Annotated in this window: 54 protein-coding genes (2 of these 54 only partly in view); 28 read left to right on the forward strand and 26 right to left on the reverse strand. The window is 66.0% G+C overall.

Features of this window, described 5'->3' with window-relative positions; translation table 11 throughout:
- The 3 genes from GUI70_RS10520 to GUI70_RS10530 form a co-directional block, all read right to left on the reverse strand.
- On the reverse strand, positions 1-1,222 hold the 5' portion of the coding sequence (locus GUI70_RS10520) for a potassium/proton antiporter (protein ID WP_237724836.1). Its footprint begins 269 nt before the window's first position; the window shows 1,222 of its 1,491 coding nt (coding positions 1-1,222); the start codon lies at positions 1,220-1,222; the stop codon falls past the left edge of the window.
- Positions 1,223-1,351: 129 nt separating this feature from the next.
- Complete coding sequence (locus tag GUI70_RS10525) at positions 1,352-1,798, reverse strand: response regulator (RefSeq protein WP_161882266.1); 447 nt, start codon at positions 1,796-1,798, stop codon at positions 1,352-1,354.
- A gap of 147 nt (positions 1,799-1,945) precedes the next feature.
- Entirely contained in the window at positions 1,946-2,611 is a 666-nt protein-coding gene (locus GUI70_RS10530) for a response regulator transcription factor (protein ID WP_161882267.1), read from the reverse strand.
- Between the two features lie 315 nt (positions 2,612-2,926).
- On the opposite strand from GUI70_RS10530, the gene GUI70_RS10535 reads away from it, so the two are divergent.
- Together GUI70_RS10535 and GUI70_RS10540 are read left to right on the forward strand one after the other, a co-directional pair.
- On the forward strand, positions 2,927-4,582 hold the full coding sequence (locus GUI70_RS10535) for a ribonuclease J (RefSeq protein ID WP_161882268.1): 1,656 nt from the start codon (positions 2,927-2,929) through the stop codon (positions 4,580-4,582).
- A 120-nt stretch (positions 4,583-4,702) separates the two neighbouring features.
- A complete protein-coding gene (locus GUI70_RS10540; RefSeq protein ID WP_161882269.1) occupies positions 4,703-6,049 on the forward strand; it encodes a VanW family protein in 1,347 nt (448 codons plus the stop codon).
- A 61-nt stretch (positions 6,050-6,110) separates the two neighbouring features.
- Here GUI70_RS10540 and GUI70_RS10545 read toward each other — a convergent pair whose 3' ends face one another.
- From GUI70_RS10545 to GUI70_RS10570, 6 genes are all read right to left on the reverse strand, one after another.
- The gene (locus tag GUI70_RS10545) at positions 6,111-6,956 is read right to left on the reverse strand and encodes a ParB/RepB/Spo0J family partition protein (protein ID WP_161882270.1); all 846 of its coding nucleotides are present in this window, start codon (positions 6,954-6,956) and stop codon (positions 6,111-6,113) included.
- Positions 6,940-7,689: a ParA family protein gene (locus GUI70_RS10550; protein ID WP_161882271.1), complete on the reverse strand. Its 750-nt coding sequence runs from the start codon at positions 7,687-7,689 to the stop codon at positions 6,940-6,942. Before GUI70_RS10550 ends, GUI70_RS10545 begins: the two co-directional genes overlap by 17 nt.
- 44 nt (positions 7,690-7,733) lie before the next feature.
- On the reverse strand, positions 7,734-8,468 hold the full coding sequence (rsmG, locus tag GUI70_RS10555; protein WP_161882272.1) for a 16S rRNA (guanine(527)-N(7))-methyltransferase RsmG: 735 nt from the start codon (positions 8,466-8,468) through the stop codon (positions 7,734-7,736).
- A 129-nt stretch (positions 8,469-8,597) separates the two neighbouring features.
- On the reverse strand, positions 8,598-10,466 hold the full coding sequence (gene mnmG, locus GUI70_RS10560) for a tRNA uridine-5-carboxymethylaminomethyl(34) synthesis enzyme MnmG (protein ID WP_161882273.1): 1,869 nt from the start codon (positions 10,464-10,466) through the stop codon (positions 8,598-8,600).
- Between the two features lie 81 nt (positions 10,467-10,547).
- Positions 10,548-11,309 carry a metallophosphoesterase gene (locus GUI70_RS10565; RefSeq protein ID WP_161882327.1) on the reverse strand — a complete coding sequence of 254 codons (762 nt, stop codon included), beginning with the start codon at positions 11,307-11,309 and terminating at the stop codon, positions 10,548-10,550.
- An 18-nt stretch (positions 11,310-11,327) separates the two neighbouring features.
- Complete coding sequence (locus GUI70_RS10570; RefSeq protein WP_161882274.1) at positions 11,328-11,942, reverse strand: single-stranded DNA-binding protein; 615 nt, start codon at positions 11,940-11,942, stop codon at positions 11,328-11,330.
- 162 nt (positions 11,943-12,104) lie between these two features.
- On the opposite strand from GUI70_RS10570, the gene GUI70_RS10575 reads away from it, so the two are divergent.
- From GUI70_RS10575 to GUI70_RS10605, 7 genes are read left to right on the forward strand one after another with little or no spacing between them, the layout of a single operon-like run.
- Positions 12,105-13,019 (forward strand): ABC transporter ATP-binding protein, encoded by a 915-nt coding sequence (locus GUI70_RS10575; protein WP_161882275.1) that lies wholly within the window; start codon positions 12,105-12,107, stop codon positions 13,017-13,019.
- Positions 13,016-13,573: a CcdC protein domain-containing protein gene (locus GUI70_RS10580; RefSeq protein WP_237724837.1), complete on the forward strand. Its 558-nt coding sequence runs from the start codon at positions 13,016-13,018 to the stop codon at positions 13,571-13,573. Before GUI70_RS10575 ends, GUI70_RS10580 begins: the two co-directional genes overlap by 4 nt.
- Positions 13,570-14,361 (forward strand): ABC transporter permease, encoded by a 792-nt coding sequence (locus GUI70_RS10585; protein WP_161882276.1) that lies wholly within the window; start codon positions 13,570-13,572, stop codon positions 14,359-14,361. Before GUI70_RS10580 ends, GUI70_RS10585 begins: the two co-directional genes overlap by 4 nt.
- A 29-nt stretch (positions 14,362-14,390) precedes the next feature.
- Positions 14,391-15,560, forward strand: a complete 1,170-nt coding sequence (locus tag GUI70_RS10590; RefSeq protein ID WP_161882277.1) for a sensor histidine kinase — start codon at positions 14,391-14,393, stop codon at positions 15,558-15,560.
- The gene (locus GUI70_RS10595; RefSeq protein ID WP_161882278.1) at positions 15,557-16,159 is read left to right on the forward strand and encodes a response regulator transcription factor; all 603 of its coding nucleotides are present in this window, start codon (positions 15,557-15,559) and stop codon (positions 16,157-16,159) included. Before GUI70_RS10590 ends, GUI70_RS10595 begins: the two co-directional genes overlap by 4 nt.
- A complete protein-coding gene (locus GUI70_RS10600) occupies positions 16,156-16,824 on the forward strand; it encodes a VOC family protein (protein WP_161882279.1) in 669 nt (222 codons plus the stop codon). Before GUI70_RS10595 ends, GUI70_RS10600 begins: the two co-directional genes overlap by 4 nt.
- The gene (locus tag GUI70_RS10605; RefSeq protein WP_161882280.1) at positions 16,821-17,687 is read left to right on the forward strand and encodes an ornithine cyclodeaminase family protein; all 867 of its coding nucleotides are present in this window, start codon (positions 16,821-16,823) and stop codon (positions 17,685-17,687) included. Before GUI70_RS10600 ends, GUI70_RS10605 begins: the two co-directional genes overlap by 4 nt.
- On the opposite strand, the gene GUI70_RS10610 is transcribed toward GUI70_RS10605, so the two are convergent.
- The 3 genes from GUI70_RS10610 to GUI70_RS10620 all read right to left on the reverse strand — a co-directional run bounded on the left by GUI70_RS10610 (position 17,678) and on the right by GUI70_RS10620 (position 20,032).
- Positions 17,678-18,553, reverse strand: a complete 876-nt coding sequence (locus GUI70_RS10610; RefSeq protein WP_161882281.1) for a MerR family transcriptional regulator — start codon at positions 18,551-18,553, stop codon at positions 17,678-17,680. The genes GUI70_RS10605 and GUI70_RS10610 overlap by 10 nt on opposite strands.
- A 67-nt stretch (positions 18,554-18,620) precedes the next feature.
- Positions 18,621-19,415 (reverse strand): hypothetical protein, encoded by a 795-nt coding sequence (locus GUI70_RS10615; RefSeq protein ID WP_161882282.1) that lies wholly within the window; start codon positions 19,413-19,415, stop codon positions 18,621-18,623.
- Positions 19,416-19,495: 80 nt separating this feature from the next.
- On the reverse strand, positions 19,496-20,032 hold the full coding sequence (locus GUI70_RS10620; RefSeq protein ID WP_161882283.1) for a GyrI-like domain-containing protein: 537 nt from the start codon (positions 20,030-20,032) through the stop codon (positions 19,496-19,498).
- A gap of 155 nt (positions 20,033-20,187) precedes the next feature.
- Between GUI70_RS10620 and GUI70_RS10625 the strand changes: the two genes are divergently transcribed.
- The 4 genes from GUI70_RS10625 (at position 20,188) to GUI70_RS10640 (ending at position 25,025) form a co-directional block, all read left to right on the forward strand.
- Positions 20,188-21,141 (forward strand): nucleoside hydrolase, encoded by a 954-nt coding sequence (locus GUI70_RS10625; RefSeq protein WP_161882284.1) that lies wholly within the window; start codon positions 20,188-20,190, stop codon positions 21,139-21,141.
- 130 nt (positions 21,142-21,271) lie between these two features.
- Positions 21,272-23,188: a circularly permuted type 2 ATP-grasp protein gene (locus GUI70_RS10630; protein WP_237724838.1), complete on the forward strand. Its 1,917-nt coding sequence runs from the start codon at positions 21,272-21,274 to the stop codon at positions 23,186-23,188.
- Positions 23,188-24,123, forward strand: coding sequence for an alpha-E domain-containing protein (locus tag GUI70_RS10635; RefSeq protein ID WP_161882285.1), 936 nt, complete (start codon positions 23,188-23,190; stop codon positions 24,121-24,123). The genes GUI70_RS10630 and GUI70_RS10635 overlap by 1 nt, the downstream gene beginning before the upstream one ends.
- Before the next feature lie 68 nt (positions 24,124-24,191).
- Entirely contained in the window at positions 24,192-25,025 is an 834-nt protein-coding gene (locus GUI70_RS10640; protein ID WP_161882286.1) for a transglutaminase family protein, read from the forward strand.
- A 63-nt stretch (positions 25,026-25,088) separates the two neighbouring features.
- Here GUI70_RS10640 and GUI70_RS10645 read toward each other — a convergent pair whose 3' ends face one another.
- The gene (locus GUI70_RS10645; RefSeq protein ID WP_161882287.1) at positions 25,089-25,688 is read right to left on the reverse strand and encodes a YIP1 family protein; all 600 of its coding nucleotides are present in this window, start codon (positions 25,686-25,688) and stop codon (positions 25,089-25,091) included.
- A 134-nt stretch (positions 25,689-25,822) separates the two neighbouring features.
- Between GUI70_RS10645 and uvrB the strand changes: the two genes are divergently transcribed.
- The gene (gene uvrB, locus GUI70_RS10650) at positions 25,823-27,838 is read left to right on the forward strand and encodes an excinuclease ABC subunit UvrB (protein WP_161882288.1); all 2,016 of its coding nucleotides are present in this window, start codon (positions 25,823-25,825) and stop codon (positions 27,836-27,838) included.
- A 94-nt stretch (positions 27,839-27,932) separates the two neighbouring features.
- Here uvrB and GUI70_RS10655 read toward each other — a convergent pair whose 3' ends face one another.
- On the reverse strand, positions 27,933-28,253 hold the full coding sequence (locus GUI70_RS10655; protein WP_161882289.1) for a hypothetical protein: 321 nt from the start codon (positions 28,251-28,253) through the stop codon (positions 27,933-27,935).
- Positions 28,254-28,393: 140 nt separating this feature from the next.
- Positions 28,394-32,422: a DNA polymerase III subunit alpha gene (dnaE, locus tag GUI70_RS10660; protein ID WP_161882290.1), complete on the reverse strand. Its 4,029-nt coding sequence runs from the start codon at positions 32,420-32,422 to the stop codon at positions 28,394-28,396.
- Between the two features lie 104 nt (positions 32,423-32,526).
- Here dnaE and GUI70_RS10665 point away from each other — a divergent pair, with 104 nt between their 5' ends.
- Positions 32,527-33,396, forward strand: a complete 870-nt coding sequence (locus GUI70_RS10665) for a hypothetical protein (RefSeq protein ID WP_161882291.1) — start codon at positions 32,527-32,529, stop codon at positions 33,394-33,396.
- Between the two features lie 22 nt (positions 33,397-33,418).
- On the opposite strand, the gene GUI70_RS10670 is transcribed toward GUI70_RS10665, so the two are convergent.
- Positions 33,419-33,691, reverse strand: coding sequence for a hypothetical protein (locus tag GUI70_RS10670; protein ID WP_161882292.1), 273 nt, complete (start codon positions 33,689-33,691; stop codon positions 33,419-33,421).
- A 268-nt stretch (positions 33,692-33,959) separates the two neighbouring features.
- On the opposite strand from GUI70_RS10670, the gene GUI70_RS10675 reads away from it, so the two are divergent.
- Positions 33,960-34,943, forward strand: a complete 984-nt coding sequence (locus GUI70_RS10675; RefSeq protein ID WP_161882293.1) for an aldo/keto reductase — start codon at positions 33,960-33,962, stop codon at positions 34,941-34,943.
- 38 nt (positions 34,944-34,981) lie between these two features.
- Here the strand turns inward: GUI70_RS10675 and GUI70_RS10680 are convergent, their stop codons facing one another.
- Positions 34,982-35,872: a P1 family peptidase gene (locus tag GUI70_RS10680; protein WP_438503481.1), complete on the reverse strand. Its 891-nt coding sequence runs from the start codon at positions 35,870-35,872 to the stop codon at positions 34,982-34,984.
- A 171-nt stretch (positions 35,873-36,043) separates the two neighbouring features.
- On the opposite strand from GUI70_RS10680, the gene GUI70_RS10685 reads away from it, so the two are divergent.
- Positions 36,044-36,988, forward strand: a complete 945-nt coding sequence (locus tag GUI70_RS10685; protein WP_161882294.1) for a dienelactone hydrolase family protein — start codon at positions 36,044-36,046, stop codon at positions 36,986-36,988.
- A gap of 37 nt (positions 36,989-37,025) precedes the next feature.
- On the opposite strand, the gene GUI70_RS10690 is transcribed toward GUI70_RS10685, so the two are convergent.
- Positions 37,026-37,646 carry a DUF1684 domain-containing protein gene (locus GUI70_RS10690; protein WP_161882295.1) on the reverse strand — a complete coding sequence of 207 codons (621 nt, stop codon included), beginning with the start codon at positions 37,644-37,646 and terminating at the stop codon, positions 37,026-37,028.
- A gap of 31 nt (positions 37,647-37,677) precedes the next feature.
- On the opposite strand from GUI70_RS10690, the gene GUI70_RS10695 reads away from it, so the two are divergent.
- Entirely contained in the window at positions 37,678-38,388 is a 711-nt protein-coding gene (locus GUI70_RS10695) for a dienelactone hydrolase family protein (protein WP_161882296.1), read from the forward strand.
- A 55-nt stretch (positions 38,389-38,443) separates the two neighbouring features.
- Here the strand turns inward: GUI70_RS10695 and folE are convergent, their stop codons facing one another.
- The 3 genes from folE to GUI70_RS10710 all read right to left on the reverse strand — a co-directional run bounded on the left by folE (position 38,444) and on the right by GUI70_RS10710 (position 42,101).
- Positions 38,444-39,055: a GTP cyclohydrolase I FolE gene (folE, locus tag GUI70_RS10700; RefSeq protein ID WP_161882297.1), complete on the reverse strand. Its 612-nt coding sequence runs from the start codon at positions 39,053-39,055 to the stop codon at positions 38,444-38,446.
- A gap of 121 nt (positions 39,056-39,176) precedes the next feature.
- A complete protein-coding gene (locus tag GUI70_RS10705) occupies positions 39,177-40,391 on the reverse strand; it encodes an adenylosuccinate synthase (RefSeq protein ID WP_161882298.1) in 1,215 nt (404 codons plus the stop codon).
- A gap of 150 nt (positions 40,392-40,541) precedes the next feature.
- Entirely contained in the window at positions 40,542-42,101 is a 1,560-nt protein-coding gene (locus GUI70_RS10710) for an E3 binding domain-containing protein (protein ID WP_161882299.1), read from the reverse strand.
- A gap of 371 nt (positions 42,102-42,472) precedes the next feature.
- On the opposite strand from GUI70_RS10710, the gene GUI70_RS10715 reads away from it, so the two are divergent.
- From GUI70_RS10715 to GUI70_RS10745, 7 genes are all read left to right on the forward strand, one after another.
- A complete protein-coding gene (locus tag GUI70_RS10715; protein WP_161882300.1) occupies positions 42,473-43,519 on the forward strand; it encodes a Glu/Leu/Phe/Val dehydrogenase family protein in 1,047 nt (348 codons plus the stop codon).
- A gap of 15 nt (positions 43,520-43,534) precedes the next feature.
- Entirely contained in the window at positions 43,535-44,179 is a 645-nt protein-coding gene (udk, locus tag GUI70_RS10720; protein ID WP_161882301.1) for a uridine kinase, read from the forward strand.
- Positions 44,180-44,366: 187 nt separating this feature from the next.
- Positions 44,367-46,457 carry a DUF5693 family protein gene (locus tag GUI70_RS10725; RefSeq protein ID WP_202630452.1) on the forward strand — a complete coding sequence of 697 codons (2,091 nt, stop codon included), beginning with the start codon at positions 44,367-44,369 and terminating at the stop codon, positions 46,455-46,457.
- On the forward strand, positions 46,454-47,425 hold the full coding sequence (gene csaB / locus GUI70_RS10730) for a polysaccharide pyruvyl transferase CsaB (RefSeq protein ID WP_161882330.1): 972 nt from the start codon (positions 46,454-46,456) through the stop codon (positions 47,423-47,425). The genes GUI70_RS10725 and csaB overlap by 4 nt, the downstream gene beginning before the upstream one ends.
- Before the next feature lie 16 nt (positions 47,426-47,441).
- Positions 47,442-48,356 carry a helix-turn-helix transcriptional regulator gene (locus GUI70_RS10735; protein ID WP_161882302.1) on the forward strand — a complete coding sequence of 305 codons (915 nt, stop codon included), beginning with the start codon at positions 47,442-47,444 and terminating at the stop codon, positions 48,354-48,356.
- Between the two features lie 62 nt (positions 48,357-48,418).
- A complete protein-coding gene (locus tag GUI70_RS10740) occupies positions 48,419-48,787 on the forward strand; it encodes a VOC family protein (RefSeq protein ID WP_161882303.1) in 369 nt (122 codons plus the stop codon).
- Positions 48,784-49,200: a VOC family protein gene (locus tag GUI70_RS10745; RefSeq protein WP_161882304.1), complete on the forward strand. Its 417-nt coding sequence runs from the start codon at positions 48,784-48,786 to the stop codon at positions 49,198-49,200. The genes GUI70_RS10740 and GUI70_RS10745 overlap by 4 nt, the downstream gene beginning before the upstream one ends.
- Here GUI70_RS10745 and xseA read toward each other — a convergent pair.
- Positions 49,197-50,381 carry an exodeoxyribonuclease VII large subunit gene (gene xseA / locus GUI70_RS10750; RefSeq protein WP_161882305.1) on the reverse strand — a complete coding sequence of 395 codons (1,185 nt, stop codon included), beginning with the start codon at positions 50,379-50,381 and terminating at the stop codon, positions 49,197-49,199. The two genes, GUI70_RS10745 and xseA, sit on opposite strands and share 4 nt — an antisense overlap.
- A 59-nt stretch (positions 50,382-50,440) precedes the next feature.
- On the reverse strand, positions 50,441-50,842 hold the full coding sequence (crcB, locus tag GUI70_RS10755) for a fluoride efflux transporter CrcB (protein ID WP_237724839.1): 402 nt from the start codon (positions 50,840-50,842) through the stop codon (positions 50,441-50,443).
- Positions 50,843-50,886: 44 nt separating this feature from the next.
- On the opposite strand from crcB, the gene GUI70_RS10760 reads away from it, so the two are divergent.
- Entirely contained in the window at positions 50,887-51,876 is a 990-nt protein-coding gene (locus GUI70_RS10760) for a magnesium transporter CorA family protein (RefSeq protein WP_161882306.1), read from the forward strand.
- 191 nt (positions 51,877-52,067) lie between these two features.
- Here GUI70_RS10760 and GUI70_RS10765 read toward each other — a convergent pair whose 3' ends face one another.
- Both GUI70_RS10765 and GUI70_RS10770 read right to left on the reverse strand, forming a co-directional pair.
- Positions 52,068-52,205, reverse strand: a complete 138-nt coding sequence (locus tag GUI70_RS10765; protein ID WP_161882307.1) for a hypothetical protein — start codon at positions 52,203-52,205, stop codon at positions 52,068-52,070.
- A gap of 54 nt (positions 52,206-52,259) precedes the next feature.
- Positions 52,260-53,192, reverse strand: coding sequence for a magnesium transporter CorA family protein (locus GUI70_RS10770; RefSeq protein ID WP_161882308.1), 933 nt, complete (start codon positions 53,190-53,192; stop codon positions 52,260-52,262).
- A gap of 459 nt (positions 53,193-53,651) precedes the next feature.
- Between GUI70_RS10770 and rpoZ the strand changes: the two genes are divergently transcribed.
- Positions 53,652-53,951 (forward strand): DNA-directed RNA polymerase subunit omega, encoded by a 300-nt coding sequence (gene rpoZ, locus GUI70_RS10775; RefSeq protein WP_161882309.1) that lies wholly within the window; start codon positions 53,652-53,654, stop codon positions 53,949-53,951.
- 102 nt (positions 53,952-54,053) lie between these two features.
- Positions 54,054-55,268, forward strand: coding sequence for a bifunctional phosphopantothenoylcysteine decarboxylase/phosphopantothenate--cysteine ligase CoaBC (coaBC, locus tag GUI70_RS10780; protein ID WP_272952868.1), 1,215 nt, complete (start codon positions 54,054-54,056; stop codon positions 55,266-55,268).
- A gap of 67 nt (positions 55,269-55,335) precedes the next feature.
- On the opposite strand, the gene GUI70_RS10785 is transcribed toward coaBC, so the two are convergent.
- Positions 55,336-56,124, reverse strand: the 3' portion of a protein-coding gene (locus GUI70_RS10785) for a BMP family ABC transporter substrate-binding protein (RefSeq protein ID WP_161882310.1). Its footprint extends 372 nt past the window's final position; the window shows 789 of its 1,161 coding nt (coding positions 373-1,161); its start codon lies off the right edge, out of view; it ends in the stop codon at positions 55,336-55,338.

Consider the following 56,124-nt stretch of genomic DNA (forward strand, 5'->3'; position numbering starts at 1 on the left):
CGGTGGGCCGGTAGGCGATGGGATACAAGGGCCGTTCGGGCACTTCCTCGCGCACCCTCAGCCAGCGCGCCACCAGCGTCAGGGTGGTGCCTTGCAGCAGCACGCTGGTCAGCACAATGAAAAACACCGCGTTGAACAGCAGATTGGCATTCGGCACGCCCGCCAGCAGCGGAAAGGTCGCCAGCACGATCGGCACTGCGCCGCGCAGGCCCACCCAGGCCACCATGCTCTTGTCGCGCTTGGGCATCTTCGAGGCGGCCAGACTGATGTAGACGCTGACAGGCCGGGCCACGAACACCAGCACCAGCGCGCAGGCCAGCGCCAGCCCGGCGGTGGGCAGCAGCTCAAGAGGATTGACCAGCAGGCCCAGCATCAGAAACATCCCGATCTGCATCAGCCAGGCCAGGCCATCGAGGAAATCGAGCACGCTGCGTTTGTGGATGAAGTCGGCGTTGCCCAGCACCAGCCCGGCGATGTACACCGCCAGGAAGCCGCTGCCATGCAAGCTGGCCGCCGCGCCGTAGGTCATCAATGCCAGCGCGATCAGCATGACCGAGTAAAGGCCCTCGAACTGCAAATTCAGCTTGTTGATGGCCCACAAGCTGGCCCGCCCCAGGCCGTAGCCGAGCAGCACCCCCAGCAGCATCTCCCGGAAGAATTGCGGCGCGAGACCCAGCACGCTCTGGGACGGGTCCTGAATCAAGGTAATCAGGCCCAGCGTCAGAAAGACGGCCATCGGATCGTTGCCGCCGGATTCGAGTTCGAGCAGCGGGGTAATCTCGCCCCTCAGACCCAGCCGACGCTCCTTGAGGACCGTGAACACGGCGCTGGCGTCAGTGGAACTGACCACCGCGCCCAGCAGCAGGGCGTTCAGCCAGGGCAGATGGAAGACGAAGTGGGCGAAGGCACCCATCACCCCGGTGCTGATCAGCACCCCCAGCGTCGCCAGCGACAAGCTCTTTTTCAGCACCGGGCGCACCAGCGACCACTCGGTGCTCAGGCCGCCCTGAAACAGGATGAAGCACAGCGCCACCGTTCCGGCCCACTGCGCGAACAGGTAGTTGCTGAACGCGATACCGCCGGGGCCATCGCTGCCCGCCAGCATCCCCACGCCGAGGAAGAGCAGCAGGCCCGGCACCCCCAGCCGCCCCGACGCCTTGCTGCCCAGAACGCTGGCCAGCAGCAGCGCGCCTGCGATCAGGATATAAAGGCCGCTGTTCACGGCCGTTCCCACGCCTGGAGGGGTGAATCTAAATATGGCGGCTGCCGGACCATACCCGCAGTATGACGCCAGCAGCGCGCGGAAGGACTCAGCGCGCGAGCACTGATCATCGCGCCACCTGCCACCTGATTACAATCGGTTGGGCAGCCGGGCGACCTGGCCCCAGAACTGCACCAGCGCGCCCACCATCTGCCGCAGACCGTCGGGATCGCTGGGCTTGATCAGGTAAGCGCTGGCATGGGCGTGGTAGGCCCCGCGAATCTGCTCCTCGGTGTCGCTGCCGCTGAGCATCACCACGGGCAATCTTCGCAGGCTCACATCTTCGTGGGCTTTGAGGGACGCGAGCCAATGCAGCCCGTCCTCGTCCGGCAGGCCGCCGTCGAGCAACACCAGCGCAATGCGCGGATCGCTGGCCAGCGCCGCGCGGGCCTGGGCACCGTCACGCGCCACGTGCAACTCGACCGGCGAATGCGAACGCTGCATCTCGCCGAAAGCCGTTCGGATCAGATCTATGTCGGCCTCGCTGTCCTCGATCAGCAGAACATGCAGCGGCCCGGCGCGTCTGGACGTTTCCATTCAGCTGCCAGCACGCGCCAAGGCGGCACTCAGATTCAGGACAGACCAGATCAACATTGCCTCAAGATAAACGCCGGATGGTGAGGAGATTGTCAGCTTGTTCTGTGTTTTCTAAAGGAGAAGTATCGTGGCGGCGAGATGAGGCCCTCAGCTGCGCAGCGCGTAACCCACGCCACGCACGGTCCGGAGCAAGCCGTAGCCGTCGAGGTCACGCAGCTTGGCGCGCAGGTTGGCCATATGTACGTCCACGACATTGCTGCCGTCGGGCAACCTTCCCTGCCAGATATCCTGGCCGATTTCCTGGCGCGAGTAGACCCGGCCCGGCTGGCGGATCAACAGCGCCAGGATGTCGAACTCCTTGGGCGAGAGGCGTAACTCCTCTCCCTTGTAGCGCACCAGCCGCTTTTGCGGGTCGAGTTCGAGGTCGCCCAGCGTCAGGCTCTCGGAACCGCGCTGGCGCAGCTGGACCTTGATGCGGGCCAGCAGTTCGTCGGGGTGAAACGGTTTGATGACGTAGTCGTCGGCTCCCAGGCCGAGCAGACGCACCCGTTCCTCTACGGTATCGCGGGCAGTCAGCACGATGACCGGCACGGTGCTGTTCTTGCGCAGGCGCTGTACCACGTCACCGCCGTCGAAATCCGGCAACCCCAGGTCGAGGAGAATGAGTTCGGGCTGCTCTTCGCGCGCTTTGATCAGGCCGGTCATGGCCGTGTCGGCGTGGTCGATCTCAAAGCCCGCGTCAGTCAAGTCGAGGCGCAGCACGTTGGCGATGTCGAGGTCGTCCTCGATCACAAGGATGCGTTGGCGGGTCACATGAACATTGTACCCGAGTCGCCGCAGATTCTCACCGATTGGTTCGGGAGGCCGGGTGAGTTGACACGTGGGGAAGCAAAAGCGGAGCAGGTCGCCGCGTCGCCTACATGTTCGTGTTAGTCTGACACCACTGCATCTGCGGATGCCTCTTCATTGTTTTCCCCGGTTTCCAGTTCGGGGCGCACCCTTTGAAACAGCACACGTTGAACAGTTCTTTTGAGGCCTCTCCCCCTGACCCGGCCCCTGTGGCCCTGACCGCAACCCAGATCTCACCCGCCCGCCCCGGCGCACCGCTGACCGGGCACAAGGAGCACGATGACCAACCCCACCCCCAATCCCGACGCCCTGGAGATCATTCCGCTGGGCGGCATGGGCGAAATCGGCAAGAACATGTTTGCCTACCGCTACGGCGACGAGATTCTGGTCGTCGACGGCGGTCTCGCCTTTCCCGAGGCCCACCAGCTCGGCATCGACCTGATCATTCCCAAGATCGACTACCTTCAGGAACACGCCGGGCTGATCAAGGGCTGGATTCTGACGCACGGCCACGAGGACCACATCGGCTCACTGCCCTACATCATGCCCCGGCTGCCGCGCGTGCCGATGTACAGCGCCGCGCTGACCCTGGGGCTCTTGCGCGAGAAGCTCGGCGAGTTCGGCATCAAGGAAGCCGACACCGATCTGCGCGAGGTCGAACTCGACGCCCAGGTCCGTATCGGGCGCCACTTCGTGGTCGATTTTTTCCGTATCACCCACTCGATTCCCGACAACATGGGGTACATCCTGACCACACCCGTGGGCAAGGTCGTGCATACCGGCGACTTCAAGATCGACCGCACCCCCACCGACGGCAAGCTCAGCCAGCTCGACCGCATCGAGAAGGCGGGAGACGAGGGCGTGCTGCTGCTCATTTCCGACAGCACCAACGCCGAGCGCCCCGGCTGGTCGACCAGCGAGGCCGAGGTGGCCGAGAACCTGGAAGCGCTGATCAAGGCGGCCCGGGGCCGGGTGTTCATCACGACCTTCGCCTCGCAGACGCACCGGGTGCAGAACATCGTTCGCAGCGCCGAGAAGCTGGGCCGCCGGGTCATCATGGAAGGCCGCAGCATGCTCAAGTACGCCCAGGTCTCGCAGCAGCTCGGCTACATGGAGTTCAAGGACCCGCTGGTCACCAGTGACGAGGTGGGGGATTTGCAGGACTCGCAGGTGCTCTACATCTGCACCGGGTCGCAGGGCCAGCCGATGAGCGTACTCTCGCGCCTGGCCTTCGGCAACCACGCCAAGATCGCCCTCAAGCGCGGCGACACCGTGATCCTGTCGAGCAGTCCGATTCCCGGCAACGAGGAAGCGGTCAACACAGTCATCAACCGGCTCTACGAGATCGGCGTGGACGTGCTGTACCCGCCCAACCAGAAGGTTCACGCTTCGGGGCACGGCAGCCGTGAGGAGCAACTCCACATCCTGAATCTGGCCCGGCCCAAGTACTTCCTGCCCTGGCACGGCGAGCCACGTCACCAGATCAACCATGCCCGGCTGGCCCAGACGGCGACCCGTCCGCCGCAGCGCACTCTGGTGGCCAAGAACGGCGATATCGTCAAGCTGACCCAGGACGACTTCAAGGTGGTGGGCACCGTTCCAGCCGGGGCCGTCTACGTCGACGGCCTGGGCGTCGGCGACATCAGCGACGACATCATCATGGACCGCATGAGCATGAGTCAGGAAGGTGTGCTGATCATCACGGCGGTTCTGCATCCCACCCCGCACATCGAACTGGTGTCGCGCGGCTTCGTGCGCAGCAACCGCGAACTTGAGACCCAGATTCGCAAGGTGGCGCTGGAAGCCGTCGAGCAGGGAACGCGAGAGAAGAAGCGCCTGGAAGACATCCGCGACGATATGTACGGTGCGGTGCGGCGGTTTGTCCGCAAGGTGACGGGCCGCAACCCGGTGCTGATTCCGCTGCTGGTGGACTGAACTCAGGCATATGTGGGCGGGTCGGCATGGGCTGGCCCGCCTTCACCTTTGCTTGCGGCCCCGTCCAGATGACCCGGCTACCATCACGTTTCGGGAGCTGGGCCGTGAAATACTCGGTTCATGCCGCGCCTTTCCGCTTCTGCCTCCCTGCTGCTCACGCTGGCGCTCCTCGTCTCGCCGCTGACAGTCGCCCAGGAGATTCCCGCCACGCCTCTCCCCTCTCCTGCCGCCCCGGAGTTGCCGCCCACACCTGCAGCGCAGCCGCTACCCACGCCAGCGCCGCCCACGCCCCCGGCAGTCACACCACTCACACCCCAGCCTGCGCCCGCTCAGGCCACCCCCGTCAAGGCCCCGCCTACCGCAACCGCACCCAAACCAAAGGCCACCGACAGCCTGACACTGCGTTTCGAGGCCAGTTTTCCCGCTGTGGTGAACGGCAAGAAAACCACTCTGCCCTACCGCGAGACCCTGATTATCCCGCCGGAGCGCCTGGCGCAACTGCGTGCCCAGGGCAAGGTAACGGCCAGTCTGGATGCCGACCTGGGGGCACTGCTCAACCGTGTCATGGCTCCGGCCCGCGACGCCCGCTTCGAGGTGCAGCCGGACGGACAGTGGGCTGTGGTGCAACACAACAGTTTCAAGGTGGACACAGGAGCGGCCCGCGCTGCCCTGGCCGCAGCCATCAAGGACGGACAGACCACCCTGGTCAGACTGACGCCCACTGGGAGCGTTGCCCCAAAGCGTACTCTGGATTACTTTGTTTCACGTGGAATTACGGCGTTCCTGGCAGGCGGACAGACCGGCTACGATGGCTCCAGCCCGGCCCGCATCACCAATATTCATGTGGGTACACGGGCCTTTCAGGACCAGCTGTTCGAGGGCAATACCTTTTCCTTCAACCGGATGCTGGGGCCGATCACGACCCGCGCTGGCTTCGTCACCGGCCTGGTGATCGCCGGCGAGCGCACGGCCTCGGGCATCGGCGGCGGCATCTGCCAGGTGAGCACCACCGTGTTCCGGGCGCTCTACGGTGCGGGTCTGCCGATTGTCGAGCGACGTAACCACAGCTATCAGGTCTATTACTACGACCCTCAGGGCCTGGACGCCACTATCTACCAGCCAAGTCAGGATCTGCGTTTCGCCAACGACACCGGCGGGGCGCTGTGGTTCCAGTCCGACTGGGACGACGCCCAGAAACTGCTGGTGGTGCGGGTGTTCGGCAAGGCCCGCGATTTCGATGTGCAGGTGCAGGAGCCGCGCATCCTCAGCACCACGCCCTCGCCGCCCGACAAGGTGGTGACCGACGCCACCTTGAAGAAAGGCGAGCGCAAGCAGGTGGACTGGGCCGCCGAGGGTGCAGTGATCGAAGTCGACCGGCTCTTTACGCGCAACGGTCAGGTGTTCAAGCAAGACACCCTGAAGAGCAGTTACCGCCCCTGGCCAAACATTTTCGCCGTGGGCCGCTAAACGAAGTCCAGCAGAAAGGGCCGTCCGGATCATGCCGGGCGGCCCTTTCTTGTGAAGGCGTCTACTCCTCCGCGAAGCCCAGGACCTCCAGAATCCGGTCCAGTTCCTCACGCGAACTGTAACTCAGCTCCAGACGGCCCTTCTCGTCACCGGTGATCTTAACCTTGGTGCCGGTGCGGCGGCTCAGCGCCAGCTCGATCTGCCGCCAGGGCCGGGGTGGGTTAACTTTGATCGGCGTGCTCTCCCCCACCGGGCGGCGCTCCTCGCGCTTGAGCGCTTCTGCGCCACGCACGTTGAGGTGACGGGTCAGGATTTCATTCAACGCCCAGGCCCGGTCCACTTCCGGCAGCGCCAGCACCGCGCGGGCATGTCCGGCGCTGATCTCACCATTTTCCAGCGCAGAGAGCGCCTCGGGCGGCAAGCTCAGCAGCCGCAGGGCGTTGGCAACGGTGCTGCGACCCTTGCCCACCGCCTTGGCCACACCTTCCTGATTGTGGCCCTGGTCGAGCAGGGTCTGGTAAGCCCGCGCTTCTTCCAGCGGTCCCAGGTCCTCTCGCTGCAGGTTCTCGACGATGGCGATTTCCAGGGCGTCCCGGTCGGCCAGATCGCGGATAATGACCGGCACCTCGCTGAGGCCCGCCAGTTGCGCGGCCCGCCAGCGCCGCTCGCCCGCCACGATCTCAAAACGTTCGCCGCGTGGGCGCACCAGCAGTGGTTGCAGCACACCCTTGTCGCGGATGCTCTGCGCCAGCTCAGCCAATGACTCGGGCACGAACACCTGACGGGGCTGGTAGGCCGCCTGCACAATCTGCTCGATCTTGAGGCTCTGAGCGCTGATGGGAGCGGCACTGGCCGGGCGACTGAGCAGCGCGTCGAGGCCACGTCCCAGACTAGATTTTTTCGACACGCTGCATCACCTCCTCGGCCAGGCGTTTGTAGGCCGCCGCTCCACTCGACAACGGCGCGAACTGGTTAATCGGCTTGGCAAAGCTGGGCGCTTCCGAGAGCCGGACATTGCGCGGAATGACGCTCCAGAACACCAGCTCACCGAAATGTTGCCGCACGCTCTGCTCGACTTCCTGAGCCAGATTGGTTCGCCCATCGAACATGGTGATGGCTACTCCCAACACCTTGAGTCGGGGATTGAGCGCGGCCCGTACCCGGTCCACCGTCTCGGTCAGGCCCGCCAATCCTTCCAGCGCGTAGTACTCGGCCTGAAGCGGAATCAGCAGGGCGTCGGCAGCGGCCAGCACGTTGATGGTCAGCGGCCCCAGGCTCGGCGGCGCGTCGATGATGGCCACGTCGAACGTGCTCAGCTGCTCCAGCACGGCGCGCAGGGCATACGGCTCGTCGCTGAGTTCCACACCCGCTCCGGCCAGATCCGGCGTCGCTGGAAGAACGCTCAGCCGCTCCTGCCCGGTATCCACGATCAGCTCGGTGGCTCGCCCAGGGGTGCCCAGCGCCTCGTACAGGCCCGCCTCCACGCCGCGCAGCCCCAGCCCGCTGCTGGCGTTGCCCTGCGGGTCCATGTCGATGAGCAGCACCCGCCGCCCCCCGGCAGCCAGGTACGCGGCCAGATTGATGGCCGTCGTGGTTTTGCCCACGCCGCCCTTTTGATTCACGATTCCCAGCGTCTTCATTTCGTCGTCACATCATCACCCTCAGCGCCAATGGCGCGCCGTTTTCAGAATAGCGGTTGTTTACCGGGCACACCCTCACGCCGGGGATAGCGTGCGGGGGTCGGCCTCAGCTTGCGCATCACCACCAGACTGCGTGGATCGCCTGTGATCGGCAGCTCGAAGTGTTTCACATGAAACAACTCGCCTCCCAGCTCGGCGGCGGCCCGGTGTCCGGCGTCCTGCTCTTCCGGCGTGAGCTGACCTTTCTGGGCGATCAGCAGCCCATCGGTCTCCAGTAGCGGGAGGCACAGTTCGGCCAGCACCGGCAGCGTCGCCACGGCCCGCGTCACGACGCGCTGATACTGCTCGCGGTGCGCCGGGTCGCGGCCCAGGCTCTCAGCGCGGCCAGCCAGCACCTGTACCTGACCGAGCTGAAGCCGGGCTGCCGTGCGGGCGATGTACTCGGTCTTCTTGCGGGTGGCATCCACAGCCAGAATCTGAAGCTGTGGATAGACGATCGCCAAGGGCAATGCCGGAAAGCCCGCCCCACTGCCCAGGTCGAGCAGCCGAACAGAAGGCTGAATCGTTTCACCGAGCCAGCCGCCGAGGTAGCAGGTCAACGAGTCGATGAAATGCTTAAGGATGATGTCGCTCTCAGCTGTCAAGGCCGTGAGGTTCATCTGGGCGTTGCCTTCCAGCAGTGCCACCTGGAGTTCGGCGAAGGCGGGCAGATGCGGCCTCAGATCAAGACCCAGCTCCAAACCGCCTTGCAGCAGCAGCGCAGCACCTTCAGGAGTCATGGACGCACCCTGGGCACTCAAACAGCTCGTTTTCGATCACCACTTCGCTCCACCTGTCACAGTTTCACGTGAAACAGAGGCGCTGTCAAACAGCGGTGTCGGACAAACTCGAGGAGCAGTGTCGTCATTTCAGGAGGATGTTTCACGGGAAACACCTTCGCGCTGATGGGGAGCATGTTGCTTGAGATACACCAGCAAGCTGGAAATGTCAGCGTGGCGTACCCCCGGCAGACGGGCGGCCTGGGCTACGGTCTGCGGCTGGGCACGCCGCAACTTCTCGCGAGCTTCGTTGGACAGCACCGGGACTGCCGCATAGTCAACACCGCTCAGACTCAGGTGGCGCGCCCGGCCCTCGGCGGCCAGCTGACGACCGGCGCGCTCGATGTACCCGGCATATTTCACCCGGATTTCCAGCGCCTCGCGCTCGTCGGCGCTCAGGGGAGGCAGCTGCAGGCCCAGCGCCTCGACATCGCCCAGACTGAACTCGGGACGGCGCAGCCACTGATCGGCGGGCTGGCCCTGGACACGCTGGCTCGGCAGGGCGCTGTGGGCCGACTCAATCCGCCGGTATTTGGCCCGCACCGCATCGCGCCGCTCCTGCGACACCAATCCCAGTTCGAAGCCCGGCTCGGTCAGCCGCTCATCGGCATTGTCCTGACGCAGCAGCAGGCGGTGTTCGACCCGGCTGGTCATCATCCGGTACGGCTCGTCGCTGCCCCGCAGGGTCAGGTCGTCGAGCATGACGCCGATGTAACTTGTTTCACGGGAAACAATCGGCTGCTCGTCCAGACCCTGCGGCAATCCCAGTGCCCGCCGGGCCGCCGCCGTACCTGCGACGAGACCCTGTGCTGCTGCTTCCTCGTAGCCGCTGGTGCCGTTGAGCTGACCCGCTGTGAACACACCCGGCAGCAAGCGCGATTCGAGGTTCAGGGTCAATTCAGTGGAATCGACCACATCGTACTCGACGGCGTAGGCGTAACGGTGAATGACGGCCCGTTCAAAGCCCAGCAAGGTTCGCACCAGCTGATCTTGCAACCTGGGCGGCAGGCTGCTGGAAAAACCCTGCAAATACACTTCGCTGGTGTCCAGACCCTCAGGTTCGACGAACAGCAGATGGCGGTCATGGTGGGCAAAGCGCACGACCTTGTCCTCAATGCTGGGACAGTAGCGTGGTCCCAGGCCCTCGATATCGCCCGCATACATCGGCGATTCATGCAGGTTCTCGTGAATCAGTCGGTGGGTTTCGGGAGTGGTGTGGGTCTGCCAGGTGGGGGAGCGGACCGCATAAGGGCCGGGGCTGCCGGTAAAACCGCGGGGCTGCGGGTCGGCAGGAACCTCTAGGAGCGCGGCAAAGTCCACCGCGTCGGCTCGCACACGCGGCGGCGTGCCGGTCTTGTAGCGCTTGAGCACATGCCCGGCACGAGCCAGCGGAGCCGAGAGAAAGCGTGACGGCGGCTCGCCCTGGCGTCCCTCGCCGCGCGACTGCCGGCCGTACCAGGTCAGGCCGCGCAGAAAGGTACCCGCCGCGACGACCACGCTGCGGGCCTGAAAGCGGCGGCCATCGGTGGTGACGACTTGCCAGCCCTGGCCGTCCGGCTCCAGATCTGCCGCCTCGCCGCGCACGATCTGGAGATTGGGCACATCGAGCAGCCGCTCCTGGGCGCGCTCGGCATAGAGGTCGCGGTCGTTTTGAACCCGGAGCGACTGCACGGCGGGGCCCTTGCTGGCGTTGAGGGTACGGGTATGAATGGCCGTGTCGTCGGCCAAGCTGGGCATCAGACCGCCGAGCGCCTGAATCTCGAACACCATCTGGCTCTTGCCGGGGCCGCCCACGGCCGGATTGCAGGGCATTCTGCCGATGGTCGCCGGGTTGCTGACCAGCAGGGCGACGGAGCCGAACTTGGCCGCGGCCCAAGCCGCCTCGATGCCCGCATGCCCGCCGCCGATCACGATAACGTTCCAGCGGCGCGGCGCGGCGGATGTATGGGGCGCAGTCATGGCGTCAGTTTAGCGGGCAGGGAAGAAGCCGGGCGTGCCGGGCGTGACACTGTAATTTTCCCGGTGCCAGGTTTGCAGGGTTCAGAACGGTACGGCCCGCACGCTCATGACCGGGTTGTGCTGGTCGGCGTCGAGCAAGAGTTCGAGGTACTCGCGGTCCGGCAGGGCGTCGATCATGGCGAAGCAGGCGGCCTCGTCGAGGTAAATGCCGCCGTGCATCTGGGTGTGACCGTAGACCCCGTAGGCCAGATCGGCCATCATGACGTACTCGGGAGTCTCTTGCCACCAGCGCTTGGGGGCGTGGTCGGTGTAGAACAGATCGTCGTAGTAGGCGAAGGCGGGCAGCGGCCCCACGTGGGCAAACTGCACCCGGCCCACCCGCAGCTCGCGCATGAAACTGCCGAACCACTGGCGCAGGTGGTCGGGCAAGACCACGCCGCCGCGCTCCGGATCGAACTCGTTGTGAGTCAGGCCGCCGGTGGTGCCGAGCTGGTAGCGGTGATGCACCACCCCGTCGTCGTGGTTGCCCAGAATGAAATGCACCGAGGTCGGTGCGGCTTCCTGAAAAGCCCGCAGCTTTTCGAGTTCGCGAACCTGCTGGCGAGCAGCGGCGAAGAGATGGTCCTCGTTGCGCGCGTCGAAGCTGACCAGACCGGTCAGCCGGGCATACTCGCCCAGGTTCTTGGGATGCACCAGATCGCCGATGAACACGACCTGATAAAAGCCCTGGCGCACCGGGGGCGTCGGCAGGCCCTGCGCGTCGGCGCAACTCGCTGCCCGCAACGCCGCCCACATGGTGTCGTAGTCGGCGTGAACGTCACCGATGGCAATAAATTTACGGATGGTCATCTGCCGACTCGCCTAACGCCGCTGAAGCGCCTGAAGCTCTTTGTAGATGGCCCGGCTCTCGGCCACCGTCTCGCCGTAGCCGCGCAGCAGCAGCCGGGTGGCCTCGCCGCCCTTGCCCGCCTCGCGCAGTTGCTCCATCAGGGTATCGATATGGGCGCGTGCACTGCTGAGCTGGGGATCGAGCGGCACCTGCGGCGGCAAAGGGCGCGCTGCCGCACCGCGCTGCTGCGCGGCGGGCGATTCGCCGAGGCTGCCGAGTTCGCTGACATTAGGGCCGTCGTCAGGATCGTACTCGACCCAGGGCGCTTCGAGCGTACTCGACACCCCGAAATACCGGAACGCGTCAGCCAGCGCCAGCTTCTTGGCGTCCTCCAGGGTATGCCCGCCGCTGAGACCCTCGCGCGCCGCACCGCCCAGGCTCAGGCGGGCGCGCACCAGTGGAGGAGAGACCGAGTCGCAGGCCCAGCTCAGGCCCCAGGTGGGGTCGGCAGCAGTCAGGCACCCGGCCAGGGTATCGAGGTCGGGCACCGGCAGCACACGGGCCTGGTCACCGCGCACCTCGGCTACCGCCCAGGCACTCAGGGCGGCGCGCAGCGCCTCGCGAACGGCGTCAGGAGCATCAGACATTCGAGCAGTCTACCGAGTTTCGCAGCCCGGCGGCGGCGGCTTAAGCCACGTTCAAGGCGCGGTGACTGGACGGTGGGAAGGGAGGTGAGGGTGACAGCTGTCACCTTCCAGGCCTGACGCTCCTCACTACGCTGCCGAATCATCCGCGTTCAGACTGAACCCATGAACGACGTGGTTTGTTTTGAAGGTGTTTCCCAGCGCTTCGGCCCGGTGGCGGCCCTGAGTGATCTCGATTTGGAGCTGAAAGCCGGGCAACTCAGCGCCCTGCTCGGTCCCAACGGCGCGGGCAAGACCACCGCCATTGACTTGATGCTGGGCCTGAGTCAGCCAACTTCCGGCACGGTGCGGGTGCTGGGCGCGGACCCCCGCAAGCCGAGCACCCGCAGCGGCATCGGCGCGATGCTTCAGGACATCAACGTGCCCGCAGGCCTGAGCGTACGCGAACTGGTGGGGCTTTACGCCGCGCTGTATCCGCAGCCGATGACGGTCGGGAAGGCGCTCTCGCTGGCGGGGCTGACTGAGCAGGCCCGCCAGCGCGTCAGCGGGTTGTCGGGCGGACAGAAGCGGCGGCTGAGCTTCGCGTTGGCGGTGGTGGGGCAGCCCAGATTGCTGCTGCTCGACGAGCCGACGGCAGCGATGGACGTGCAGGGCCGCGCCGCCTTCTGGCAGGGCATCGCCGAGCTGCGGGAGGCTGGCTGCACCGTGCTGCTGACCACCCACATGCTCGAAGAAGTGGACCGCGCCGCCGATAGGGTGATCGTGCTGAATAAAGGTAAAGTGGTGGCCGACGGCACGCCCAACAGCGTGCGTGAGCGGGTGGGCCTCAGCCGGGTACGCTTTGTCAGTACGCTCAGCGCCGCCCAGCTCCACGCTTTGCCGGGAGCCGAGACACTGGATATCGGTCAGGCGGGGCAGGCCAGCTTCAGCACCCGCACGCCCGAAACGCTGGTGCGGGCCGCGTTGAGCGCCGCGCCTGAGTTGAGCAATCTGGAAGTCACGCGGGCCAGCCTGGAAGACGCCTTCCTGAGTCTGACCAACGACCAGTTGCCTGCTCCTGCGGCAGCGGTGAGCGCGTGACCGTCCCACTGCGTCCGAGCATCTGGCCGGTGCTGGGCGGCGGCCTGCTGATCGTCTGGATGCTGATCCGGCGCTTGCGCCTCAGCGTAGGCGCACAATCGCTGGACGCCCGTGGTCGCCGCCGCCTGACGACCCGCTCGGTCATTCTGGGTGCGGTACTGCTGCTGACCCTGATTGCGCCGCACACGCTGACGAGTTACGGCGCGGGCGCGGTGGGCGCATTAATTGGCGCAGGGCTGGCGTACTGGTCGCTGCACCATACCCGTTTTGAGCGGGGTGCAACGGCCACAGCGGTGCGCTACCTGCCGAACGTCTGGATCGGCAGCGCGGTGTTCGCGTTGTTCGTGGTGCGGCTGCTGTGGCGGATGGTGCCGATGGTTCTGGGCGGCCAGTTGGACAACACGTCGGGCAACTCGTTTGACCCCGGCCAGTTCAATGCCAGCACCTTCACCTCCGGCAGCCCGCTGACCTTCGCACTGTTTACCGTGTTCGTCGCCTACCAGATCATGTACAGCTTCGGCGTGCTGCGCCGGGCCAGAGGAGCCACCGTATGACCACCTCCAGCGTTCCGGCCACTGCCCGTCCCGCCGTTTCCCCCCTGCGTCCCTTTCTGGCCCTGGCCCGCGCCGAGGTCGTGCGGCTCCTTCGCAACCGCGCATACCTGATTCCTGCGCTGATGCTGCCGATGCTGTTCTTCGCGCTGTGGGGGCTGCCCAACGCCAGCGGCAAGCTCAGCGGCGTCAACGCCGGACAGTACATGCTGGTGTCGTACGCTGCCTACTCGCTGATCACTACCGCCATGTACGGCTTCGGGGTGGCAGTGGCTTCCGAGCGCTCGTCGGGCTGGTGGCGGCAGCTCCGAATCGCGCCGGTTTCGCCCGTTGCCGTTTTCGGGGCCAAGATCACCGCCTCGCTGGTGATGGGACTGCTCAGCTTCTCGGCGCTGTGCTTGTTCGCCGGGCTGGTCGGCCACGTCTGGCTGAGCGCGCCGCTGTTCCTGAGCGTGCTCTTCAGGCTGCTGCTGGGCATGGTGCCGTTCGCGCTGCTGGGGCTGGCGCTGGGCCTGCTGGTCGGGCCGGACGCGGCGGGCGGTGTCGCCAACCTGATCTCGCTGCCGATGCTGTTTGCCTCAGGCATCTTCATTCCGCTGGAGGTGGCTCCCGATTTTGTCAAGACGATTGCGCCTTATTTGCCCGCCTACCACTACGGTCAGCTCGGCTGGAGCGCCCTGGGGGCCGTACAGGGTGCAGAATGGGTTCACTGGGCCTGGCTGGCCGGGTACTCCGCCGCGTTCCTGCTGATCGCCCGCTGGGCGGCGGGCCGGGCCGAGACGCGGCGCTGAGGGGAGAGCTGAGCAGGAGAGGAGGGGAGATGCAGACGCCAGAAGTCACCAAGAAACCCAACTGGGGACGCTTCTGGCGTCTCTTTCCGCTGATCTGGCTGGTCTACTTGTTTTTTCCAGTCTCGCAGGTTCTTGGCAGCGACCAGCCAGAAATTATCAAGCTGCTGGCGGTGGTGGGCGTGGCCGTGTTCGTGTGGGTGTGGACACAGCTCTATAGCCAGCGCGAGGCGCGCGTGCGCCATGCCCGGCACCTGGGCCAGCATCAATTCTGGGTGCTGGCGGCGTACGGGTGGTGCCTGATCCTGTTCGCCGGCTTCACGCCGCTGCCGGACAGTCCCGGCTTCACTTTTCTGGTGTACGCCGCCGCCGTCGCCGGGTTTCAGCGCAGCTTCCGGGTGGCGCTGTGGGGGCTGATCGGGGTCGTGTTTGCCATGTTCGTGCCGAGCTGGCTGGGTGCTGGGCCGCTGGGCGTGCTCGACATCGTGCAGGTGCTGCTGCTTTCGAGCTTTGCCATGTACGGCAACCACGCCGGGTTTCGTCAGGGCATGGCCCAGCAGCGTCTGGCACAGGTGCAACTCGAAAAGGAAAAACTGGCCGCCGACGCCGAACGCGAGCGGATTGCCCGCGATTTGCACGACCTGCTGGGCCATACCCTGAGCGTGATCGTGCTGAAAAGCGAACTCGCCAGCAAGTTGGCTGACAAGAACCCGGCCCGCGCCATCCAGGAAATCCGCGAGGTGGAGCGCATTTCCCGCGAGGCGCTGAGTGAAGTCCGTGCCGCCGTGCAGGGCTACCGGGGCAGCGGCCTGAGCGCCGAACTCGCCCGCAGCAAGGTGGCCCTGGACGCGGCGGGCGTGCGGCTGGTGCTGGAGCGGCCCCCACTGGAATTGCCGCCTGCCACCGAGGCCGGAATCAGCATGGTGCTGCGCGAGGCGGTGACCAACATCGTGCGCCACGCCCGCGCCCAGAACTGCACCGTCATGATCGAGCAGCGCGGCGAAGTCTACTGGCTCGAAGTTCAGGATGACGGCGTGGGCGGCCTGGCGCCCGAGGGCAGCGGCCTGACCGGGATGCGCGAGCGGGTCCGCGCGCTGGGCGGCGAACTCAGGCGGGCGGGCGAGGGCGGCACCCGGCTGAGCGCTCAGTTTCCGGTTGCCCAACCCTCCGAGCGCCCCGCCCTCCAGAAGGTCACGGCGTGATCCGGGTTCTTTTGGCCGAGGATCAGGCGCTGGTGCTGGGCGCACTCTCGGCGCTGCTGTCGCTGGAAGACGATCTGGAAGTGGTGGGCGGCGCTCATGACGGCGAGCAGGCGCTGGATCTGGCTCTGAAACTGAGGCCCGACGTGCTGGTCACCGACATCGAGATGCCCCGGCTCAGCGGGCTGGATCTGGCCGCCAGAGTGCACGAAAGCCTGCCCGAGACCCGCGTCATCATCGTGACCACCTTTGCCCGCAGCGGCTACCTGCGCCGGGCGCTGGACGTGGGCGCACGCGGCTACCTGCTCAAGGACGCGCCTGCCGCCGAACTCGCCGACGCCATTCGCCGCGTCTTCGCGGGCGGGCGGGCGATTGATCCCAGTCTGGCGGGCGAAGCCTGGGAAGCCCAGTCTCCGCTGACCGAGCGCGAGCGCCAGGTGCTGGCCGAGGCCGAAAGTGGGGCCAGCACCGCCGCGATTGCCCAGAGACTCAAGCTCTCGGAAGGCACCGTCAGGAATTATCTCTCGGAAGCGATCGGCAAGCTGGGTGCGGGGGGCCGGGTGGAGGCGGCGCGGGCGGCCCGAGAAAAGGGCTGGCTGTGAGAATCACGGCGCTTGAACTGGCCTGCCGCGATCTGAAGGCACAGCAGCACTTTTACGCCGGGGTGCTGGGCCTGACCTTAGTGGCAAGCTCTGACTCTGGATTTGCGGTACAGGTGGGCCGCACCCGCCTAAGCTTTCGTTTACAGCCGGAGCAACCAGGCGTGTACCACTTCGCCTTTAATATCCCCGAGAACCAGTTGGCTCAGGCCAAGAGCTGGATTCAGCAAAGAGCTGCACTGCTGAACGAGGACGGTCAGGACGAGTTCGAAGCCAGCGCCGCCTGGAATGCCCAGATGATCTACTTTTGCGACCCGGACGGCAACATTCTGGAATGCATCGCCCGGCACCGCCTCGCCAACGCTTCGGCGCAGGCATTCGGCCCAGCCAGCCTGCTGAATATCAGCGAGATCGGCTGGCCGGTTAAGACTGTACCAGGCGGTGTGGAGCACCTTCAACAGCAGCTTGGATTGAGTGTCTTTGGAACCGCCTCCGACACCTTCACGCCGCTGGGCGACGACGAAGGGCTGCTAATCGTGGTGCGACTGGGGCGGCCCTGGTTTCCCACCGCGCAGGCCGCCGCCCGCTTGCCGCTGCGTCTGACCCTGGCCGAAGTCGCCGGAGACCTGGAACTGGACTGGGACGCCGCACCCAAAGGGGCGACATGAAACTGCTCACTGACATCAATGTGGCCTGCTTCTCCGTTGCCCAGGCAGTGGAGACGATGCGGACGGTCCTGCGCCTCCATGCCCAGGACCAACTCACCGCGCCGCCCCGCCTGAGCGCCGCCGGCCTGACCTTCACGGTAGGGGCGACCCCGGACGCCTTCGGCTTCCGGGTCTATCCCAATGTCAAAACGCCGCGCTCAGACCAGTTGGTGGCGGTCTGGAACACCCAGGGTCAAGTGGGGGGCGTGATCGTAGGCAGCGCGCTGGGAACCCTGCGAACCTCGGCGCTGGGCGCGGTGGCCACCGATGTGCTGGCCCGCCCCGACGCCGCGCGTCTGGGATTGATCGGCAGCGGCACCCAGGCGAAGGCGCACGCCCTGGCCGTCGCCACCGTGCGTCCGCTCTCGCAGATTCTGATTTACAGCCGCGACGCGGCCCACCGCCAGAAGCTGGCCTCTGAGCTGCGTGACCTGGGCCTGCCCGCCGAGGCTGCGGCGAGCGCCGAGCAAATCTGCGCCGGGAGCGATCTGCTGACGCTGGCGACGAGCAGTGCGCAGCCGGTCATCGAGGCCGACTGGGTGCGCCCAGGCACGCACGTCTGCACGCTGGGACCGAAGGAAAAGGAACGCCACGAGTTGCCGCTGGAGCTGGCTGGGCGGTGCGCCCTGATTGTCACCGACAGCCCGGCACAGCTTGAAGCGTCTCCGGACGGGCCTATCCTCTCCGGCGCGGCGGTGCGGGCACTGAGCGAGTACATTCAAAACCCGCCGCCCCGCCGACCGGAGGACATCACCCTCTTTCTGTCGGTGGGGCTGGCAGGTACGGAAGTGGTGCTGGCCCGTGAACTGTTCAATCAGGCTTGATCCCTGGGCACAAACGGCCAGGCCACATCGCCCACCGGGTCGTCTGGGCCGGTGTTGTTCCAGTCGCGGTTGTAGACCTCACGCGGTGACAGCTGTCCACACTGACCGAGCTGGTTGCCGTGGGCCTGCGCCGCGTCGTGGGCCGAGAGAATCTGCGGAAACTCAAACTGCGCTTTGGTGAGGGTTACGTAGGCTTCGAAGTGAGCCGGTTCGTTTCTGAGCGTGAACTCGCCCTCGGGCCTCAGATCACCGCTGTACGGAAAGCAGATCTCGACCGGGCCGTCGCTGTCGTTATTGACCTCGCCGTGATAGATGGCAAACATCGGCCCCCTCCCTTGCCCGCCCTGCGCGGTGATAAAGGTCAGCACACGCATCGAGTCTTCAAAAAAGGCGCCGAGTTCAGAGACGTACACCCGGCGGGTCAGCGATACCACCGGCTGCTGGGGCACAAAGCGCTGCTGGACAGTGAAGCTGGGTTGGGTGGTTGCGGTCTGGGGCATGGTCAGGCTCCTTTGTTCAGGCGATTCGAACTGCTTGATGAGATACTCGGCCAGCCCGCGCCGCTGCTGGTGGGTGGCTTCAATGCCCTGCCAGAGCCGCATAAAGATCGGCCCGCGCTCGACCTGGGCCGCGTCCAGCACCTCGGCAATGGCACTCAGCGGCAAGTCGAGCTGCCGCAGCAAGCTGATCTGCCTGGCCCGCTCAAGCTGTGCGGGGTCGTAGTAGCGGTAGCCGCTGGCGTCGTCGGTGTAAGCGGGCGCGAGCAGGCCGAGCGCGTCGTAGAGCCGCAGCGCCTTGAGACTGAGGCGGCTGAGCTGTGAGAAGGCCCCAATCGTCATGTTGGCGCGGGTTGACGTGTTCGGCATCCTTCAACCTCCGGAGGTAAGCGCAGTGTGCAGCCTGCCCTAGGGGACGAGTCAAGCGCCGGGCAATCTAGACCCTGGCCAGCCAGACCCAGGCCAGCAGCGCCGCGCCCCCGATCACCAGCCAGCTCGCCGCGCGCGGCACGTCCAGGAGCACGCCTGGAGGCGGCAGACGCCGCAGCCGGGGCAGCACGAAGTTGACCCACACCAGGAGGACGCCTGACCCGAAGCTCGCCGCACCCGCCGAGGCGAGCGTCAAAAAGAGATCGCCGGTCCCCACCAGCGTCGCCAGCACTGCCACCAGCCCGACTAGTAAATACGGGATCAGGGTCAGCCGCCAGATCCAGACCCGGCGCTCGGCAGGCTCGGCAGGGAGATGCGGCGAGAGGGTGCGCGCCGCGTGGACCATCGCCCGGTACGACAGGAACGCACCCAGCAAGGTGAAGAGGCTGCGCCACAAGAGTTCCAGCGCTAGGCCCTGCACCACCTCATGCACGTCTCCGAACGGCACGAACGACAGTGCCAGCAAGTAGCCCGCCGCCGCAAAGAGGCCGGTGTGCCCCAGCAGCCACCAGAAGTACCAGGCTGTGCCAATGGCAGGCGTGCGGCGCAGCGCGGCCAAGCCGACGACACCCTGCGCCAGGCTGGCAAGTGGCCCGGCCAGCGCGATCAACCGCCGCCCCAACTCACCGACACTCGCCTCGTCGTAGTTCATCACCGCGCTGCCAATCGAAACCTTCTGTGCGCCGAGCGCCAGCGCCAGCCCAGCGTGTCCCAGGCCCTCGTGAATCAGGCTGCCGAGCAGGCCCACCAGCAGCGAGACGGCCATCAGGGTCAGCTTATCCGGGCGGGCAGAGGAGCGCATGCGGTTCTCCTTGAATCAGGTGGACGGGGTTGGCGGTTTCCCGGTTCAAGTATGCCTTTCGCCGCTGACTCCGTCTTCACTCAGGGAAACAGTCGTCCGCGCGTTTCGGGCCGCAGCTTGTTCATCCACTTCATCGGCAGGGCCAGTTCGCCCACGACCTCATCCTCACCGCGCGTGGTCCAGACACCGTAATCCACCTGCCGCAGCGGCCCCAGCACGTCGCCGTTGGCCTGAGCCGCCTGCTCCACCCCGAGCCGCGCTCGGTGGAACAGGGCCGAATCCTGAAATTCCCGCTTGGTGAGTGGCAGGTATGCCTCGCGGTGGTCGGGGTCGAGGCGGGTGGTCAGCCCCTCCGGTACGCTCAGCTCGCCCCGGTACGGCACACAGACTTCCACTGGGCCGTCGCTGGCCTCGGTCACAGGATGGTGGTAGATGACCACCACCGGGCCGAGTTGCTCCAGCCCCTGGTCGGTCAGCACCTGCGGCAGGGCCAAGCTGGCTCCACCGACGAAGTTCTCCAGTTGCGCCGGGCGCAGGCGGTTGACGGCGCAGAGCATCATCTGAGCCGGAACGAAGCGAAATTGCACCGGGGTCACGGCGGGCGCGGGAGCAGTCATGCTTCATGGTAAACGTAGGGCGCGGCGCGGCGGGCCTTCAGGCCCTCAACGCTCCAGGCACTCAGCCTGGCGGCGCTGGATCAGCGGGGCAGGCGTGAGGGGCGGCATTGGGCTGGCTTCAGTCTGACGCAGCGCGCTTTGGCTATTCTTCAGCCATGCCCACTCTCACGCCCCGTCCGGTCATCCTCGACGGCGACCCCGGCCACGACGATGCCGTCAACATCCTGCTGGCCTGCTCAAGCCCCGAGCTGGACGTGCTGGGCGTCACCACCACCTACGGCAACGTGGGGCTGGAGCGCACCACCCACAACGCCCTGGTGGTCCGCGAGCTGATCGGCGCGGGCTTCCCGATTTATCCCGGCGCAGACCGCCCGCTGGTCGTGCCGCGCCTGAGTGCCGAGGCGGTTCACGGCGAGAGCGGTTTGGACGGTCCCGATCTGCCCACGCCCACGCGCGGAGCCGAGCGGCTGCACGCCGCGCAGTTCATCATCGATACGGTCAGGGCGCGGCCCGGCGAGGTGACGCTCCTGCCCACCGGCCCGCTGACCAATCTGGCGCTGGCGCTTCGCCTCGCGCCCGACATCGCGCCGAAAATCCGCGAGGTCGTCTGGATGGGCGGCAGCCTGGACACCGGCAACTGGACGCCCAGCGCCGAGTTCAACGCCCTGTGCGACCCGCATGCTGCCCGCATCGTCTTTGAATGCGCCGCCGAGACGGGCCTCAAGCTGACCATGTTCGGCCTGAATGCCACCCACCAGGCGATTGCCGACCCGGCGCGGGTGGCGGCTTTCCGGCAACTCGGCACGCGGGTGGGCGAGTTCACCGCCGTGCTGCTGGAATTCTTCGCCGGGCACCACCGCGAGCGCTATGGCTGGGAGGGCGGCGCGCTGCACGACCCGATGACGGCGGCTTACCTGATTGCCCCGGCACTGTTCGGGGTCAAGGCCATGCGGGTGGACATCGACACCACCGAAGGTCCCAGCGCGGGCCGGACGGTGTGCGACGTGTGGAAGGTTACTGGCCAGCCGCCGAACGCGGACGTGGCCCTGACGGTGGATGCGGACGGCTTCTTCGCGCTGCTGGTCGAGCGGATAGGGCGCTATGCCTGAGTCGGCGGCGACCTCGGAGCGCTCCGCAGCCCTCACCCGGGCAAGGCTTCGTTCCTAGACGAAACCTGTATGAAGCCTCATGGCCAGGCCCGGTTCCGCTATCCTGGGCGCACGTCCGGGGAGGAAAAGCATGCAGAACTATCAGCAGGGTGAGCGGTTCTTCGACGAGATGTTTGCCTCCAGCGGCACGGTCCGGCCCCACTATCAGGGCGTGCAGGCATATCTGGAGCGCCTCGGCGTGCCGGAGTTCGAGCGGCGGCGCTCGCTGCTCGATCTGGCCTTTCGCAACCAGGGCATCACCTTTACCGTCTACGGCGACAGCGCCGGAACCGAGCGCACCTTTCCCTTCGACCCGGTGCCGCGCATCATCCCGGCGGGCGAGTGGGCCACCCTGGAAGCCGGGCTGACCCAGCGCGTCAAGGCGCTCAACGCTTTTTTGCGCGACATCTACAGTGACGCCCAGATTCTCAAAGACGGCGTGATTCCCAGCGAACTGGTCTACACCTCCTCACATTTCCGGCGCGAGGTTCATGGCCTCAAGGTGCCGCTGGGCGTCTACACTCACGTCGTCGGCAGCGATCTGATTCGCGACGAGCAGGGCAATTATCTGGTGCTGGAAGACAACCTGCGCTCGCCCAGCGGCGTGAGCTACCTGCTGGCCAACCGCGCCGCCATGACCCGCATCTATCCGGGCATGTTCGACTCGCAGGGCGTGCGCACCGTGCAGCACTACCCCACCGAACTGCTCAAGGTGCTCAGTTCGCTCAGTCCGCGCGCGCCGGAGGCCACGGTGGTGCTGCTGACGCCCGGCATGTACAACAGCGCCTACTTCGAGCACGCCTACCTGGCCCAGCAGATGGGCGTGGAACTCGTCGAGGGCCGCGATCTGTTCGTCGACAATGGCCGGGTGTGGATGCGGACCACCGCCGGGCGCACCCAGGTGGACGTGATCTACCGCCGGGTCGACGACGACTTTATCGACCCGCTGACCTTCCGCCGCGACTCGGCGCTGGGCGTGCCGGGGCTGGTCGAGGTGGCCCGCCAGGGCCGGGTGGCCATCGCCAACGCCATCGGCGCGGGGGTGGCCGACGACAAGGCGGTGTATGCCTACGTGCCGCAGATGATCGAGTATTACCTCAACGAAACGCCGATTCTGGGTAACGTGCCGACCTTTCTCGGCTGGAACAGCGATCACCTGATGCATATGCTCGAAAACGCCAGCGAGATGGTCATCAAGGCAGTGGGCGAGGCAGGTGGCTACGGCATGCTGATCGGCCCGGCCTCCACCAAGCAGGAGGTCGCCGACTTTCTGGTGCAGGTCCGCGAGAACCCCCGCAACTACATCGGCCAGCCGGTGATCGGGCTGTCGCGCCACCCTACCTTCTACCCCGATGCGGGCGACTTCGAAGCCGCCCACGTCGACCTGCGGCCTTACATCCTGGTGGGCCGCAACGTCAGCATCGTGCCGGGCGGCCTGACACGGGTGGCCCTCAAGCGCGGCTCGCTGGTGGTCAATTCGTCGCAGGGCGGCGGCTCCAAGGACACCTGGGTGCTCGACCACGATGGCCCGGTGCAAAGCCAGATTCAGAGCCAGTTTCAGGGCGCGCCGCTGCAAGGCGGGCTGGTGCCGCCCGGCCAGCCGCACGCCACCTCAGGACCGGCCCAGCGCCACCTGCAAAACATGCCGCCGGGTCAGGGCCAGTCTCAAAGTCAGTCTCAGTCGGGCGGTGGCACGCAGTCGCAGAGCCAATCCCAAACCAACCCGGCGCAGGCCAGTTCAGCGCAGACCCGTCCGCCCCAGGATCAGGAGCCGCTCCTCGGGCACGCCGAGACCCCCACGACCGATAGCGACCACGCCGCCCACCGCTTCGTGCCGGGAACCGAACTGCCCGAGCAACTCGCCGAGCAGCAAGGCCACGCCGCGCCGGACGAGGATGGCGGTGAAACGGCGGCTGTCTCCACGGACACCGAATCGCCGGAGACCGGGCCGCCCGACCTGAGCGTGGTGCCGGGCATCGAGCAGCCCGATCCCCAGGGAGACGTGTAATGCTTTCGCGCCTCGCCGAATCGCTGTACTGGATTGGCCGCTATGTGGAGCGTGCCGAAAACACCGCCCGGCTGCTCAACGTCAATTACTACGCCACCCTGGAAGCGGGCGGGCGGGTCAGCGAGGAGTGGCTGCCGCTGCTGGATATTTCCGGCACCAAGAGCGGCTTCTCCGAGCAGTACGGCCGCGCCGACGCCCACAGTGTGGCCGCCTGGCTGGCCTTCGACCGCCGCAATCCGTCGAGCATCGCCTCGAGCCTCTCGCGTGCCCGCGAGAACGCGCGCGGCCTGCGTGACCGGATTCCCAGCGAGATGTGGGAAGAACTCAACCGCGCCTACCTCGATCTGTGCTTTCAGAGCGCCGACGTGCTGGCCCGAGACGGCCTGTTCGAGTACTGCTCGGCGGCCCGCGACGCCTCGCAGATGTTCTTCGGTATCGCCTTTGCCACCCTGCCGCGCGACGAGGGCTGGTCGTTCATGCGCACCGGGCAAATGCTGGAGCGCGGCGACAACCTGCTGCGGCTCCTCCAGGTGCGCTACAGCGTCCGCAGCCCGGTTTCACCGGCCCAGGCCGCCGTGGACGACCACCGCTGGATGGCCGTGCTGAAAACCGTCTCGGCCTACGAGGCGTTTCGCAAGAGCGAGCACGGTGGCCTTGAGCCGCGAGCCATCGCCCGCTTCCTGCTGCTTAACCCCTACTTTCCGCGCAGCGTGCGCTACAGCGGCGAGAACTTGCACGATGCCCTGGTGCAGATCGAGCGCATGCACCCCAAGGCCCATCCCCAGCTGCTGCGGGAAGCCAGCTGGCTGCTGGCACGGCTCGAACACGCCAGCGTAGACGACATCCTCGACGGCCAGTCGCCCAGCCTGGACACCTTGCTGAGCGACTTCAACGCCATCGGCTCGGCCATCTACGCCGCCTACTTCACGGTGTAGCTGCCCGGACCCTGCGCCGGGCACCCGCTGTGCGCGCCCACTTTTTCCCGTATCCTCACCGGAGAGCTATGCGCGCCGATATCCGCCACGTCACCGAGTACTCGTATAAAGAACCCGCCTGGGATTCTTTCAACGAAGTGCGCCTGCATCCCGAGGCCAGCGCCCGTCAGCAGCTCAAGAGTTTTCATCTTCTGGTCGAGCCGGAAGCCAGCAGCGTCACCTCACACCGTGATTACTTCGGCTCGCTGGTTCACCACGTACACGTGCACGAACGCCACACCGTCTTGCGCATCGAGGCGCAGGCGCTGGTCATCACGAAGCCGCTGACCCCGCCGCCGCCGGTACCGCTGAGCGCGCTGGACGACCTGCGCGGCGAGGTCACCGAGTTTCTGATCGCCAGCCCACGGGTGCCCAGGGGCGAGTGGCCGGAGGTGTTCGGCGTGACCCGGCCCGGCTCCAACGACGATCTCTCGGGCTTCCTGAGCGACCTGACCCACCAGCTGTTTGCCCAGTTCACCTACAAACCCGGAGCCACCAGCGTGCGCACCACCATTCAGGAGTTCGCCCGTGAGCAGCAGGGCGTCTGCCAGGATTTTACCCACGCCATGCTGGGCATCTGCCGCACCCTGGGCATTCCGGCGCGCTACGTCAGCGGCTACCTGTATTCCGGCGGCGAGATGGTCGGCGCGGACGCCACCCACGCCTGGGTTGAGGCGCTGATTCCCGGCGTGGGCTGGACCGGCTTCGATCCCACCAACGACGTGCTGGCCGGAGAAAAGCACATCAAGATCGGGCACGGGCGCGACTACCCCGACGTGTCGCCGGTGCGCGGCACCTTCTACGGCGGCGGCCAGGGCAGCCTGGACGTGGAAGTGCGGGTCTACGGCGAGCAGCCGCAGTAGGGAAGAGGGGCCGAAGAAAGCCGCCGCCCAGCATCCCGGGCGGCGGCTGACGGTGGAGTTGGCTCAACCGCCGGTGAGCACCGCTCCAGCGATGAACAACGTCGCCAGAAAACCGCCGACCAGGGCGAGCACCAGGAAGTAGGCCAGGCCCGAGAGCACCAACAGGGCGATGCCCTCGCCGTTGGTGCGGATATTCATGCTCGACTGCACCGCCAGAAAGCCGAAGTAGACGATCGCCAGCGAGATCAGGATGTTGGCCAGCCAGCCGAGAATCGGGATGATGCCGATGACGGTGCCGAGGATGCTCAGCGGCACGTAAAACAGCGCGAAGGTGTAGGCGACCTCGGCGTAGGTGCCGGTCCCCTTGAACAAGGCCTTGCCGATGCCGTAGACCGCACCGGTAAAGACCGCGAAGCCCAGCGGCACCAGAATCAGGCGGCTGAAGAGCTGGCCGAAAAAGGTGACCTCGCGGTGGAACGGCGCGAAGATGGCGGCGATGATGGCCGAGACCACTGCCGCGACCAGCACGTAGGTGTAGGCCGACTGCACGCTCCCGCGCCACTCGAACTTCTCGAAGGTGGCGACGCTCGGCTGACTCAGAACCGCCGTACTCTGGCTGAACATGGTCTGGATACTGGGATTGAGCTGGGGGGACTTTTGCATACTTTCAATTATGAACATGGCCCCGTCAAAGTTGCGTCAATCCCTTTAGAAAAGTTTTAACCTTCTCAAATGGTTCACGGCGCAATTGCACCCGGCACTTCTGTCATGGCCGTAATGTGGCGTAGACTGGAGGGATGCTCAAGGTCCAGTCGGAGTACACGCCCGCCGGTGATCAGCCGACCGCCATTCGCAGCCTCGTGGACGGCCTGGAGAGCGGCCTGAGGTTTCAGACGCTGCTCGGCGCGACCGGCACCGGCAAGACCTATTCCGTGGCCCAGGTGATCGAGCAGACCGGACGCCCGGCGCTGATCATGGCCCCCAACAAGGTGCTGACCGCCCAACTCGCCGCTGAGTTTCGTGAGTTTTTCCCGACTGCCGCCGTCGAGTTCTTCATCTCGTACTACGACTACTACCAGCCGGAAGCCTACGTGCCGGGCAAGGACCTGTTCATCGAGAAGGACGCGGCCATCAACCAGGAAATCGAGCGGCTGCGCCACTCGGCCACCCGCAGCCTGCTGACCCGGCGCGACACTATCGTGGTGGCCTCGGTGAGCTGCATCTACGGCCTGGGCGACCCCGCCGAGTACCGGGCGCTCAACATCATTCTCAAGGTGGGCGAGAAGCTGGACCGCGACGAACTGCTCAGCCGACTGGTGACCATGCAGTACGAGCGCAACGACATCGAGCTGTCGGCCGGGAAGTTCCGGGCCAAGGGCGAGATGATCGAAATCTGGCCCAGCTACGACGAGCAGCCGCTGAGGATTCAGCTGTGGGGCGACGACGTGGAGCGTATCCAGATCGTTCATCACGTGACCGGCGACAATCTCGGGGACCTCGACGCAACCGTCATCTATCCGGCCAAACACTACGTCGCCAGCGCCAGCAACGTCGAGCGGGCCATCGTCACCATCCAGCAGGAACTCGACGAGCGGCTGGAATACTTCAACTCGGTGGGCAAGCTGCTTGAGGCCCAGCGCCTCAAAGAGCGCACCCTCTACGACCTGGAGATGATGAAGGTGCTGGGCTACTGCTCAGGCATCGAGAATTACTCGCGCCACGTCGATGGTCGGCGGCCCGGCGAGACGCCCTACACCATGCTCGACTATTTTCCCGACGATTTTGTGACCTTCATCGACGAGTCACACGTGACGGTGCCACAGATCGGTGGCATGGCCAACGGCGATAGGGCGCGCAAGCAGACGCTGGTCGACTACGGCTTCCGGCTGCCCTCGGCCATCGACAACCGCCCTCTGAACTTCGATGAATTTCTGGGCAAGACTGGGCAAACGGTGTTTGTCTCGGCCACCCCCGGTCCCTTCGAGCGCGAGAAAAGTGACAGCGTGGCCGACCAGATCATCCGGCCCACCGGACTGGTCGATCCACCGGTCACGGTCAAGCCGATTCAGGGTCAGATCGACGATCTGCTGGGGCGCATCCGCGAGCGGGCCGCCAAGGGCGAGCGGGTGCTGGTCACGACCCTCACCAAGCGGATGTCGGAAGACCTCACCGAGTATCTGCTGGAGCGCGGTATCCGTGCCCGCTACATGCACTCGGACATCGATTCGGTGGAGCGCCAGGTGATCATCCGCGATCTGCGGCTGGGCCACTATGATGTGCTGATCGGCATCAACTTGCTGCGCGAGGGACTGGACCTGCCCGAGGTTTCGCTGGTCGCCATTCTGGACGCCGACAAGCCAGGCTTCCTGCGCAGTGACCGGGCGCTGATTCAGACGATTGGCCGCGCTGCGCGCAACGTCAACGGCGAGGTGATTCTGTACGGTGACAACATCACGCCCGCCATGCAGACGGCCATGGATGAGACGGCCCGACGCCGCGAGAAGCAGACCGCCTTCAACATCGAGCATGGCATTACCCCGACCACCATCGTCAAGGGCGTGCGCAACGTCATTCGCGGCGAGGAGGTGGCCGAGCTGCCCGCAGCGGGCGACCTCAGCAGTGACCGTGACACCCTGACCATGCAACTCACGGACCTCGAACTCGACATGTGGCAGGCGTCCGAGGACCTCGACTTCGAGCGGGCCGCCAGCCTGCGCGACCAGATTCGCAGCATCGAGGCCAAATTGCAGGGCAAGAACTTCGAGCAGCCTACCGTACCGGGGCAGAAGGTGAGACGCAAAGGTCGGCGGTGAGGTGAGTGCCTGGTCTGGGTGACAAACCGCCCGCTTTTGCTGGTGCGACCCGGCGATGAACTCCTCAGATCAGGCGGCTAAGGGAAGCGACAGCTCAGACGACATATTCGCGCATGAACTCCCGCACGCTCTGTTCAACATCTTCCACTGTTCCGTAATGACCACTCAGGGCCAAATCCAGAGAATCATCGAAACCGTAAACGGCATCTCTGACGTTCTCCAGTGTGGTCTCATTCGCTGTTAAGCGGATCAGAGCCTGAGTCATTGCTCTCCTGCCTTTTAGATGGTCTTCGTGCCAGGTAGCGATAAGGCGCACATAGACAGCAAACGCCGCGCTGTCCAACTGATCTAGAGCAAGCTCGTGTAGGGCACTGATGAGGCTTGAAACATCGCCTTTTGAGTAATCCACATTCACCAGCACCCCTAGCAAATCGTCCAGTACCTTAAACTAGTGATCGGCCCAGTCCACAACGTCTCTGGGAGAAACAACTCCGCCTATCAGAGCGTGCCGATGAACTGCCGCTTCCCGCACTAGTGACGACACCAACTCCTCTCTCAAGCCTTCATTCCCTTCCCCGCTTGCCGATTCGCCCAGGCGGGCGGCTTGGGCGCGAAGCGGCTCAGAATGGTGGCCTGATCGTAGGCCAGATACGACTTGCTCCAGGGAAAGGTCTTGTTGAGTTCCCGTATGGCGTCGCTGCTGCCCACCGGACGTTCGAGCTGATACACCACGAACTGCTCGCCGCCTTCCATCCGCAGAAAGGTGGGCATGCTCCCGGCGTGTTCGTCGAGCACGCTCTGAAACTCGCCCAGCGCGTCGGGGCTGGTCTGTTCCAGATCAATGTCCACATACATGACCTTGGGCACGTCGGTGAGCTGCTCGGCGGTGATAACTTCCTCGGCCACCACCCGCATCCCGCCCTCCTCGCTCTCGATCTCCACGATGACCAGGGCGGGCGTGTCGTTGATCAGCTTGTCCTGAATGCGCTCGTAGGCCCGCGAGAAGCCGACCAGTTCGATGGTGGCGCTCTCGTCAGCCAGATTGAAGCGGGCCATCATGCCGCCCGATTTGGTGGGCTTCTTGACCACGTTCTCGATCATGCCCGCCAGCACCGCCTTGACGCGCGGGCCGCGCCCGTTGACGGCGGCCTTCTGCGGCTGGGCGGCGAACCAGTCTTCCAGCGCGGCGATGCGGACGGTGGCGGCCTCACGCAATCCCTCGTGCTGCTCTAAGGGATGGCCGGAGATGTAGAGGCCCAGCGCGTCCTTTTCCAGGCTGAGTTTTTCGAGTTCGCCCAGCGGCGTCACGTTGTGGCGCAGCCTGGGTTCGGGGGCGGTTTCCGCCATCCCAAAGAGGGCTTCCATGCCGGAGTTGAGCATGCTGGCCGCGCCCTGCGCCCAGGCCAGCGCATCTTCCAGGCTCTCGAGCAGTTGCTTGCGCTCCCCGAAAGCGTCGAAGGCCCCCGACTTGATCAGGCTTTCCATGCCCTTGCGGTTGCAGGTCTTGTTGTCAATGCGCGAGCAGAAGTCGGCCAGCGACTTGAAGGACCCCGCCCGCTCGCGCTCGTCGAGAATCTTGACGACAGCGTTCTCGCCCAGTCCCTTGATGGCGTAGAGGCCAAAGTAGATCTGCGTGCCCTGCACCCGGAAGTCCGCGCCCGACTGGTTGATGTCGGGCGGCAGCACCTCCACACCCATCTTGCGGGCGTCGGAAGCGTACTCGGCCACTTTGTCCGAGTCGCGCCGCTCGACGGTGAGCAGGGCCGCCATGAACTCCACTGGGTAGTTGGCCTTAAGCCAGGCGGTCTGGTAGGTGATGACCCCGTAGGCGGCGCTGTGACTTTTATTGAAGCCGTAATTCGCAAACGCATCCAGCAAATCGAAGAGTTTATTGGCCTCATCTTTCGGAACTTCGTTGGTTTTTGCACCCGCCACAAACAGGTCACGCTGCTTGGCCATTTCCGCCGTGTCTTTCTTGCCCATCGCTCGGCGCAGCAGATCGGCCCCGCCCAAGCTGAACCCGGCGACCTCCGAGGCGATCTGCATGATCTGTTCCTGGTACACCGGAATGCCGTAGGTTTCCGAGAGAATCTTCTCCAGCCACTGCGCCGAGTTGGGAAAGCCGTCGCGCACGTAATCCACTTCCTCTAAATGGTGGTGGCGGCGCACATAGGTCGGAATGTTTTCCATCGGGCCGGGTCGGTAGAGTGCCGAAAGGGCGATGATGTCGGCCAGCCTTCGCGGTTTGAGGCGGCGCGAGGCGTCGGCAATGCCCGCCCCTTCCAGCTGGAACACGCCCTTGGTATCGCCCCGGCTGAGCATCTCGAAGGTCCGCTCATCGTCGAAGGGAATGGTATCGAAATCGACGTCCTGCGTGCTGAAGACCGGCTGAGATTCGCGCAGAATCCGCTTGGCCTCATCCAGAAACGACAATGTGCGCAGGCCCAGGAAGTCCATCTTGATCAGGCCGATGTCCTCGACCGCTTTCATGTCGTACTGACAGACCATGCCGATGCCGGAGGTGTCGCGCATCACCGGCACCAGGTCGGTCAGCTTGTCCCTGCCGATCACCACGCCCGCCGCGTGGACCGAGGCGTGGCGGGTCAGGCCTTCGAGTTGCTGGGCAAATTCGTAGGCTTCGAGCAGTTGCTGGTCCTCGGCCAGCAGTTGCTGAATGTCCGGCACGGCGTCGCGGGCCTGCTCCAGCGTAAAACTCTTGCCGAACTTGATGGGAATCAGCTTGCTGACCTTATCGACCTTGGCGTATTCGAGGCCCATCACGCGGGCCACGTCCTTGAGGCAGGCCTTGCTCGCCATCGTCCCGAAGGTGGCGATCTGGGCCACCTTGTCCTCGCCGTACTTCTTCTGCACATAGTCGATGACTTCCACCCGGCGGGCGTCGTTGAAATCGATGTCCAGATCCGGCATCGAGATGCGGTCGGGGTTGAGAAAGCGCTCGAACAGCAAGTCAAACTCCAGCGGATCGAGGTTGGTGATGCGAATGGCGTAGCAGACGATGGAACCTGCCCCCGACCCGCGCCCTGGCCCCACGCTGATGCCGTGATCCTTGGCCCAGTTGATATAGTCGGCCACGATCAAGAGGTAATCGGGAAAGCCCATGTTGTTGATGACGCTCAGTTCGTACTCGGCGCGGCGCAGCAGCACCAGCGCGTGGGTGTGGTGGGCGCGGCAGGTCGCTTCCGCTTGACTGCCGGGGTCGAGCTGAATGGCCGTGTCGCTGGCCTCGCCCTTGGAACGCTGCCAGTCGGTGCAGGCGTAGTCGGGGAGGGGCTCGGACTCGGCGGCCCGCTCCATGACCTCCAGCGCCGGATACGGGGTGTACTTCTCGCCCGCCGCCTTGCCTTTTCGCTCCCATTCGCTGCCCAGAAAGGCGATCAGGGTCAGCAGGGTGTCGAGGTCGCAGCTCCGGGCGTCGCAGCCGTTCGTTCGCGAGAGCACGCGCTCACGCTCACCCACCTCCAGGGCCGCCAGACTCCGCACCGCGTACTCGCGCAGCAGCGCCTCGGTGACGTGGTGCGGATAGCGCTTGAGGCTCCCGGCATACGTCTGGACGCGCAACTCCTCGGCCATGCTGCGGCCCTCGGGAATCGGCAGGGCAGGCATCTGGTAAACGCGCTTCTTGCCCACCGGCAACTCCACGTTGCACAGGTCAGCGATGTTGGCCGAGTTGTCGAAAATCTGCTCGCCCCACTCGGCCACCGGCAGGGCCGTCTGCATTTCCTCCAGCGTCTTGACATAAAACTCGTCGCAGGGAAACTTGAAGCGGTTCTCGTCGGCCATGACCGCCTTGGTCTGAATGGCCAGCAGCGTTTCGTGGGCGGTGGCGTCAGATTTTTTCACGTAGTGGCCGTCGTTGGTCGCCACCATGCCGATACCGAGTTCGTCGGCCCAGGCCTTCAGAACGGGGTTGTTGCGCTTCTGTTCCGGCAAACCGTGGTCCTGAATCTCGATGTAGTAGTTCTCGCCGAAGAGGTCGCGGTACCACAGCAGCCGCTGCTTGGCCTCGGCCTCGCGGCCCTGCATCAGCAGTTGCTGCACTTCGCTGCCCAGGCACCCGGAGAAGGCGATCACGCCCTTCGAATGTTCTTCCAGCAGCTCATGGTCGATGCGCGGCTTGTAGTAGTACCCCTCGGTGTAGCCCCGGCTGCTCAGACGGCACAGGTTCTGGTAGCCCTCGAAGTCGCGCGCCAGCAAGGTCAGGTGGAAGATGCCCTTCTCGCCGCTGACGCCGGGCTTCTTGTCGCGCCGGGTGCCGTGGCCGGGCACCACATACGCCTCGTAGCCGAGAATCGGCTTGACCTGGGCAGCCTGGGCATAGTTGTAGAAATGCACCGCGCCGTGCATGTTGCCGTGGTCGGTCATGGCGCAGGCGGCCTGGGTGCCCTGCGGCGTGACTTCCTTGACCCATTTCAGCAGATCCTTGAGCTTGGCCGCGCCGTCAAGCAGCGAGTACTGGGTATGCTGGTGCAGGTGAGCGAAGCGCGGGATTTTACCTTCGCTGGGAGCGCAGCAGGAGCCGTCGGGCAGGTGGAGATGTGGTTGTGAAGCGTCGGCGGCGGTCATGGTTTCAGTCTACGGCGGGGGCAGAAGCGGCACTGTGCGGGGGTGGGGTTGGCGGCAGCCCGCCGCCTCACCCGCCGTCACCTCGCGTCCCTCACCATGAAGGGATGAAGCGCTTTCCCATTTTGTTGCTCGGCCCTGCACTGCTGCTCAGCGGTTGCGGCGGCGTGGCAGTCCCGGGCCTTTCCGACGCCCTGACCAAAGCCGAGCTGCGCCTCTCCGCGCAGCTGCTGATGCCGCTGCTCTCGGCCACCACGGTGCAACTGGCCGCCCGCGAATTCGGCCAGCCGCTGCTGCCCACCTCCCCGGCACTCGGCGGGCAGAAGCTGACCCCGGCGGCGCTGAGCTGCGGTCAGGCCAGCCTCGGCAGCGATTTCGCCGACGCGGACCATGACCGCATTCCCGCCCAGATCACAGCCCAGCTCGACTGCGGCTACACCGACGAGGACCCCGACACCACCTCGGCCCTGAAGCTCAGCGGCAGCATGACGGTGGCCGATACCGACGATCACGACCCTGCCAGCGGCCTGATGAGCACTGCCCAGCTCAGCGGCACGGCCCAGACCCAGTACAAAACCTTCAGCGGCTCGCTCGACACCACCAGCCGCGCCCGCGCCGTTTTACAGCCCACCAGCGGCGACGGCGGCTCCAGCGGCAGCCTGACGTTCGGGACCTCCTCGGTGGGATCAGGGCAAGCGTTCGGCCTGGCGAGCCGCGTGACCATCAGCCGCACGCTGGACGCCCAGCTGGATGTGCAACCCGATGCCGATCAGCGTGGCGGCAACCTGACTCTGGTCGGGCGGCTGAGCAGCCGCAACGACCTCAGTCGCCGAAGCAGCGATTTGCAACTTAGCGGCACCTTGCACGCCGCTCAGGAAGGGTGCCGGGCCGCCGACAGCGGCAGCGTGGTATTTAGCAAGGGCAGCGTGAGCCTGACGGCCACCGTGACCGACTGCGGCGTCTACAGCTACGAGTGAGCCAGCGAGCGGCAGCGCAGGATCAGCCGATTAGCCCGTCGGAGCGCTCGCTGCTGTCACCGTCAGCCAGCAGCCGAAACTGCATGGCCTTCTCACGCAGCCCCATCTGGGCGTAGCATTCCGAGAGCTTGAGGGCGAAAAACCGCATGGCCTGAACGTCCTCGCGGCGCTCGGCAGATTCCAGGCAGGTGCGGTAGTGCATCACCGCCAGATGGTACTGCGCGCCCTGCACGGCGCTGGCGGCGCGGCAGTGGAACATTCTCAGCGAAACGATATCGGTGGGCTGGCGGTTCATCTCCGAGCAGTGTAGTTGAGCGCGTGAACGTTGAATGAAGTGTATTGAACGGTCAACGGCACTCAGGTTTGATGAGAACGGGGCGCTCGGCCCTGACGCAGCAGCGCCTGCATCCGCCGATTGAACGGTCGCGGACCGACCAACGCACGAATTGACGACAGAACCGAGTTTACTCGTCTGGTTTTCCTGCACAGCCAGGTAGGTCTGACCACCCTTCATGACGGCCCGGCAAAGGCGGCATGCACGCGTCCGCGCTATAACACCGTCCATGAACTACCGCCGCCTGGGAAAGACCGGATACGACGTGTCGAGCATCAGCTTTGGGGCCTGGGCCATCGGGGGCACCTGGGGAGAAGTCAGCGAGGTCGACGCCATGAGCGCCCTGCACAAAGCGCTCGACGTGGGCATCAATTTCTTCGACACCGCCGACGTGTACGGCGACGGGCGCAGCGAACGCCTGATCGCCCGGCTGCGGCGCGAGCGCCCGGAACCCTTCCATGTGGCGACTAAAGCCGGGCGGCGGCTCGATCCGCACGTGGCAGGCGGTTACAACGCGGCCAACCTGCGCGGCTTCATCGAGCGCAGCTTGCAGAACCTGGAGACGGACAGCCTCGATCTGCTGCAACTCCACTGCCCGCCGCCGGAGGTCTATCAGCGCGACGAAGTGTACGGCGTGCTCGACGGCTTCGTGCAGGAAGGCTTGCTACGGGCCTACGGGGTGAGCGTGGAAGCGGTGGACGAGGCGCTGACGGCCATTCAGCATCCGAATGTCGCCACCGTCCAGATCATCTTCAACGCCTTTCGCAGCAAGCCCGCCGAGCAGTTCTTCGCGGCGGCGCGGGCTGCCGATGTGGGTATTCTGGCCCGCGTGCCGCTGGCGAGCGGCTTGCTGACCGGCAAGATGACGGCCCAGAGCCGTTTTGCCGCCGACGATCACCGCAATTTCAACCGGCACGGTGAGGCCTTCGACAGGGGTGAGACTTTCTCGGGCGTGGACTTCGAGACGGGCCTGGCAGCAGTGGAGGCGTTGCGCCCGCTGGTGCCGGAAGGTCAGACGCTGGCCGAGTTCGCCCTTAGATGGATTCTGATGTTTCCCGAGGTGAGCTGCGCCATTCCCGGAGCCAAGAACCCGGCCCAGGTGGAGGCCAACGCCCGCGCCGCCGATCTGCCTCCGCTGAGTGGAGCGCAGATGCAGGGTGTGGCCGCGACTTACAACCGCCTGATCCGGCCCCAGGTGCAGGCGCTGTGGTAAGTTCCCAGGCCTGAACACAGGAGCAGCCGGAGCGCGGTTTATTCCCACTGCGACAGCACCGCGTCGGCCACCGCGAGCGCCACCGCGTCCTGCACCAGTGCGCTGAGAAGCAGCGGGTCGGCTTCCGGCAACTCGGCGCTGCTGAGCACGAAGGCGCTGTCACCGTCCCAATAGGTGTGACTCGGACGAATCACGCGGGCCAGCGCGGTCTGGGCGGCGTCTGCCAGTCGCCGGGCGTCATTTTTGGTGAGCGCGTGCTGGGTCACGACGGCTAGTAGGGTGGTGTTCTCCAGATCGTTGGGCGCAAAGGCCGACGCACCCGGCCCCACCCCCGGCCCGGCCAGCAGCTCGCCGCCGGGACTGTACACGTCGCCGATCGGGTTGACCACCGCCAGCACGCCCACGCTCACCTGGTGCCGCGACAGCGACACGCTGCCCAGGCCGCCCGGCACCGCCCGCGTTGGGCCGAGGTACTTGCCGATGCTGGCCCCGGTTCCGGCCCCCACCCGGCCACGCGGCACGGCGGCTGAGCTGGCGTTCTGGGCAGCCAGGTAGCCCTGGGCCTCACCGGGGCGCGCTTGCGGGTCGCCCGCTCCGAGGTCGTAGATCACGGCGGCGGGCACGATGGGCACGCGGGCAAACGGTGTCGGGTGGCCGACGCCCTGTTCCTCCAGCCACCGGACCACGCCGCTGGCCGCCGAGAGGCCAAAGGCACTGCCGCCGGTCAGCAGCAGGCCGTGAATGCGCTCCACCTTCTTTTCGGGCGAGAGCAGCACGCCCTCACGGGTCGCCGGGCTGGGGCCGAGAAAGCTGGCCGAGGCGACGGCTCCTTCCGGCGGCGGCAGGATCACGGTGCAGCCGGTCTGGCCGACCGAATCGGTCCAGTGGCCCACGCGGAAACCGGGAACGGCGGTGAGGGTGGTGTTCATGCCGGGCATTGTCGCCGAAATATCGGGAACCTGACGTGAGCTGGGGGCAGGGCGGCGGGCCAAGGGTTCAGGCAAGATTTCATCTGGGCGTTATCGTCTTTTCCCCTACACACCCCGGCGCGGCTTTCGGGCAGAGTCGGAGCGAACACCTGCTCTCAAAGGAGAATTTATATGTCCGAAGACCGTCAGGACCTGTTTCGTTACGTCGTCGAGGAATTCGCCGAGGATTACCGTGAGGGTGAGATGGAGCGCCGGGAGTTTTTGCGCCGGATGACTCTGCTCGGCGGCGGCGCTCTCGGCGCACGCACCCTGCTGACCTCACTGGGCATCGCTGGCGTCAGCGCCGCCGAGCTGGCCCAGGCCCAGGCCGCCCCGCCCAAGCCGGATCAGGCCAGCGGCGCGGGCATGGTCGACCCGCAGGACCCGTCCATCTCGGTGGGGCCGGTGACCTACGCGGCCAACGGCTTTACCAATCTGGCGTACCTCGCCCGGCCTGCGGGCGGCGGCGCTGCGCCGGGCGTGCTGGTCATCCACGAAAACAAAGGCCTGCAACCGCACATTCAGGACATCGCCCGCAGGCTCGCCAAGGCTGGATACATCGCCATGGCCCCCGATCTGGTGTCGAAAATTGGCGGCACCGCCCAGTACCTCGACACGGCCCGGGTATCGAGCTACCTGGCCCAGACCTCCGGTGACGAGCACGTGACCAACCTGCTGGCCGCGCTCAAGGTGCTTGAAGCCCAACCGGGCGTGCAGAGCGTCGGCGCCGTGGGCTTTTGCTTCGGCGGCGGGCTGACCTGGCGGCTGGCGACGGCAGCGACCAACCTCAAGGCGACGGTGGCATTCTACGGCCCCGCGCCCGACCTCGCCAAGGTGCCGGACATCAAGGCGGCCACGCTGGGCCTCTACGGAGCGCTCGACGCCCGCATCGACGCCGGGATCCCCGCGCTGGAAGCGGCCCTCAAGGCGGCGGGCACCACCTACGAACTCAAAGTCTATGACGGTGCGAACCACGCCTTCAACAACGACACCGGGACCAGTTACGTCAAGGCCGCCGCCGACGCGGCCTGGGCACAGACCCTGGGCTGGTTCGACAAGTACCTGAAGCAGGCCTGAGCCTCCGCACTCATCACTTCTCCGACAAATACTTTCTTTAAAGTCGCTCACCTGCCCGCACCTCTACTCCCAGCACGTTCTGGGGCGGGGCCAGCGGGCAGCTCCATTGCGGGTCGTAGAAGCACGAGGGGTGGTAGGCGAAGTTGAGATCCAGCACCAGTTGATCACCGCCCAGGCTGCCGAGGTCTGCGCCCTTGACGGTGTCGAGCAGGTAGCGCCCGCCGCCGTAGCTGGTCTGGCCACTGCCCGCATCTCGGAACGGCACGAACAGGCCGCCGCCGTAAACGTCGATCCAGTAGACATCCAGTGCGCCGAGTGCCTGTACGCCGTTATCGAGCTGAACGCGGCCCACCCGCACGAGCGGCATGTCGTGGCCCGCCGAGGTCTGCACCACGAAGCTCTCCGGCGGCAGGTCAGTCTGGACGGCGGCGGTAAAAGCGTAGGCCGGGTCATACAGCCACACCGGCAGCGCCGCGAAGTCGGGCCGCGCCTGCGGCGTCAGGGGTGTCTGGGGGTGGTGGGCGAACAGCTTGTTGCGCGAGTGCTGCCAATAAGCGTGGGCGGCTGCCGGGTCGTCAGCGCGCAGACGGCGCACCTCGGCGTAGAGCTCGCCCAGTTGCCTGCGCCAGTCGAGCAGGGTCAGGAAATCGGAAGCCATGTGCGCATGCTAGGCACTCTAAGCTGGAGTCATGCCGACTGCGCCGCTGACTGGAGAGCTGATCTCGTTCGTTTCCGAAGACCGTCCCCTGGAGGGCTACCTGGCGCGGCCCGCCATGCAGAGTGAAGCGCTGCCGGGGATGCTGGTCATTCACGAGATCTTCGGCCTGACAGACGAGATCAGGGCAGTGGCCGAACGGATGGCCCAGGCGGGCTATGTGGCGCTGGCCGTCGACCTGTTTGCCAACCAGAACAAGGCCGTGTGCATGGCGCGGATGTTCGCCGGAGTGTTCGCCGACAGCCTGGATCATCAGGGTGCACGCGACACCCGCGCGGCCTTCGGGGTGCTGTCCGGACTGCCGGGGGTGGACCCGGACCGGCTGGGGGCCATCGGCTTTTGCCTGGGCGGCAGCCTGGCGATTGCCCTGGCCTGCACCGACACGCGGGTCAAGGCAGTAGCCCCCTACTACGGCTTCAACCCGCGCCCGCTGGAAGCGGTGCGCCGCGCCTGCCCGGTGGTGGGCAGCTACCCCGCCCAGGACCCCACCGCCGGGCAGGGCCGGGCGCTGGAGACCGAACTCACGGAGGCAGGCATCGCCAGCGACATCAAGGTGTATCACGGCACCCGCCACTCGTTCGCCACGCCCGGCCCCAGCTTCGACGGCGTGGCGAGCATCGATGCCTGGAACCGGGTGATGACCTTCTTCGACGAGCATGTGGTGAGCACACCCGGCCCGGCCTGAGACCGCAAAGCGCGCCCCACCTTTTCGGGTGCGGCGCGGCACATTGGTTTTTGGGTTAGCGGCTTCTCAGCGTTTGCTGCACGGCGCTCATAAACTCGGCGCGGGTGCGCGAATCGTCTCTGAAGACGCCGCGCATGGCCGAGGTGCTGGTCGAGGAGTTCTGCTTTTGCACCCCGCGCATGGCCATGCACAGGTGGGTGCCTTCCATCATCACGGCCACGCCCTGCGGCGCGAGGAGTTCCTCTACCGCGTCGGCGATCTGGGCGGTGATGCGCTCCTGCACCTGCAAGCGGCGCGAGTAGAGGTCCACGATGCGGGCGAATTTGCTCAGGCCCAGGATTTTGCCGTCGGGAATGTAGGCGATGTGGGCGCGGCCATAAAACGGCAGCATGTGGTGCTCGCACATCGAATAGAACTCGATGTCCTTGACCAGCACCATCTCGGAGCCCTCCGCTTCGAACACGGCGTCTCCGGCAGCGTCGTGCAGGGTCTTGGTGTAGCCCGCCGTCAGAAAGCCCCAGGCTTTGGCGACCCGGTGCGGGGTCTTGAGCAGGCCCTCGCGCTCTGGATCCTCGCCGATGGCCGAGAGCCAGTCGTGGGTCAGGCCAGACAGTCCGGGCACTTCCTGCTTTTCGTCGGCAGCACTGATGAGTGGGTAAACGGTCAAATCTTCACTTCCTTTGCGGACCGTAAATAAAGCTGGCCCGGTTGAATGCTTTGAAGAATAAAGCAATGCCGGGCCAGGCAATTGTCAGAGTTGTGTCAAAACAAGAAGAGTCATCAGCCTGTTACTGCCAGTTGACCGAGCCGTACGTCTGCTCACGGGCCGGGCCTGCCGAGAAAATGACCACCGGGCACTGCACTGTGTCCTCGATCAGGTTGAGGTACGCCTGGGCTTCCCTGGGCAGGGTATCGCGGCTGTCTGCGCCGTCGGTGGTGGCCCAGCCGGGCATCTCGCGGTAGATCGGCTGCCCCGCCGCGTCATAGTCGGTGGCGACCTTGAGGACCGGAATCCCGGCCAGCACGTCCATCTTGTTGATGACCAGTCCATCGAGACCGTTCACGTCCACGGCGTACTTCAGCAAGCTCAGATCGAGCCAGCCGACCCGCCGCGCTCGCCCGGTGGTGGTGCCGAACTCGTCCCAGGGCTGCGAGCCGTCGCCGCGCAGGCGGCGCTCCATCTCGCCGAACAGCTCGGTGACGAAGGGGCCGTTGCCCACGCGGGTATTGAAGGCCTTGGCCACGCCGTAGACCTTGTTGATGGCCTTGTGGCTGACGCCCGCGCCCACCAGGATGCCGCCCACGCTGGGGTGCGAACTCGTCACGAAGGGGTAGGTGCCGTAGTTGAGGTCGAGCAGGGTGGCCTGCGCGCCCTCGAACAGCACGTTCTGGCCCGACTTGATGGCGTCTCTGAGTTGAGCGCCGGTGTCAAAGACGAACGGCACCAGGGCGTCGCGGATCGGCAGCAGGTAGCCCAGGGCGTCACTGACGCTGCCCCAGCCCGCCGCCGCCGTGGAGTTGGGCTTGGCCTCCAGCAACCGCTCGACCCGTTCACGCAGCACGCTGAGGTCGCTGAGGTCGCCGAAGCGGATGCCCACCCGCCGCGCTCTATCCGCGTAGGCCGGACCGATGCCGCGCCCAGTGGTGCCGACAAAATCCTTGCGTCCGTCCACGTACTTGTGGTGCGGCAGCACCAGATGGGCACGCTCACTGATGCGCAGCTCAGGCGTCAGGCCGCCGTCGAGCAGGTTCTGGCGCTCGGCCAGGAATTTCTCGGGGTCGATCACCATGCCGTCGCCCAGCACGCTGACGGTCTGCTCGTGCAACACGCCGCTGGGCAGCAGGTTGAGCTTGAAGGTCTGCCCCGCCGCCGTGACGGTGTGTCCGGCGTTGGCCCCACCCTGGTAGCGCACCACGAAGTCGGCTGCGGGAGCCAGAAAATCGGTGATCTTGCCCTTGCCCTCGTCGCCCCACTGGGCACCAATAATTGCAATTCCGGGCATGTATGCCTCCAGCCGCGCAGGCCAGGTTTGTGCCAAAAAAAAGCACGGCGCGCGGCACCGTGATTCAATTTAACTGAAGTTGGGGGAGTGAGGATGATGGCGGTACGGACAAGGCGGGGCGCAGTGAATCGTGCGCCCCGCCCGGCTTGCTTACACCAGCAGCTTGACCGGCGCGCCGAGCAGCGCCGAGACCTCTGCCAGGAAGCGCGCACCCTGCTGCACGTCAATGTCGCCGTTGAGGCTCAGGGCGGCCTGACCGTCCACCACGCGGCCCAGCGACAGCGTGACGGCGTGCGGGTAGTGCAGATCGTCGAGGTCGAGCGCCCCGGCGTCGAGAATCAGCAGGTCGGCCTGGGCCGTGCCCGGCTGGGCGCCTTGCAGCGCCTTGATTCCGCCGCGCAGATCGCCGCTGAGGTCAGCGTCGAGGGCCTGGCCCTGGGCGTTGGCGACAGACAGGCTGGAGAGGTTCAGCAGCCCCAGGTGGCGCTGGGCAGCGCGGGCCACCATCAAGGTGAGCGGCAGGTCGCCAAGCAGTTCGGTGAGCTGTTCGCGGGCGCTGAGCATGGCGCTCAGATCGGTGTTGCGGCGCAGATAGGTGCCCGACCAGACGGCGGCCTGCGGCTGCACGTAGGGCTGCGGCACGGGCATGACCGGGACGGTCTGCGGCTCGGCCAGCACTGGCAGCTCCGCTTGCGGCACGGTTTCCGGCTCGATGACCTCGCCCAGCAGCGGGGCGGGCGGCACAGGGCGCTCGTCGAAGCTGGAGTCGCTGCCGATCGGCGGCACCACGTCGGCGTACTCCGGCGCGGCGACTTCGGGTTCCGGCAGCATGTCCGGCACGCGGGTCCGGTGCTCCATCTCGGCGGGCTGGATCATGGCAGGCTGGGCCGAGGCGGCGGGCGTGAAGGTAGGCTGCGCCGGGGTCGCCTGGACGGGCATGGGCTGGGCAGCGGACGGTTGAACCGGTTGAACTGAGTCGGGCTTGGGCACTTCGTTGCGGCGGTACAAGCTGGAGAGCAAGCCGCTGAGCAGGCCGCCCGTCGCCGCAGGCTTGGTGGGTGCAGTCGGGGCGGTTGGCGGCGGCATCGGTGCCTCGTCTTCCAATTCGAACTCGTCGTCTTGCGCGTCGGTCGACTGCTCGGCGGCCACCAGCGGCGCTGGCTCCGGCTCGGCAGGCATCGGCAGCGGCTCCGGGCTGATGACTGGCGCTGGGGTAATCGGTTCTGGAGTGATCGGCTCCAGGCTGACCGGCTCCAGCTCCAGCTCTGGCTCGACCTCGGCCAACACCGGCTCGGGCATGACCGGTTCCGGCATCACCGGTTCGGCCAGCACGGGTTCGGCCAACTCTGGTTCGTCCAATTCCAGTTCAGGCAGCACAGGCTCGGGGGGCGTGGGGGAGACCACCACCGGCGCGGGCGCGGCCAGGTCCTGCATCTGCCCCTGCTGGGCCTTGAGGAATTCGGCCAGCTCCGGCTCGACTCCGGCACGGCTGAGCAGCTCCGGCGACGAGTAGGCGGCCAGTTCGGCGGGCGAGGGCATCGGATCAACCGGGGTGAGCGGAGCGTCTTCCTCGCCGCTCATGACGCGGGCCAGGTAGCCCAGAATATCGGACTCAGTGATCAGGCCCGCCTCACCGGTGCCCTGCAGCGAACGCCACTCGATTCCGTTTGCCTCGGCCAGAACTTTCGCCAGTGGCGCAATTGTTTCCATGTCTCTCCTCACATCCTTCTGGGGCAATGTCGCTCTCGTGGCACTGCCCGGTGAACATTCTCTTGCGGTGTTGCGTCTGCTGATCGCGCGCTACAGAAACGGGATTCGGTTTCTAGGTCGTCCAGCGGGCGCGTCCTCGGAAGTCGGTGCGGGTATCGCCGCTCCCTGCTGATGCCGGGCCGCCAACCTGATCGGGGGGAAGGGTGGTTGGTGGGGTGTTCAATTCCGCATCACTCTAAACCGCCGTGTCTTACAAATCTCATCCCCTGGTGCGGGTGGCCTGGAGGCATGCTAGCGTTGCGAGAAGGTGCCCGCTGCGCCCGACTGCCTCCCTGTGAGGCCGGGACCGGGCGGGCCGGGGAGCGACGAAGATGCTGATGTTTGACGAACTGCACCGGCGTGGGCACGAACAGGTCACGCTGCTCTCGCACGCCCCCAGCGGCTTGCAGGCGGTGCTGGCCATTCACTCCACGGTGCTGGGACCAGCCATCGCCGGGTGTCGTCTGGTCGCGCTTGACGAGGACCTGGTGCTCAAGGGCGCGTTGGCACTCAGCGAATCGATGACCCTCAAGGCCGCGCTGACCGGACTGAATTACGGCGGGGCCGCCTGCGTACTGATCAGCCCCGAGAACCTGCTGACCGAGGAGGGCGGCGACGCCCAGGGCCATGCCCGCGAAGCGCTGTTCCGAGCGCTGGGACGCCAGATCAGCCACTTCGGGGGCCGGTTGATTCTGACCGAGGACGTGCGGGTCTCGGGGCAGGACATCGCCTACGTGGCCCAGGAAACGAGCAGCACCATGGGCATGAACACCGACACCGCCGCCGCCACCGCCTACGGCGTCTACCGCGGCATCAAGGCGGCGGCGCGCTTCACGCTCGGCAGCGAGAGCATGCGCAACGTGCGGGTGGCGATTCTGGGCGTGGGCACGGTGGGGCGGCTCTTGGCCGAACTGCTGCACCGCGAGGGTGCCCGCCTGAGCGTGGCCGACGTTCAATCGGAGCGCGCCGAGGAACTCAGAAGCCAGCTCGAGGTGCAGGTCATGGGCGTGGACGAGCTACTCGACTCGCCCTGCGACATCCTCGCGCCGTGCGCCTTCGGCTACAGCATCCGCAGCCAGGACGTCTCGCGGTTGCAGTGCCGCCTGATCGCCGGGGCCGAGCATCACCCCCTCTCACGCACCAGCGAGGAACTTGCCCGCGAGGCCGGAATCGCCTACATTCCCGATTTCGCTATCAACGGCGCGGGCCTGATCGCCTCGGCACGCAACCTCAGCGTCGAGCAGGCCGGAGAGCAGATCTACGGCGTCGTCTCGCGCATCGCCGCGCTGGCCGAGCAGCACCACAAGCCGCCGCACCTGGTGGCGCGCAAGCTGGCCGAGCGCCGCATCGAGCTGATCGGCTCGCTGGGGCGGAGCTGAGATGCCGGAGCAGCCATGACGGGCCAGCCGCCTCACCCAGCGCACCGCCGCCCCTTCGTCATTGGGGTGGCGGGCGGCTCAGGCAGCGGCAAGACCACCGTGACCCGGCGTGTCATCGAGACGGTGGGGGCCTCGGGCGTGGCGGTGCTCAACCAGGACAACTACTACCGCGACCAGGCCGACATCGCGCCCGAAGCGCGGCGGGCCGCCAACTACGACCACCCCGCCGCCTTTGACTGGGTGCTACTGCGCGACCACCTCGGCGCCCTGCTGTCGGGCGTGCCGATCGACATGCCCAGCTACGACTTCACCAGAGACACCCGCTCGGACCAGACCCTGACGGTGCTGCCCGCTCCGGTGGTGGTGCTGGAAGGATTTTTTGCCTTATATGACGCCGAGCTGAGAGACAAGCTGCACCTCAAGGTCTTCGTGGACGCCGACCCCGACGTGCGGTTCATCCGGCGACTGGAACGCGATACCCGTGAGCGGGGCCGCAGCCAGGAGAGCGTGATCAGCCAGTACCTCGAATATGTGCGCCCGATGCACCTGAGTTTCGTGGAACCCACCAAGCGCTACGCCGACGTGATCATCCAGCACGGCGGCCTCAACGAACCGGCGCTCGACATGCTCTCGGCCCGCATCCGGGCGGCGCTGCTGTAACAGCAGCCCAACTGTCGGCACGCCCTCATCCAACTCCGGCCCGTTTCAATTCGCCAGGTCTTTAGAATACCTTGATACAGTGAGTGGCTTGCACCTGATGCTCACTGGTGTACGGCGCTGAGCGGCCCTCCTGTTCAACCCGCGCTCCGCGCTTCACCTGACCCCGCCTCCCGATCAAGGACAGTCCATGACCAACGCCAGCTCCACCCCGCCCGCCAACGCCCTGAGCGCCCTGCCCGCGCCGACCCGCTCCCGTTTTCAGCCTCTACTGCTGGGGGTGCTGGCCCTCAGCCTGATTCCCGCCGGGTGGCTGGCCGTCAGCCGCGTTCAATTTGAAAACAGCGAAAAAAACGTGGCGCTGGTGATGGATTACCCGGCGCTCTCGCAGCAGGCCAAGGAAACCGGCCAGAACCCCAACGCCCTGCTGCTGCGCTACAAATCACTGGGCGTCAACGGCGTGGCGGTCTTCGAGGACGTGGTGGCCTCCACCATTCAGCACGGCGAGGCCTACTTCCTGAGCGGCGGCGAGTTGCAGGCCCGCAATCCCGGCGCAAAGGGCATTGATCCCGAGTGGTCGTACATGCGATCGATCAAGCCGGGCGTGGTCGAGAATCTGGTCAGCAGTTTCGGTTACATCTCCAACGCGGGCGAGATCAGCCAGGCGCAGGCCGACAACCTCGCGTTCGCCAAAGAAGACCGCAAAGAGCTGCCCGCTGCCATCTACAAGCCGCTGAACACCAACACCGTCAACGTGGCCGGGCAGAAGTGGGTCGGCTGGGCGGTGGACCCACGCTACCTCCCGGCCGGCCCCAACACCGAGCAGATCAAGCAGCTGCAAGCCCAGGGCTTCGTGGTAGTCTACCGGCCTTACGGCGATCAGCGGGTGCGCGACCCCGGCAAGAACTGGCCGGACGTGCCGTTCGTCTCATTTACCGGCGCGGAAGTGATCGGCGCAGGCAACGCCAGGGTGCTGCAGGACATCAGTGACCGGCTGGGCAAGCGCGTGCCCACCATCATCGAGAACAGCGTTCAGCAGGGCTTGGCCGATCTGATCAAGGACCGCACCGCTGCGAGGATGTTCAGCCTGAATCCGAGCTGGCAAAACAGCCTGACGCCGGTCGAGGTCGCCAGCAAATTCGCGCTGGCCGCCCGCGAACGCACCCAGCGCATCCTGTACCTGCGCCCCTTCCCAACCCAGGGCGAGACCGAACTCTTTCTCAACGACCTGACCAAGCTGCTGGCCGACCGCAACATCAAGATCACCCAGCCGGTCATCGAGAACTACGCGCCCAGCGACGCCCTGAGGTGGCTGAGCATGCTCGGCACACTGGCTGCCCTCCTGCTGCTGGCGCTGAGCTACCCGCTGCCGCGCCTGGGATTGATCGTGGCGGGCCTGGCCCTGCTCGGTGCGCTGGGGCTCAACGGCTTTCAGCCGTATCCGGGCATGGCGCTGGTCTCGGCCATCACCTTCCCGGCGCTGGGGCTGATCCTGCGGCGCAAACAGATGACCGACTGGTACGTCGCCACCGGCTTCAGCTTGCTGGGCGTGCTGTATGTCAGCGCGCTGGGCACCGACAAGGACAGCATGCTGGGCCTGGACCCCTTCAGCGGCGTGGGCCTGACGCTGGTGCTGCCGATCGGTCTGGTCGCGCTGAGCTTCCTGCCACGCCAGGACATCCGCCAGACCATTGCCGATCTGTTTGCCGTGCGGCTCAAGCTGGGCGACGTGATCATGATGGGCGTGGCGCTGGGGGCCTTTGCGGTGGCGGTGCTGCGTCGAGGCAACACCTCGGCAGTGGGAGTGAGCGACACCGAGGCCAAGATTCGCCAGGACCTTCAGGACGCCATCGTTCGCCCGCGCTTCAAGGAAGTCTTCGGGCATCCGCTGCTGCTGCTGGGGCTGTCGGGCACCCTGCCCGGCTACTTCACCATGCTGGCGCTGCTGGGCGGCCTGGAAGGTCAGGCCAGCATCTTGAACACCTTCTCGCACTTTCACACGCCGCTTCTGATCAGCCTCACGCGGGCGCTGATCGGGCTGGCCGCCGGGCTGCTGCTCGGCTACATCGGGGTCTGGGTGCTCAGGCTGGTCATCCGCATCTGGAACAATTACGGCGGGTGGAACGGGGGCCGTCCGCCCTCGGGCACGCCTGCTAGTCAGTCCAGTGCGGCCCAACCCAGCGCCCTGCGCCGCCCGCTGGTGCCGCGCACCGAGATGAGAACCACCGAGATTCGCGCCGACGACACGCTGGGCCTCGGCGACTTGGGGATCAAGCCCTGAACGTCACGGTGAGCGGCTTCTACGGCTTCGGCAACACTGGCGACGAGGCAATTGCCCTGGCGATCTCGCGCGAGCTGCAGGCCGCCGGCCACGTGCCGACACTCCTCTCGCAGACACCCGATCAGACGGCCCGGCTCTATGGCTGCCGGAGTGCGGCGCGGATGAACCCACTCTCTCTTCTGAAGGCCGTGATGGGCTGCCAGGTGCTGCTCTCCGGCGGCGGCGGCCTGCTGCAAGACAAGACCAGCGCCCGAAATCTGACCTACTACCTGGGCGTGATCCGGCTAGCCCGGTTGCTGGGCAAGCGCCCGGTGGTGTTCAATCAGAGCATCGGGCCGCTGAGCGACTCGGGGGGCGCGCAGGTGGCCCGTGCCCTGCGCGGTCTGCAGGTCATCGTGCGCGACCGGCGCAGCCAGGAGAGGCTGAGCCAGCTGGGCATCGAGAGCGTGCTGGGCGGCGACCCGGCGCTGCTGCTGCGGCCCAGCGGGGGCATACTGCGCGATGAGAGGACGGTGGTGCTGGCTCCGCGCGGCGACGTGCCCGACGCCACCGAGCGCCTGCAAGCGCTGGTCCGCGACCTCAGGGCGCAGGGGCAGCGCAGCGTGGCCCTGAGCTTCTATCCACACGAGGACGATGCGGCGGCCCACTCGCTCGGCACGGACGAGGTCGTCAGCACCAGAGAACCGCAGGTGGCGCTCGACACCGTCGCGGCAGCGGGCACGGTGGCCGGGGTCCGGCTCCATGCCCTGATTCTGGCGGCGGCGGCGGGTATACCCTTCGTGGGCCTGAGTTACGATCCCAAGGTCAGCGGATTCTGCTCAGACGCTGGGGCCGTCAGTGTGCCGACGGACGTGGATCCGGCGACTTTGCTGGCACTGCTCAGCCCCGAGCGTCAGCCCGACTGGAACGAGGTGAGCGCCATGAAAGCGCGGGCGAGAGAGAGTTTCGCGTGGGCGCTGACAAAGTAGCACGGAACGCAGGGCCGTGAACCGCACCGACCGTCTGCTGGCGATGCTGCTCGAACTCCAGGGTCGTGAGTGGACGCGCGGCGCTCAACTCGCCGCCACCTTCGGTATCAGTCTGCGCACGGTCTACCGCGATGTGCTGGCCCTGAGCGAATCGGGCGTGCCGGTCATCAGCTTGCCGGGGCGCGGCTACCAACTGATGCCGGGGTATTTTCTGCCGCCGCTGCATTTCACGCTGGAGGAAGCCAGTCTGCTCAGCTTCGGGCTGGACGCCGCGCGTCACCTCTTCGACGCCGACTACGCCCGCGCCGCCGACAGCGCCGCTCAGAAAGTCCGGGCGGCCTTGCCGGAGGGGCGCCGTCAGGACGTGGACGCGCTGCGCGAGCGGGTACGCTTGGTGGACACCTCACCGCCGACCTCAGCCGCGCTCGGGACCCTGCGCCGGGCCGTGCTGGAGCGCCGCGCGGTGGTGTTTCAGTACCACAAGCTTCACCAGGCACCCGCCCTGCGCCGCGCCGAACCCCAGGGCCTGGCCCGGGTCAACGGAGTGTGGCTGCTGCGCGCCCACGATCCGGAGCGCGGTGAGGACCGCACCTTCCGGGTGGACCGGATCGAGGCGGCGCAGCTCACCGCGCAGCACTTCGAGCGCAGCGCGCGGGCCCCCGCACCCGACCCCGAAACCGAACAGCCGCGTCAGATTTTCGTGCTGCGCTTTCCGGCTTTTCTCAGCCGCACCCTGAGCGAGCGCCCCAGCTTCTTTCAGACTGGGCGGCGCGAGGAGAGAGAGGGCATCGTTGTGACCTTGCGGGCACGCGACATCGCCAGCGTGTTGCCCTGGGTGCTGTCGTGGGGCGGCGCGGCACGGGTGCTGGAGCCGCCGGAGTTGCGTGAGACGGTGCGGGCTGAGGCGCGGGCCATGCTTGCCGAGCCGTGAACAGCCGCTGCTGACAGGGGGCTGTCACTGCCCCGGCTCAAGCTGAGTGCAGGAGACATGACATGACCCGAACCAACCTGGATTTCGTCGCCCTGCATACCGCCGACCTGGACGCCGCCCGCCGCTTTTACACCGAGGTGCTGGGCTTCGATCTGGCAGAGAGCAGTCCGCCCCGTGCCGCCGTCTTTCGTCATTCAGGCGGAGCCAGTCTGGCCGTGCGGTTGCCGCAGCCGCACGAGGCCCAGCAGCCACCGTTCGGCGTGGGCGTCAGCGTCTGGTTCGGTGTGCCGGACGCCAGGGCTTACCACGCACAATTGACGCAGCGCGGCGCACAGCTGCTGACTGCACCCACACCCGGTCCTTTCGGAGTGATGTTCAGCCTTCAGACGCTGGACGGCCACGCGCTCACCTTCCACGAGGTCTCGCGGTGACCATTGCCCTCAATTACCTGTCGTTCGTCGTTTCTCAGCTGGAGCGCAGCTTGGCGTTCTACCGCACCCTGGGCCTGCCGATTGCCGACCAGGCCCACCTCAATGCAGCGGGTGAACCGGAAGACCACGTGGAGATCAGCGTGAACGGGTTGCGAATTGCCTGGGAAACCGAGACCCTGGTGCGTCAGGTCTACGGGGACTGGACGGCTCCGCCTGCCGGGCAGGCGAGAATCGGTGCGGCCTTCGGGGCCAGCACGCCCGCCGAGGTGGACGCGGCCTGTCAGCGCTTGCAAGCCGCCGGATTTGTCGTCAAAGCGCCGCCCTACGACGCCTTCTGGGGCCAGCGCTACGCCACCGTGACCGACCCGGATGGCAACAGCGTCGATCTCTTCGCCTGGCTGGAGGAGCGCTAACCCTGCGCCACCACCCGCACTTCCCCGTCCTGAAAGCCCAGTCGCAGCGCCTGCCCCGCCTCGACCTGGGCCGCCCGCGTCAGCACACCCCCTTCGGCGTCGCGCACCAGCACGTAGCCGCGCGCCAGGGTGCGCTCGGGGGTCAGGCCCAGGACCTGGCGCATCGCGGCGTCCAGTCGCTGGGCCTCGCTGTCGGCGCGGCGCAGGGCGGCCCGGCGCGCGCCCTCGTGCCGGCGCTCGGCGCTGCTTTCTGCGTCGCGCAGGGCCTCGCGGCACAGCGAGCGCACCACCGCGTAAGCGTCCACGCTTTCCTGCACCCGTTCCAGAATGCTGCCGACGATATAGGCCGCTGCCTTGCTGGGCGTGTCGGTGCGGACATTGGCGAGTTCGTCCAGAATGGTGTCGTCGCGGGCGTGCCCGATACCGGTGATGACCGGCAGGGGAAACGTCGCCACCGCACGGGCCAGCGCTCCACTGTTGAGCCAGGCCAGATCGAGGCTGGCCCCGCCGCCCCGGATGATCACCAGGGCGTCGGCGCTCTGCTGCTCGTGGACAGCCTGGGCCTGCTCAAGCGCCCGGAGCAAGCTGGCCTCGGCCGCCTGCCCCTGAAAGGTGGCTTCCAGATACACCACGTCCAGCACACCCGCCGCTTCCAGGCGGTCCAGCTCGCCCCGGAAATCGCCCAGGCCCGCCGCACCCGCCGGACTCAGCACGATCAGCCGGGTGAAATCCTGCGGTGTGGGCAGGCTGCGGTTCTTGCCGAGCAGCTTCTCGCGGGCCAGCGTCTTGCGAAGTTCGTCGAGTCGCAGCGCCGCGTCGCCCAGGGTAAATTCCGGCGCGGCGTCCAGAATGTGCAGAGAGAAACCGTACTGCGGGTGAAACTCGGCGGTGACAAACAGCAGCACGCTCATGCCCGCCATCAGGCCGCCCCCGGTGGCCCGGCGAAATTTGCCTTCCAGCGCGAAGCGCTCGCGCGCCCACAACGTCGCCCGGCATTTGGCGATCTCGCGCCCGTCTGCGCCCACCTGCACCAGATCGAGGTAGAGGTGGCGGCGGTCAGTGATTGAGGCGATCTCGGCACGCACCCACACCGCGCCGGGAATGCCTCGGGAGAGCACCTGCTCGACGTAGGCCAGCAGATCGCGCAGGTTGAGGGAGGTTTGTGGGGCGGCGGCAGGCATGAAAGCAGGGTAGCGTGAACGCGGCGGGCCACCCGTGATCTGCGCGGCAAAGCAGCGGGTCAGCGCAGCGCCGCCATCCGGCCCAGCACGGCCGCCGCCAGACCGACCACGACGGTCAGCAGCACGTAAAGTGCCGCCCGCATCCATTCGCCGCGCAGCAGCAGGGTGTCCGTTTCCACGCTGAACGTGGAAAAGGTGGTGTAAGCTCCCAGAAAGCCGGTGCCGATCGCGAGGCGCAGCTCCGGCGGCCAGGCGGCGCGCGCCGGGCCACTCAGCCCCAGCCGGGTCAGCAGGTACCCCAGTGCAAACGCGCCGCTCACATTGATCAGCAGCGTGGCGACGGGGAAGGTCGCCCAGGCAGAGCGCGCGCCCAGTGAGCCGATCCACAGGCCCAGGCTGTAGCGGGCCAGTGCGCCTGCCGCGCCGCCGAGGGCCACCAGCACGGCTCCTTGCCAAGTCACGCCAGGCAGCATAGCGCCCATTCCTGGGAGCGTAGTATGGAGGGGTGATTCGCGCCAAGACGCTCGGCGGCAAGGAAGTCGATGTCTCCACTCTGGCGACCGGAACGCTGCCGCAGGGCCTGTGGGTCGATGTGCAGGCCCCCGAGCCGGACGAGATGGCGCGGATTCAGGCCCTCTTTCCGCTGCACCCGTTGGCCCTGGAAGACGCGCGCGAGGAAGGCCACTGGAGCCGCTTCGAGACGTACCCGGCCCACGATTTTCTGACCTACCGCACCCTGGCCCGCGCCGAGGAGTGCGACGAATTCACCGAGCGCATCAGCCTCTTCGTGTTTCCCGGCAGCGCCGCCCTCAGCGAGACGAGCCCCGGCCAAACGGCACCCCCGCCGGGTCTGCCGGGCAGTATCCTCACCTACTCCCGTCACGGCACCATCTATCTGGACGCGGTCTGGGGACTGGTGGGGCGCGATTCGGTCAACACGCCCGCTGAGGTTGCCTACGAGCTGATCGATCAAGGGGCCGACACCTTCGCGGCCTACGCCGACGCCCTGGAAGAACGCATCGAGTCGTTGCAGGAGCGGGTCTTTCAAGAGGAGCGCCTCAACGTGACCAGTGCAGTGTTCAACTTCAAGCACAACCTCTCGCGGGTGCGCCACCTGGCCAGCGAGGCGCGCGAGGCGGTGCTGCTGCTGGTCCGGCACGGCCATGCCGAGGGCAGCGACCAGATTCGCTACCGCGACGCGCTCGGCAACCTCGACCGAGCCGTCTCGCGGCTCGATGCCCAGCGCGAAGCACTCACCAACCTGCTCGATACCGCCCTGGGCTTTCAGTCGCAGCGCATGAACGAGGTGATCCGCACCCTGACGGTGGTCAGCACCATCTTCTTGCCGCTGACCTTTCTGGCGGGGGTATGGGGCATGAACTTCAAACTGATGCCGGAATTGCAGTGGCACTACGGCTACGCGCTGGCCTGGGGCAGCTTCTTGCTCACGGCGGCGCTGATGGCCGCCTATTTCAAGCGCCGGGGCTGGTGGTAGGGCGCGGCTGGATTCTCTCTTCAGGGCCTGCTGATGACACAGCTGCTGCCATACACATCGCCGGGCGTCAGCGGATTTCGACTCACCGCATTTGAGGTCGAAGTGGTAGCCGACGCAGGCCGATAAGTAAGCAGAGGGTCTTCATCGCAGCGATTCTCAAGGTTTCATGAGGTCAGTGTCGCGCTGCCAGTTCAGCGCCAGCGTGCCCGCACGTACATTAGGCCCACGCCCAGCACCGACCACAGCGCGCCGCGCCAGTCACCGGAAGCGAGCTGCACCACCCCGATGGCAAAACTCAGAATTCCGCCCAGCAGTCCCCAGGTGCCCATGCCGCGAGACTACGCCGGGGTGACTTGCCGTGCCCTGACAAGATCAGCAATTACCTAGAACACGTCGAAGCGCTTCATCAGCCAGACCACCAGGCTCAGGGCTAGCCCCATGAATACGAAGATCGCCAGCGTCATCCAGGCCTTGTCCTGAAAGGGCAGCGGCACGTTCATGCCGAAGATGCCGGTGATCAGGGTGGGAATGGCGATCAGAATGGTGCTGATGGTCAGAAACTTGACCACCTGGTTGACGTTGTTGCTGATGATGCTGGCAAAGGCTCCGGCCATGCTGGTCAGGATGTTGCTGGCAATGCCGACCATTTCGATGGCCTGCAAGTTCTCGATCAGCACGTCGTCGAGCAGGTCCTGGTCTTCCTCGTACATCTCGAAGATGCGGTCGCGCTTGACCCGCTCCATCATCGCCTCGTTGGCGCGCAGACCGGTCATGAAGTACACCAGACTCTTTTCAAGCTTGAGGAGTTCAAGGAGTTCCTGGTTGCGCGTCGAATTTTCCAGCTTGTCCTCGGTCCGGTCCACCTGCTTGTTGATGTGGCGCACATCAATCAGAAACCGCTGGGCGTTTCTGAGAAACAGTTGCAGCGTCAGGCGATTTTTCTTGGCGGTGCTGACCTGCCGCACCAGGCCGCTGAGCACGTCCTTGACTACCGGATTGGGCATCGAACAGACCGTGACCAGGCAGTGGTCGTTGTGGAGAATGCCCAGCGGCACGGTGTCGTAGGGAATGTCCGAGTCCTCGCCGAGCCGGTAACTCGTCTGCATGATGATTAGGAGCTGGTTGTCCTCGCGCTCGAAGCGGCTTCGCTCATCGGGGTCGAGCGGGTAACTCAGGTAATCGAGATCGAGGCCAGTTTCACGCGCCACGCGGGCGAGTTCCTCGGCGCTGGGCGAAAGGGCGTCGATCCAGCAGCCGTCGGTATAGGCGTCCAGCGTGGTCAGTTTGCCGCCTACGCTGCGGTAGTAGGTCAGCACCGACAGCCGCCCGGCGGAGGCCCGGCAAGGCGGAAGGCAGGAGCCGTCAGAACAATCAGGGCATCGATAGGGCAAGTGGGGCAGGGCATGGCAGCCTCCAGGCCGAAGCGCTCAGCAAAACGCGGGAAAGTGGGAAACATGGCAGACGGCGCGGCTTGAAAGCCGAACTGGGGGGCTGTTCGTTCTCGCTGATCACGTCGTCACCTGCCTTGTCTGCTGACTTTCTCGCGTGGCTGAGCGCCCTTAATGCGGCACACGGCCCACGCTCCGGGGCCATGCTAGCCCAGGCCAGCGCCGCAGGGCAAGCTGCGGACAGCAGGCCAGGCAAAATGCGCTAGAATAAGCGGCTGAACGCTCGGCCCAGTCCGAGCCGCGCGCCCACTCAAGTTCCTCTTCGACGTTGAGTTCAAACCGCTACTGTTCAGCGTCTTCATTCAAATCCGTTTCACCGAGGTAGGTATGGCCGAAAAAGATATCGACAAGCTCCTTTCCCTGACCGACAGCAAGTACCGCTTATCTGTGGTGACGGCCAAGCGTGCCATTCAGCTCAAGTCCGGCGCGCCGAGCGTGCTGGCCCCTGACGTGAAGGCCAAGACCCACAACCTGGTGACCCAGGCCATGCGTGAACTCGCCACCGGCAAGCTGACGGTGGGCGAGCAGCTCATCGACGAAAGCCGCTTCCAGCAAGATTACCAGCGCCAGAAGCAGGCCCAGTTGCAAGCCCAGCTCACCGCCGAGCGCGAGCGCGAGCGCGACTGAAGTTCGGGGAGCGGGGGCTCACCGCCGCACTTGAATCAATGGGTCAGAGCCGCCGCCTTCACGGGTAGGCGGCTTTTTTGGGCCTGCGCTAGACTCGCAGCCGTGACCACTTCCAATCCCTCTCAGCATGCCCTGGTGATCGTGGGCGGCAGCATGGCGGCCGTCAAAGCGCCCAGCACCCTGCGGCGACTGCGCGAGGCGGGCTTCGAAACAGACGTGATCGCGGGCCGCGCCGCCCTTGAGTTCATCACACCGCTGAGCCTGTCCACCGCCGCCGGACGCCAGGTCGCCACCGACGAGACCTGGTTCGAAGCGCGGCCCGACGCCCAGCACCTGACCCTGGCCCGCACCGACGTGACGGTCATCGTGGCCGCCAGCGCCGATCTGCTGGCCCGTGCCGCGCACGGCCTGGCCTCCGACCTGGCCAGCGCCACTTTGCTGAGCGTGCGCGGCCAGGTACTGTGGGTTCCGGCCATGAACGAGCAGATGTGGACGCACCCGGCAGTGCAGGCCAACGTGACCACCCTGAAGAGCTGGGGCCACAGCTTCCTCGGCCCTGCCCAGGGTGCGTTCGGCACGCTGGGCGAGGGCACGGGCACAGGCCGGATGGCCGAGCCGGAGGAGATTGCAGCAGCGGCGCTGGCCCTGGTTTCCCACCCCCCGGATTTGCAGGGGCTCAAACTCGTCGTCTCGGCAGGTCCCACCCGCGAGTACCTCGACCCGGTGCGCTTCATCTCCAACCCCAGCAGCGGCAAGATGGGCTACGCGGTGGCGATGGAAGCTCAGGCACGTGGCGCGGCGGTGACGCTGATCAGCGGCCCGGTGAATTTGCCCGACCCACCGGGCGTCACGGTCGTCAAGGTGGAGAGCGCCGTGCAGATGCATGACGCGGTGCTGGCCGCCGCCGCCGATGCCCAGATCGTCGTGATGACGGCGGCGGTGGCCGATTACCGGGCCGCTGAGCAGAAAACTGAGAAGGAAGCCAAGACGGCGGGCGAGGTCAGCATTCAACTGGTGCCCAACCCCGACATCCTGGCGGCGCTGGGGCAGCACAAATCAAAGCGGGTGCTGATCGGCTTCGCCATGGAGACGCACGCGGGTGTGGAGCGGGCGGCCCTCAAGGCGCGGCGCAAGAATGCCGACTTCATCTTGCTCAACTACCCCACCCAGCAGGGCACGGCGTTCGGCGGCGACGACAATCAGGTGACGCTGGTGCGCCCCGACGGCACCGCCGAGGCGTGGCCGCGCCTGAGCAAGCGCGAGGTGGCCGCCCGGCTGCTTGACGAGGCGCTCAAGGTGCGGCAGTCGGCCCGCTAGAAACGCCCTGAACCAAAAAACGAGCGCCGCAGGCCCACGGCCCCGGCGCTCGCTCAGGTGGGTTTGCTTACTTCTTCGGCTCGTCGGCGACCTGGCCGACTACGCCCGGCGCGACCCATGACATGTTGTTGAGGTCGCCGATGCTCATGGTTTTACCGGCGGGCACGCGCAGCACGCCGTTGCGGTCCTTGACCGGGCCGGTGAAGGGATCGAAGCTCTCGCCCTTCTTCATCTGGGCGTTGAGCGCCGTGATGCGGTCGTAGACGCTGACCGACTTGCCGCCGACCATCATCTTGGCGGCCTTGAGCTGCGCGGCGAACTTGACTGTAAAGGGCATGTTCATGTCCGCGCCCATCTCGACGGCTCCCTTGCTCAGCAGCCACCAGTAATCCACGTTGGCGAGGTTCTTGGTGGTGTAGGTGCCGTTGTGGACCTTGGTCAGAAAGTCGATGTAGATCTTGTCCCAGTGGACGATGTGGCCGCTCACCACGTTGCTGGGGCTGAATTTCAGCATCGGGTTGTAGTGGCTGAAGGTCGGGATGTTCTTGGCCCCGGCGGTCTGCACCCCGGTGGCCGAATCCTCGGCGCTGGTTAGCACGTCTGCGCCCTCGGAGAGCAGCGCCTCGCTGGCCTCGCGGGTCTTGGCCGGGTCGAACCAGGAGTTGATCCACTTGACGTTGACGCTGGCCTTGGGGTTGGCCGCCTTGACGCCCAGCGCGAAGGCCGAGAGGTGGCGCTTGAGTTCAGGAATCGGGTAGGTACCGACGAAGCCCACCTTGCCGCTCTTGGACAGGGCCCCCGCCGCCAGGCCGTTGAGGTAGTAGACCTGGTAAAAGTCGGCCATGTAGGTGGCCAT

This window comes from Deinococcus alpinitundrae (assembly GCF_009982895.1).
GTDB classification, from domain to species: Bacteria; Deinococcota; Deinococci; order Deinococcales; family Deinococcaceae; genus Deinococcus; species Deinococcus alpinitundrae.

Bases quoted from the DNA above. Each gene is read 5' to 3' on its own strand.
- GUI70_RS10525 (WP_161882266.1), bottom strand. From the start codon at position 1,798: ATGGAAACGTCCAGACGCGCCGGGCCGCTGCATGTTCTGCTGATCGAG.
- GUI70_RS10535 (WP_161882268.1), top strand. From the start codon at position 2,927: ATGACCAACCCCACCCCCAATCCCGACGCCCTGGAGATCATTCCGCTG.
- GUI70_RS10540 (WP_161882269.1), top strand. From the start codon at position 4,703: ATGCCGCGCCTTTCCGCTTCTGCCTCCCTGCTGCTCACGCTGGCGCTC.
- GUI70_RS10550 (WP_161882271.1), bottom strand. From the start codon at position 7,689: ATGAAGACGCTGGGAATCGTGAATCAAAAGGGCGGCGTGGGCAAAACC.
- rsmG (WP_161882272.1), bottom strand. From the start codon at position 8,468: ATGACTCCTGAAGGTGCTGCGCTGCTGCTGCAAGGCGGTTTGGAGCTG.
- mnmG (WP_161882273.1), bottom strand. From the start codon at position 10,466: ATGACTGCGCCCCATACATCCGCCGCGCCGCGCCGCTGGAACGTTATC.
- GUI70_RS10570 (WP_161882274.1), bottom strand. From the start codon at position 11,942: ATGTCTGATGCTCCTGACGCCGTTCGCGAGGCGCTGCGCGCCGCCCTG.
- GUI70_RS10575 (WP_161882275.1), top strand. From the start codon at position 12,105: ATGAACGACGTGGTTTGTTTTGAAGGTGTTTCCCAGCGCTTCGGCCCG.
- GUI70_RS10585 (WP_161882276.1), top strand. From the start codon at position 13,570: ATGACCACCTCCAGCGTTCCGGCCACTGCCCGTCCCGCCGTTTCCCCC.
- GUI70_RS10590 (WP_161882277.1), top strand. From the start codon at position 14,391: ATGCAGACGCCAGAAGTCACCAAGAAACCCAACTGGGGACGCTTCTGG.
- GUI70_RS10605 (WP_161882280.1), top strand. From the start codon at position 16,821: ATGAAACTGCTCACTGACATCAATGTGGCCTGCTTCTCCGTTGCCCAG.
- GUI70_RS10610 (WP_161882281.1), bottom strand. From the start codon at position 18,553: ATGCCGAACACGTCAACCCGCGCCAACATGACGATTGGGGCCTTCTCA.
- GUI70_RS10615 (WP_161882282.1), bottom strand. From the start codon at position 19,415: ATGCGCTCCTCTGCCCGCCCGGATAAGCTGACCCTGATGGCCGTCTCG.
- GUI70_RS10620 (WP_161882283.1), bottom strand. From the start codon at position 20,032: ATGACTGCTCCCGCGCCCGCCGTGACCCCGGTGCAATTTCGCTTCGTT.
- GUI70_RS10625 (WP_161882284.1), top strand. From the start codon at position 20,188: ATGCCCACTCTCACGCCCCGTCCGGTCATCCTCGACGGCGACCCCGGC.
- GUI70_RS10630 (WP_237724838.1), top strand. From the start codon at position 21,272: ATGCAGAACTATCAGCAGGGTGAGCGGTTCTTCGACGAGATGTTTGCC.
- GUI70_RS10635 (WP_161882285.1), top strand. From the start codon at position 23,188: ATGCTTTCGCGCCTCGCCGAATCGCTGTACTGGATTGGCCGCTATGTG.
- GUI70_RS10640 (WP_161882286.1), top strand. From the start codon at position 24,192: ATGCGCGCCGATATCCGCCACGTCACCGAGTACTCGTATAAAGAACCC.
- GUI70_RS10645 (WP_161882287.1), bottom strand. From the start codon at position 25,688: ATGCAAAAGTCCCCCCAGCTCAATCCCAGTATCCAGACCATGTTCAGC.
- uvrB (WP_161882288.1), top strand. From the start codon at position 25,823: ATGCTCAAGGTCCAGTCGGAGTACACGCCCGCCGGTGATCAGCCGACC.
- dnaE (WP_161882290.1), bottom strand. From the start codon at position 32,422: ATGACCGCCGCCGACGCTTCACAACCACATCTCCACCTGCCCGACGGC.
- GUI70_RS10665 (WP_161882291.1), top strand. From the start codon at position 32,527: ATGAAGCGCTTTCCCATTTTGTTGCTCGGCCCTGCACTGCTGCTCAGC.
- GUI70_RS10670 (WP_161882292.1), bottom strand. From the start codon at position 33,691: ATGAACCGCCAGCCCACCGATATCGTTTCGCTGAGAATGTTCCACTGC.
- GUI70_RS10675 (WP_161882293.1), top strand. From the start codon at position 33,960: ATGAACTACCGCCGCCTGGGAAAGACCGGATACGACGTGTCGAGCATC.
- GUI70_RS10680 (WP_438503481.1), bottom strand. From the start codon at position 35,872: ATGAACACCACCCTCACCGCCGTTCCCGGTTTCCGCGTGGGCCACTGG.
- GUI70_RS10685 (WP_161882294.1), top strand. From the start codon at position 36,044: ATGTCCGAAGACCGTCAGGACCTGTTTCGTTACGTCGTCGAGGAATTC.
- GUI70_RS10690 (WP_161882295.1), bottom strand. From the start codon at position 37,646: ATGGCTTCCGATTTCCTGACCCTGCTCGACTGGCGCAGGCAACTGGGC.
- GUI70_RS10695 (WP_161882296.1), top strand. From the start codon at position 37,678: ATGCCGACTGCGCCGCTGACTGGAGAGCTGATCTCGTTCGTTTCCGAA.
- GUI70_RS10705 (WP_161882298.1), bottom strand. From the start codon at position 40,391: ATGCCCGGAATTGCAATTATTGGTGCCCAGTGGGGCGACGAGGGCAAG.
- GUI70_RS10710 (WP_161882299.1), bottom strand. From the start codon at position 42,101: ATGGAAACAATTGCGCCACTGGCGAAAGTTCTGGCCGAGGCAAACGGA.
- GUI70_RS10715 (WP_161882300.1), top strand. From the start codon at position 42,473: ATGCTGATGTTTGACGAACTGCACCGGCGTGGGCACGAACAGGTCACG.
- udk (WP_161882301.1), top strand. From the start codon at position 43,535: ATGACGGGCCAGCCGCCTCACCCAGCGCACCGCCGCCCCTTCGTCATT.
- GUI70_RS10725 (WP_202630452.1), top strand. From the start codon at position 44,367: ATGACCAACGCCAGCTCCACCCCGCCCGCCAACGCCCTGAGCGCCCTG.
- GUI70_RS10740 (WP_161882303.1), top strand. From the start codon at position 48,419: ATGACCCGAACCAACCTGGATTTCGTCGCCCTGCATACCGCCGACCTG.
- xseA (WP_161882305.1), bottom strand. From the start codon at position 50,381: ATGCCTGCCGCCGCCCCACAAACCTCCCTCAACCTGCGCGATCTGCTG.
- GUI70_RS10765 (WP_161882307.1), bottom strand. From the start codon at position 52,205: ATGGGCACCTGGGGACTGCTGGGCGGAATTCTGAGTTTTGCCATCGGG.
- rpoZ (WP_161882309.1), top strand. From the start codon at position 53,652: ATGGCCGAAAAAGATATCGACAAGCTCCTTTCCCTGACCGACAGCAAG.